Genomic DNA, 57671 nt, shown 5'->3' on the forward strand with positions numbered 1-57671 from the left:
CCATCCGAAAATCCGAAAAACTTTCACCGCTAAAAACAAAACCTCCTTTAAATCGCTTTAAAAGAGGTTGTTTTTTATTGAGTTTTCAGAACTTGACGCTGAAATTTGAGGTTGTGCAACGGTTACCTTTGTTATCTGCAGTCGCATTATTTTTTAATTGAATCATATTGATTTTGTGTTATTATTTTCCTTTGCACCATTAATTTTAACCAATCAAGAACTTGTTTTTTATCACTTGGTTTAAGGTTTTTCAGATTTATTGTCGAATAATTTCCAATATCTTTCTCAACTCCAAATTTTTCAGTTATTGCATCGAGATAGTCAATGTAAGCATTTTCATTTCTGAACTCTTCAGCCATAATTTTTGAATAAATCATTAGAGAATCTGTCCGTTCAACAAAATTTGAATCTTTAAAGCTGTAAAATAATTCTGAATATGCATCTTCATCTCCAAATTTTTTAACACGCTTTGTAATTGAATCATAATCTCCAGAAAGTGAATTCATTGTTATTACTTCTTCTTGATTTTCAGGCAAATCAAACTTTTCAGTTTTTGTACAAGATATTATACAAAACAAGATAAAAACTCCTATGATTTTTCTAATTTTCAATTTATGTGCGAGTTTTTGGACGATTGCAGATAACGTTTTGGCGCTTGGCGCAGTGGCGGATTTCGGAGCACCAAACTGTCAATACACCACAAAAGTTGATGCGAGGCAGAATATTCAATTAACCACGTCACCCGCCATTGAGCCAAACGCCTGTTACCTGCTGGCTTTCTTTCGTTAGTCAAGTTGTATCTCAATTTTATTTCGTTCAGTGTCAATGTTAAACCAGTTTTGTTTGTCTGGGCTTGGCACACATTTTTTAATGTCCAAATTTCTTGCGTATCTGCTTAATGCTTTATTTCCAAATTTCAAAATCAATTCATATTCATCTTGTCCGTCTTTGCCGATAAATGCTTTCAATTTTACTTGTCTATTGTCATTTACATATTTTGGGGAATAAGAACTGTCAGGTTGGTCCAATAAAATTCCGTCACACCAAAAGCCTTTGATTTGGTCATTGTCTGAATGCTCAAATGCTTTGCAAATTTCATATTCTAAAAACTGGCAAAAGTCTTGGTCAATATTTGTTTCTTGTCCGTTGCTCGATTGTTTAAATGTGCTGTAATGATTTAAAAAGTTTTCAACGATTTTGTCAAAGTCTGATTCGTTGTAAAACTTTGTTGAAATGTTAATTAAGTCAGCAATGGAACTTCCTGCTTCAATTTGCCAAGCATTCTGTCCGTTAAACTTTTTTGCTGAAATTTTCTCAATCGTCAAAGGATTACCAAAATAGTCCTTGAGTTCTTTTATAAAGTCAGAAATTTCTTTTTGATTGTATGTTGGCCAATCGTTCATTGCATTTAAAAACAATTTTGCAATGTCTTTTTGCTTAGGTTCTATTGTGTCAATGTCAACCAAGTTGAATAGTGCTGAGTATGTTGTGATTTTGTTGTCCATTGTCGTTGTCTAAGCTTGCAGGTAACTTGTATATATGTCCTGCTTTGTCAGACAAATACAACATGTTTTGTAGGGATTGGTCTGAAAGTCGTGAGACATTATTTCTGTCCTCTAAGATATATTTTTTTTCTTTATAAATCATCAAAAGGACTCTTTATATGCTGCAGATTTTTTGTGCTCACATCCGTATAGATTTCTGTAGTTGTGCTGCTGTTATGTCCCAATAGCTCCTGAATATAGCGCAGGTCTGTCCCCCCCCGCTGCCCACCGCTGCGCAAAGTCTCCTGACTTTGAGCACGCTTGTAAAGTCGCTGACTTTGCACCCACAATATAAAATCTAGGACTATTACACCACCTCGTGTGTGACCGACATTGTTATCTATAAAATTTAATTCCTTAAATTGTAAAAAACAGAAAATAAATGTAATAATATGAATAAGAGTAAAGGAAACGTTAGATTACAGATTTTTGCTTTTCGCTTTTTTGAGTATATCATTTACCAATTTGTACAGAATGCCTTTAGGAAAGCACCGTATATTGTATCGGCATCACCTTGTTTTAGCAAAAGATCGTCCTTTGAGGTTGATGTAATTTCCTCTAACATCTTATCCTTATCGCTATATGCAAAAGTTTGAAGCAAATTAATCTTCCTGTTAGCACAATCAAATTTATAGGTCTCCACATAATACCCGGGTAAATACTTGTTTTCCCCTCCGACATAGGCAATAATTTTTTTTTCTGTTGAATATTTTTTGATGGAACCGGTACCGTTGGCATTTATTTTATAATAATATGACATTTGATCTTCATCTTTGCCAACAAATTTCCAATCATTTGTCTGAGCAGATAAAAAGGTAGAAAAAGCAAGAATGACCAAAAATAGGATTTGTTTCATTATACAAAATTTTAAGATTAATAGTTATTTTAACAATTCGCTTCTATAAAGTCGGGACTGCAAGTCAACTATAATTATGGAATGTTATCGTAAATATAAAAATATTTTTCATAATCGGTGCTCATAAAAAAGATCCGAAAAGAACCATAATTATTTGTGAAAATTCGCCTGATCTGACTGATTTAATCAACAGGTAAAGGATAAAATAATTTGTAGAAATTCTTTACTTTTGATTCTTCCTTTGGCTCTTCAGAATTCTTTCTATATTTACACACTCTTGAATTTAAGGCAGAAGTAATCGCTCTCCAAAAAATTAGTTTGACATGAAAAATCTTTCCTTTCTTTTATTGCTTATATCATCTGTAGCCTTCGGACAGTATTTTACTAAATCAGAACTGGTACAGAACACGGTGGGAGGATTTAATATTAAAAAGAATATCATCCTGAAATACGGACAAGGTGAAGAAGTAAATACAAATTTATGGGTTTACGGGGATTATAAAACTGCCAGCGAATTTGATTACAGTAAATTTGATCAAATGATTAATAACGCTGTCTTGAAAGCAAAAATGATTTCGACAACGCCTAGCACTTTCAGAATCATTCATGTTATGGCTGCCAAGCACGAAGATTCATGGACTATTCGTGTTCGCTATACGTCAGTAGTAGCAGACAAAGGAACAGTGGAATCTTTTTATAGTGGTTCATTCGATAATAACGGCCAATTCATAAAACAACTTTAGGCAGGTTAAAACTCCTAAATTAAAAGCTTGTGGATAAAAAAGTCCCCGCTGCGCAAAGTCTCCTGACTTTGCGCACGCTTGTAAAGCTCTGACTTTGCACCTACAGTATAAAATCCAGGACTATTACACCACCCCGTGCGTGCCGGAATTGTGGAAAAAGGAAATCAATACCTGTATTCTTCCGCTTCAAATTATTCTTTTGGGAAGGGACTCACCGACATTGAAATCGCAGATAACCCTGTCATTGATGTTTGGGGCAGGAATGAGTTCTGGAAATCCAATAATGATGAAGAGGAGGATTTTTAAATTGCTCAAAGTCTCCTGACTTTGCGCAGCAGAGAGAAAAAGGGCTTTTGGATGATATAGAAGTGTTTAGGATGTTTAATGATATTTAAAATATTGGGGCCGGCAGCGGAGGATTTTTAAATTGCTTAAAGTCGGGAAATCGAAGATTCGACGAAGTCAGACTTTACGGATGGGCTCAAAGTCAGGAGACTTTGCGCAGCGGGGGTCTGCTGGTGGACAGCACTTTTCAAAACAGTTTTTTGAAGTCCATAATTTGCGGCCTGTAGACTTCATAATGCTCCGGACAAAAAAAAATAAATGATCACTTAAACAAGTTGTAGCTGCTTGTTCATAATGCCTATGGAATCAAAATTACTCACTGAAAAGACTTACAGCCTTTGGGCAGAACTGAAACAGAAAATTAATGACCTTAAATTAGAAAAAAAGAATACGTTGGAATATGCGCAGTATGCGCTGGCGGAAACCGACGATGCAATCCGCACCCTGAAGTCCTGGGTCATTACCCACGATTTCGACTGCTGGGAAAGCGAAATTACTTTTTTCAAAAAACTGAAACCGAAATTCATTGCCAAGTTTATTTACTACTCCAAAGTAATTACCCTCCTCTCTTCGCTGCCCCATTCCGGGAGCAAACTAAAGAAAGGAATATATGAGGCTGAACTCGAATACCTCAGATATTTCTCCCTCGAGCACAGCGAGTTCATCAGTTACTGCAGGCGGAACGCCACCTATATGGACTTTAAATATTTCCTTCGCTTCAAATACGACCTTGATGTGAAACTCGCAGTAGATATCCACAGCTATGATGAAAGATTTTCCACCTCTCACGACCATTTGGTTTCTAAAATGATTGCCCACGATGAATATGAAGTTTTCCTGACCGCTCAGATTGCCAGACTGAAAGAAGGCACTTTTGATGAAACAGTTCCTAAACAGAATTTCCGGTGGACCGCCTCGAAGGTCGGACTCACCGAACTGGTATTTGCCCTCCATCATACCAACTGTTTCAACGGGGGAAATACCTCCCTTGCCGAAACGGTGAAATGGTTTGAGGAAGCGTTCAGTGTAGAACTTGGAAACTACCACAACACCATGGCGGAAATCAAAACCAGAAAATCAAACCCCACAAAATTCTTAAAGCAGCTGAGCGACAACCTCACCGCCTATATTGAAAAAGACGACGGTGTACTTCCTCCTTCAGCATGAAAACTCCGATGACACGATCGGGACAGGTCATCCGGTTTAGCGGATCCGCTGACCATAAACCAAATGTGAATAACAAAAAATCCATACTACCGAAAAAGTTTCATTAGACTTACCAAACTTTGTTCAGTAAAGAAACAAAACGATGAAACCCCGCCTCACAAGAATCTGCATCTACCCCAAAGACGTCCAGCTCATCACCGGAAAAAGCGAACGCTACAGCCGCGACCTGATCCTGAAAATCAAAACCTCCCTCAACAAACCCGAACACCAGTTCCTCACCGTACAGGAATTCTGCACCTACATGGGAATCCCATACGAATCCATCCGCGAACTCATCCTCAACTGAACCCCTTACACCCTCTCGTTCCCCGGTGCCTGAAGTCCCAATTCCCCGGTGGCTGAGGCTCTCAAAGCCACCTCTCTGTTATCCTTGTCAAGGTTTAAAACCTTGACAAGGTTCCCGACAGGAAAGTACCCACATTAAAAAACACGCTACAGCCGAGACCTGATCCTGAAAATCAAAACTTCCCTCAACAAACCCGAACACCAGTTCCTCACCGTCTACGAATTCTGCACCTACATGGGAATCCCCTACGAATCCATCCGCGAACTCATCCTCAACTGATTCCTTCCACCTGCTCTTTCTCCGGTTTGTGAAACTTTCGTCCACCGGTAGCTGAGCCTCTCGTTCCCGGTGGCTGAGGCTCCCGAAGCCACCACCCGCCCATCTTCCATCCTCTCGCTCAACCCATTAGTCACTTTTTAAACTGAAAAAAAAATTCACCTTCCCGTTTTTTTTATTAATTTAACATTACAAAATAAACTAAACAGTATGAAAAAATCAATTCTTGTCTTAACACTCATTGCGGTGTCATTCTCCTTGTTTGCACAAAAGAAACAGCCGCTGAAAAAATCCACACCCGTCGCTAAAACCTCCGCTTCCAAATTTGGAGCACTGGCGGTAGACAGAAGTAACGGGTATTATTATGGATACGCCTTCGATTTCCCTACCCGCGCAGCAGCCGAAAAAAAAGCGGTGGATGAATGTATCCAAAAAGGGGGGAACTGTTCGGTGGTTCTGACCTATTCAGGCGCAGGATGTGCCGCATACAGGACTATTGACGGAAGTGTTGGAACCGCCTTCGGATGGGGAGTGGCAAAAACCAAAGAAGAAGCGGATGCGATTGCAACCGCAGAATGTCTTAAAAGAAGCGGCGGTAATCCCGCATCTAATTTTGTCTGGAGCTGTAACTCGGCAAATACCGGAACTTTAAAAGAAATTTACAATGCTTCGGCAGAAATTGAAGCTCCCGTTACTATTGGCAGCCAAATATGGATGAATAAAAACCTAAATGTTAGCAACTTCCGAAATGGCGAACCCGTTTTTTATGCTTCAAATCAAAAAGAATGGGAAAAAGCCAGCGTCGAAAAAATCCCCGCATATTGCTATCTGAATTTCGACAGCGCCAATGAGAAAACATTCGGAAAGCTTTATAATTATTATGCAGTGGTCGATCCCAGAGGTCTTGCACCGAAAGGATGGCATGTTCCGAGCAAAGCTGAATTTGAAGAAATGATTTCGGCATTGGGAGGAGCACAGGCAGCAGGAGTGAAAATGAGAGCAACTACAGGTTGGGATACCAAAGACCAGTACAATTTTGTGTACGGAAACGGCAACAACTCTTCCGGCTTAAACCTCCTGTTCAACGGAAGTGCCAGCGGGGACGAGTATGGAGGAGGAAAGTCATTCTTGTATTCTGCAAGAATCCCGATTTGGTGGTCAAGAACTCCTAAAAACGAAGATTTTGCGTGGTATTTGGACTTCAACAAGTACAGCGAACCCCGGATTACAGATTACTCTAAAACCACAGGCTGTGCAGTAAGAATTGTAAAAGACTGAATACTCCGTCGCGCATCCGACAGGAAAGCAGTATATTTCTATTACAGGAATAGGCGCCAGGTAAAATTAAACCCCGCATAATGCGGGGTTTTTTATCAATTATATTTACAGTTCCTTATCTGAAATTCCCTGGTGGCTGAGCCTGTCGAAGCCACCTCTTTGTTATCCTTGTCAAGGTTTAAAACCTTGACAAGGTTCCCAACAGCAAAGTACCCACGTTAAAAAAAACGCTACAGCCGCGACCTGATCCTGAAAATCAAAACTTCCCTCAACAAACCCGAACACCAGTTCCTCACCGTACACGAATTCTGCACCTACATGGGAATCCCCTACGAATCCATCCGCGAACTCATCCTCAATTGATCCCTTTCACCTCCTTGTTCTCTGGCGGCTCTGCAACGCCAGCTCCCGGGTGGCTGAGGCTCTCGAAGCCACCTTCTTTGCAAAACCCATCAATTCCCTGATCTCTAAAAAACCAAACGACCTAGGAGATTTTTGCGTAAAGAAAAATTGATATTTCTTCCCATCCTAATCTCTCAAGTAGCAATACCTAAAAATTCCTTTTGTCCGAAGCGCGGCAACCACTTACAGTCGAAGCGAAAACATTTCTTTCCGCGCAAGTTTAGGAATTTTCTTAGAAGAAATATTAATTTTTAGCAAAAAGATCCAGTCTTGACTTTTTTGTTACTTTTTGTGTTAAGACAAAAAGTAAAAGAAACAATTTAGCAATCTGCCAAAGCCTATCGCCGATTCAAAAAAACATCGATAAGGATGAGCCAAACCAACGAAGGAGGTTCGCCGATTCCAATAAAAATATAAATAAGGACGAGGCAAATATCCGGTCTTGACTTCTTTGCTGCCCACATCCAGTGCCAATCCCTGAATAGTGTTGACTTGTTTTTATATAATTATTTTCATGGTCGTTGTTGAATGTGGCTGTTAAAATGTGGGTAAATTTTAATTGCAATCATTTCTAAATTTATCCATATTTTAATAGCTTTCCACATTGGGTAACCTCTTTTTTTTACGGCTCATTATTATCATAGATGGTGATAATAGGTTGGGATGAAAATCCCTTTTCCTGCCATCTTCTTTCAAATTCTACAGGCGATAACCGGCCAAGGTTATTGTGTGGTCGGCGGTTATTATATTGATCAACCGCTCGCTTCGTAAATTTCTTCAACTGTTCAAAGTTCATGGGTTTCCATCGATCCAGATATTCTTCTTTTATGGTCTTGTTTATCCGCTCTGCATATGCATTATCCTGTGCTGACAAGGCCATGCTTATTTGAGTAGACCCTTCTTTCAGCAACTTGACATATTCTTTATAAATGTATTGCCCTCCTCTGTCCGAGTGATGGATTTTAGGAAAACAATGGTCTCTTACCGCCATTTTCAAGGCTTCTACATTCGCGGTTGCCCTCATATTATTGGATATTTTGTATCCTGTAATCTTTTTCGTGTATACATCAGTGATGAAAACTGCGTAATAAAACCTATCGTTAACGTAAATATACGTAATATCCGACTGCCAGATGGTGTTAGGTGCATTTACCTCCATACCTTTGATAAGATTGGGATATTCACAAGCGACGGAATGGGTCGTTTTGCGGTAATTCTTCTTGTGCTCCAGCCTGAAGCCCAATTCCATAAAAAGTTCTATGAAGCGGTCTCTGCCCATGAATTCCGGCTTTAAGGCATAATACATTTTCTCTACTCCGCATCCTGGGTGCTCATTCCGTAGTTCGTGGGCTTCCAACATTAGAGCACGTACTTTTTCATCAAAAATATTCTGTCGATACTCATATTGTTGCACCGCCTGCCTGCTGATCCCTACTGTCCGATATAGAGCATTCAGGGAGAATTCTTTTTCTTCGGAATGTTGTCTGAACCAGCAGAGCGTTGGTTGCCGTAATTTTTTTTTATGTCAATGTCCAAATCTTCCTTAGCTATATCAATCATTTTTTCCAGATAATCGATCATAATCTGCTTTTGACCGACGGCTTGCTCAAGCTCTTTAATCTTATGCTCCAGTTCTTTTAGCTTATGTACACTGCTTTCTTTCATTTCTACAACTCTGATTCCTTTCTCGTTAAAGGTAGAAAATTTATAGATCCATCGGTAAATAGCAGAGTCCGAAACTCCATAAAGTTTTTCAAGCTGTAATACACTGAATTTTCCACTCTCAAATAGAGAGACAATCTCCCTCTTAAATTCCTCACTGAAAACCCGATGCTTCTGCAGTTTCTTAATGTTTGCTTTCATATTTGTTGACTTATTTATGTCAACCTATATCAGGGACGGACACCATCTCCCCTCAGTCATCCCCCACTCCTCCCCCACTCCTCCCCCACGATAAAGCATGAGATAGCATTAAAATAGAAATCGGCACATCCTGTCGTTTTCGGCAGAATCGGCAGAAAACGTCCTTTTCGACAATAACTGCCTTTATCGGCAAAAACGGTCGAAACCGGCATGAACACTTGCTTTCTCTGATTTTATTGCCAAATTTTGTCCCGTGATCACAACAGGTTTTAACGGGTGTACCTCAACATCTGATTAATTAATTTTTAAAACTTAAAAAAATGGCAAGACAGAAAGGACTTATCAAACTGAAAGGTACCATGGGAGACATTACCTTCTACCGTACCAAAGACGGCTACATGGCCAGAGAAAAAGGAGGAATCACTGCGGAACGCCTGCAGAACGATCCACGCTACCAGAGAACCCGCGAAAACATGGCAGAGTTCGGAAGAGCCGGGAAAGCAGGAAAAGTACTGCGGGCATCAATCCAGAACTTGCTGAGAAACTCCGCAGACCGCAGAATGGTGAGCAGACTCACCAAAGAAATGGTGAAAGTCATTCAGATGGATGCGGTGAACCCACGGGGTCAGAGAAATGTCATCGATGGGGAAGCCGAATTGCTGCTCGGATTCGACTTCAACATCCACGGTAAACTGGAACATTCTATTTCAGCCCCATTTACCGCAACAATAGATCGGGTGACCGGTGATGCGGTGGTAGAGGTGGAACCGTTTATTCCTACAGAAGAGTTGGGAGCACCCGCCGGAAGCACACATTACAAAATTGTTAGCGCAGCAATGGACATCAATTTTGAAAACGGAACATTTGTTTCGGAAAAGAATGCGACACCTGTGCAGCCTATTGACACGGTAATGACCACGGCCCTGCAGCTCAATAACAACCTGCCGGAAAATTCGGTCAATCCGCTGTTCCTGGTTTTCGGGATCAACTTCTATCAGGAAGTCAACGGCACTTTTTACGAGCTTAAGAACGGCGTGTACAATGCCCTTAAGATTGTTAACGTCTCCGGAACGCCTTAACATGGAACTTCAGCTGATCAGAACCTACAGGCCGAAGGGAACAAACGGGATCCTGCGCTTCAACGGAATCGAGCTCTGTAAAACTGTAGAACTTCCCTGGCAGGACAATCGGCCGCGGGTCTCCTGCATTCCGGAAGGCAAGTACAGATTGCGGAGGCGTCTGAGCCCCAGGTTCAAAGAACACTTCGAGGTGATGGACGTGAAAGACAGGAAGTACATTCTCTTCCATGCAGCCAATGATGCCGGGAAGGAACTCAGAGGATGTATAGCGCCGGTGCTGCAGCATACCGGTGAAGGAAAAGGCAGCTCCTCGCGGGCAGCTTTGGAAAAGATGAAAGACCGCCTCTATCCGCTGATGGATAATGGCCACGTAATAACATTAACCATCAAAAACGCTGAGTCATGAAAAACATCATTCAGAGAGTGCAGGAACCTACGCCGCGGTTCTTCCGCAAGATCAGAAATGCGGGCCTGCTGCTCACCGCCATAAGCGGAGCGGTACTCACAGCACCGGTTACCCTGCCGGCGGTGCTCATCACGGCAGCAGGCTATCTGGCCATTGCGGGCGCCATTGCAAGTGCCATCAGCCAGACTGCGGTAAACAGCGAAGGACAGCCATGATGTACTTCGACAGTTCCCAGCGCATCGGGGCTTTCAGTGGCATGGCACTGATTGTCATGATGCAGATTGAAAGCGGGGAAGTCCTCAAAACCATCGTTTTGGCAGGCCTCGGAGGAATCTCGAGTTACCTCTTCACCCTCGCCGTCAAATTTCTCCTGATCCGTTTCAGAAAGAAATTCAAATAACACCAAACGGAACCAGCCTCCCTCCGGGGAGGCTTTTATTAAAAAAAATACCTAAACCTTAACCTAAACCTCAACCTTAACCTAAAAAAAAATGGCAAAAATCACAGGTATTACCAACTTTACAGGAACAATAGACGGACTCGTTTTCTACATGGTCAACGGCCAACAATTCTTCCGCGCTGAAAAAGCAAAAACAAACCAGACGAAATCAAAAGAACTCCCCAAAATACTCCTTCCGGGTATTGAGGCCTTACAGGTAAGAAATGCACTCCATTCTATGAACCATCTTGTAAACGCCATGGAAAAAGAATTCCAGCCTTTAAAAACACCAAAACCAACAGGAGCCGACCTTCATACCGACAATTCTAAAAGCCCTGTCTTAGAAAATGCAGTAAGAGATAACACGGAAATAAAATTCACGGTCAGGGGAACGAAAACCGATCTGTACCTCATCATCTTACAGATCAATTTCGAAACAGGAGACTTCCGGCGAAAAAAAATCGCCATAGCCGAAGCGCACTGTATCAGAAAAAACACCTATACCGTCGAAACAGAATATCAAGTCAGAAAAGGATACACCGATTTACTGTTCCTGTACGGTCATCATTTCCTGAAGGCAGTTCCTATCAAACAAAAAAAAGGACAGGAATTCCTGAGCTGAGATTCTAAATTTTGGAGAAAAGAAGTGCTATGCAATAAAGTGGAACGGTTTCCACTTTATTTTTTTGGCGGAAGGGCTTAGCCCGCTAAGCCTTGTCTCAAACCACGTTATTTACTGCGGCAGGCTCCGGCTCCGGTGACAGCGCCGCCACATTCGCGTGGTACTCTTCCAGCAGTGCTTTCCAGACCAAAGCCTGCCGGTAGCGGCTTTCAATTAAGGGCCGGGCTGCCTGTTGCATCTGTGAGAACTGCTCCGTATCTCTTAGCAGCTGAAGCATCGTTTTCTCCAATTCAGGAATGTTCTTTGCCGGAACGCAGAGCCCGTTGTGGCCGTGACTGATAATTTCGTTGCATCCGCTGATGTCGGTGACGATGGCAGGAAGTTCCATGGCTCCGGCCTGAAGTACGACATTCGGGAAACCTTCCCGGTAACTTGGAAAGGCCAACGCATCGCTTATTGCGAAGTAAGGCCTGACGTCTGGCTGAAATCCTGCGAGAATAATATTGGTATTGACTTTCATTTCTGAAAGCGTAGACTTTAAAAGTTTGTCCTGTTTCGGTTCGAGCGGACCTACGAGCAGGAGTTTAATACCCGCCTTGCCCTCCGGAAAAACACCTTCTCCCTTTCCTTTCGTACCCGCCAAAACATTTCTAAACGCGGCCACCAGTTCATTGATGCCTTTATCTTTCACGAGTCTTCCGACAAAGATAAATACAAAATCATCCTCCGAAATCCCAAGTTCGTCCCGCAAACTTTTTTTTGTGTTATCACTGATGGCTCCTCTGCTGAAATATTCGGTGTCAATTCCGTTCACATTGCCGTCTGCCATGACTTTAAGTTTTTTTTGGGTGATCGCGTAACGGATCAGATCTTCCTTTACGCCGTTCCCTTCAGGGTAGACGTGGGTGGCATAACGGCAGAGCACGCGGTCCATACGGATGAGGACGATTCTGAGAAGGCCGGTCCGGTAAGGAAAGATGAGTCCGGTGAAGGTGTGCATCCGGATAGGCACTCCGGCCCACTTCCCTGCAATCATGGAAAGAAGTCCGGCTTTGGGAGTAATCGAATGGATGATCAGGGGTTTCTCTTTCCGGAAATAGAAATAGAGCTTAAAGAGCGAAACGATATCTTCAATAATTGAAATCTTCCTCTTGATGCGGAGCGAGTGGGTCTTCACCCCTTCGCGGTCTGCTACAGATTCGAGATCAGTGCCGGATCCCGACACTGCAGTGACCTCAAAATACCTGTTCAGAAAGCGGAGCTGGCCGTTCAGCAGAATATTGAGGGAGATGGGCACCGTGGCGATGCGGAAGAGTTTCATAAGCTAAGGATCATGTCGGGTAAGAACTGGCAGTTCAGGATGCATAAAAGCACGCTGTTCAGGCACGGTACCGCACCCTTACTCAAAATATTTTTCGCATTCATCTGAACAAATCATCATTTATTTGACGGCAAATTTATCATTTTTTTACGGATTTCCGCAAAGGATTTTTATTATATGAAAAAATTATACATTCGGAGGCCATTAACCGGTGTTCTGAAACCGAAGATTCGGCGGAGTCAATGACAAATAGCTGCTTTGTACCAATTGACAAAGGTTGCCGACGTAAGGAGGGATCTCTCCGTTGAAGATTCTTCTGAACTATGTTCGTCATCTTCAGTAAAACATTCGTTTTCACTTCGATGATGCTAACGCTGCGTTCTGAATGACAGTTGTCCTTTTTTTGACAATCGCTGTCATCCCGACGTAAGGAGGGATCTCTAAAAGTATGCTCCCCCTGCATAAAAAAAGCTTTTTATAAAGCCTCCATGTTCTCTACAACTCATTAGAAACCGGTTTTTTCCTGTTTTTAAATTCGGTGAGAAGGTACAGGGCCAGGCCGGGCAGAACCGCTGCAACGGTCATGAGTTTTTTTGGAGATTCCGCAATAAACCCGGGGTTTTTCGCCCTGATGCTGCTTGCCACATAATGCACCGCATCCATCCATCTTCTCTTTGGGGATTTTGAGAGCAGCATTCCCTGTTTTCTGATGAAGGCAAACCCTTTAGGATTTTTATAATACTGACGGAACATATTGTTCGACGATCCACCCTCCTGATAGTCGACGAGGACTAGAATTTCGTTTAAGGTGACGAGTTCAAAATCCTGGTCAGCCAGCAGATATTTGTAACCGAGACCCACATATTTCTCCCCTTTAAAAAGCGGATACGGTGGGTACCTGCGCATCACTTCGGTTCGGTACACGAGTTTTTTGTCTCCCTTTCCTCCCTGCAGATAAAAATTCTCGAGTGTTGTAGCAGTTACTGTAAATGGGGTGCCGATCAGATTGTCCTGAAGATCAGCATCGAGTCCTGCAATGCCGGCATACCGTTCTTTGTCTTTTACCGTCTTCCATTTCTCAATAATCAGCTCCACGGCGTTCAGAGGCATAAAATCGTCAGAATCGATACAGGTATTGAGTTCCGTACTGATGTTTTCATACGCGGTATTGTGAGCGCCATGCATGCCTTGGTTGTTCTGGTGGATATATTCAATCTGCACTGCATCCTCCTGCTGAAAAGCAGCGACGACTTCGGCGGTATCATCCACCGATCCGTCATCCACCACCAGCCAGACAAAATCGTGACAGGTCTGGTTTTTCAGGCTTTCATAGAGCCGTGGCAGCAGGTGGGCACGGTTATAAGCGGGGGTAAAAACAGTCAGGGTTTTCAAAAATTAATTTTGTAGGCTATAAATAAGTAATGCGCAAAAATAATCATTTATTTAAAGTATCAAATGTGTTTGTTCCACTGGATTTTATTCTGGTAAATTTCAATTTCAACTTCAAGAAAGGTTTTTCAAGAAAATGATAGCTGAGGTGAGCCAAAAAAACTGTCGAAGAAATGACTAATAGATATATAATAGCAACTAACGCTACTTGGTTAGTTATAGTATGCCAGGGAATCTGTGTAATAATTAAATTTAAAACCAAAACATGGATGACATAGATTCCATAAGATAATTTACCCAGATAATCCATCATCCGATTATCAAAATTAATTATACGGTGTTTGATATTGATTTGACCTACAATAATTACAAGAGTCATTGCTTCAACAATAAAGATCTCAATAATGCTGTTTATAAACCAAAACCTATTTATAACCATCGAAAAAAGAATCATCAGTGCGGCGGTCTGCATATATGGGTTATCCACTATTCTCATAAAATATTTTTCCCTGTTGAAGTAAAATATAGCTCCCAAAGCTCCGAATAACATACAGTCAAATCGATTTACTACAGAAAACAGGGCCGGAATACTAAAAGGCATTATATACCACAGTATTATTCGTAATACGGAAAGAAGCACGATGATGGAAGCTGCTGTAATCGCTATCTTTTTCTCACTGAGTTTGAAAAACCAGGGCCAGAACAGATAGAATTGTTCCTCTACGCCAATAGACCAAAAATGATCGAGGAATAATAGCGCACGTTGTAAAATAAATGGAATGTTGGCCAGAAAAAAAACATAAAATGGTACCATAGCATTAACTGGATTTGCATGATATAGAAAACCTGAAATCAAAAGGCAGATTAGTAGATAGACATAATACAATGGCCATATCCGCAACATCCTGCGCATATAGAATTCTTTAATTTTTACATGTTGATACTTCTTTTTTTCCATCAAAAGCAAGTACGTAATCAGGAAACCGCTTAACACAAAAAACATCGTTACTCCATGCTCTCCCAGTACCCACCCCCTGGGCTTACCATTTTCAAAGCCGAACAAGGCATATTTAAGATTTAATTTGCTTAGTGCTATTGAAATATGAGAAATCATAACTCCACATGCTGCCAAGGTTCTGAGGCCGTTTAGCCCCGGTAGAAAAATTACATTTTTATTAGCTTCAGGAGTCATTATAATAAATTGTATTGTTATTCAAATTTTCCAACAATAATTTTAGAAGGCAGAGAAAAACTGAGTGTTTTTAAGCAGGTCAAAGTATTTAGTTTCAAGTTTCCGTGCATTGTCTTTAATATCATATCCTTTTTCTATGATGATTTCAGTGACGTCTTTTCTTCCGGAAACGTCAAGTGCCAGGATTTGTTGGGCCCATTCCTCAGCGGTTTTCCGGAGGGGAATCACGGTGACATTTTCAGGCACCAAAACAGCTTCCCCAGGAATGCCATCTGAAATCACACAGTGAATTCCGGAAGCCTGCGCTTCCACCAGTGAAACAGGAAGGCCTTCAAACAGGGAAGGAAAAAGGAACACATCCATGGCCTGAAGGAGTTCATGCACATCGGAACGGGAACCAAGAAACGTCACTTTATCTTCAATCCCAAGCTTCTTTACTTTTGCCTCTATCTCCACCTTTAAATCCCCTTCACCAACTAGAAACAGATGTATGTGAGCTTGAATTTTGTTAAGCTCTGCTATTATTTCTAATAAAAAAAAATGGTTTTTCTGAGGCTGAAATCTCGCAACATTCATTACCGCAAGTCCATCTTTAATAAAAAGTTTTTTTCGTATAGCCACTCTTTTTTCAGAATTAAATGCGAAATCATCACTATTTATCGCATTGGGGATTACTGAAAATTCTTTATTGCCATACATCCACTTACCGGCGTCAAGTCCACAGGCAAAAAGTACATTAGCAACATTGGGGATTTTTGTGTTTAAATATTTACCAAAAATTACTTTTTTCCAGTCATCACGAAGTGAACTGATATGACTATGCATAATCCGGACTGGTATGCCATGTTTTTTTCCGAACTTCAATGGGTAATATCCAAATGAGTTATTGTGAACATGTAAGATGTCGAACCTGTTTTTACCAAAAAATTCATCCAGCTTTCTTAGGTATTTACTGAAGCCTGATACAGAAAAGGAAAGCGGCGGCATTCTATGGATAAAACCTCCATTTTCTAAAATTTCTTTTTCATACATTCCATTGTTACGGTGAACTAGAAAATGGTATTCGAATTTAGCCCTGTCGGAATTTCTGAAATAATTTATCAGCATGGTTTCTAAACCACCACGATTTAGAACCGTAAGAACATGCAAAACTTTTATTTTCATTATTTTATATAAAGCGATTCATATAGCTGTATGTAATTCTTTACCATTTTCTCTACATCATAATCATCTGCTTTTTTCATGCAGGACGTAACAGTGTTTCTGTACAGCTCTTTATCAGACATCAAACTTAAAATGACGTCAGCAAGTTCTTTTACATTTCCTCTTTCAAAAAGAAGACCTGCACCTTTAATAAAATCCAGACCTTCTACATTAGAAGCAACAAAAGGACGTCCGGAAGCCATGGCTTCCAATGCTGCCAAAGATAGACCTTCAAAATGAGAACTTAATACAATGATATCGCTCATTTTCATCAGTTCAAAGATATCTTTTCTGTTTCCAAGAAAATTAATCCTACTGTTTACAGCTAAATCATGTCCCATGCTTTCTAACGCTGCCCTTTTACTTCCGTCACCGGCCAGAATAAGAATATAATTATCCGGCAGCAGGTTCATTACTTTAATCACGGTTTCATGGTCTTTCTGCGCTTCCATTCTTGCAGGCATCAAAATCAAAATATCATCCGCATTATAACCAAATCCTTCTCTTGGTGCAGGCAGAGCAGATCGGATATCTATAAGATTAATTCCATTTTCGATGATCGGCAAGTTGCTTTTATTCACCTTAAGGTTTCTCAGTACAAAATTCTGCACTTGACTGGTTAAGCAAACAATTTTCACAAACCTTCTATACACCCACTTTTCAACGTACTTGAATAAAAAATGCGCAGCACGTCTGTTTTGGGAATTGTGTTCCGTGAAGATGACAGGAACTGCTGAGCCAGAAATGAATTTCGCAACCGCCACAAAGTAAGAAGCGGGGAACATGTGTACATGGATAATATCATAATTTTCAAAATAGGGAATTATTCTTAAAACATTTCGGATATCCCACCTGTTTCCGTTGGTTAAAGAGAAGATTTCACCTTCAGAGTTCTGTTGCAAATCTTTGAGAAAGTCAGTTTCGGAACCGTCCAGTAAAAGCACATCGGTCTTTAGTCCGAGAGCATTAAAAGCCGGCACGGCATTCACAAGAAAGCGGGCACCTCCAGTTGGAAGACTGTCTATAATTTGTAAGACTTTCATGTTACGATTTCAAAATAAAATATATACTTTTTTTTATAATATCCATGAGGAAAATTCATTTGAAATAGTGCTATTTCTAATAACTTATGATGGCGGGCAATCAATGGAATCACCAAGATTATATAGGTCCGAAACCAGTTTGGCCATCCCTCCCAAATCGACTGGACGATGGTACAAATTTACTTTATTGATAATCATCCTTTTAAAAACATAAAATAAGTGAATAAATAATAAGCAGCAATCACATAGGCTAAGCTGCGGTTCTGGGTCGCCGAAAAACGGTATTTCACAAAAGGATAAATAATCACCGGGGCCATCAGGAACCAGGACAGGTACGCGAATCGGTTACTGAACGCTGCACGGATCACCAGAATCCAGAAAGCATTGGCAATCATAAAGGTTCCCCAAAGGCGAATATAAAACTGATCTGTCAGCTTCTTTTTCAGTATAAAATACCAGCCGGCAAATACCGCTGAAGCGGAATACAAAACAAAATCCCAACGGAAGCCGGTGGAAGAAAACGTAGTTCCTTCACTTTTTGCCAAATCCGAAACCGCATCAGCATTCAGGTAATCTGCCGCCCGCGTATCACCCCCCAGGCCAATACTTCCGAAGAGGTTGGTCCAGAACCCTCCTCCGGCAATGGATAACGGAATACACAGAAGCCAGATGTAAAAAAACATTTTAGGATTTTTAATGACACCCGCAGCAAAAAAAGCGGCTACGGGAATGATCAGCGAACTGTGCAGTCCAATGCTCACCGTAAATAAAAGATACATCAGCCATTTGCGGTCATGGTAATAAATAAGTCCCCAAATAAAAACTGCCGTGGCCATCCCATTACGCAGTCCGTTAGTCCCATAGGACCAAAATGAAAAACTGGCAATAAAAAGAAAAAAAGCATACAGCCAATAATGACCAAAATATTTTTTCGAAAACAGATAACACGGGATGACGTAGATCACATCTATTAGAAGAAAAAACATGCTGGCAGGCATAATTTTTGCGCAAAAAATCATGAAATAATTAAACAGATAATCCTTAGTAATATCCATAGTGCCCCCCCCCTGAAGATGCGCATAGCCCTGATTGTAAATAACCATATCGCCAAATCTGAAGTTGACTGGTCGCATCCCTATATATGCGATCATGAGTACCACTAGTGCCAACCCCATTGTCTGGGACAATGTTTTCACATTGGCATCCTGTAATGAGGACGAAGAAATAAGCACTACAGCAAGCATTACCATAACTGCCAGTAAAAAATGGTAGTAAATAAGAGTGTAAAGAGATGCCGGTATAAAATCAAACATTACTTCAATATTAATCTTGCTGGGTTTCCGACCGCCACCGCATATGCCGGTACATCTTTTACCACTACCGCACCTGCTCCTATCACCGCACTGTCGCCGATATTTATCCCCCCAAGGACCGTGCAGTTGGCATGCAGTTCAACGTTATTGCCAATGACTGGTCTCCTGCCGTTTTTTTCACCTACTGTTACCAGATGGTTGATATAGCAATTTTCGCCCACCGACTGTGCATTGATAATAGTCGCATAGGGATGCGCCAATTTCAGACCGGCTCCTATCTTGGAATGGATATCAATAATAAAAGTTTCACTGCGCGGGTAAAATACCCGCAAGACTTTTGAAAAGAATCCTCCCACCCGGAAATAAAAAAGGGTTCTGAAATATTTACTGTTCATCAGGGCAAAAGATAAATCCAGAAGTTGGCCCAAGTGGGAAGTTTGCACTACCGGAGCACGGGCGTACAAATCTAACAGGATCACCTTACGCTGTGCCGAAAGCAGATAAAGCAATACATGGGGAGCGAAAATAATCAGGGATAAAAACCTAAGCATTTATTTTTTTTTCAAAAATAGTGTTTTTCCAAATATCCATCACGCTGTCAATATTATATTCCTGCGCATTCTGAATAGCTGCCTCTGACATTTCGATCAGGCTTTCGGGGTTATTTACCAGTTCATGTAAAGCTTGAGCAAACGCGTGTACATTATTAAGTTCTAACAGCACCCCATTTTTTCCATGATTAATAATATTCCGGGGACCCGTGGGTGAGTCAAATGAAACGACTGGAACACCGCAAGACTGGGCTTCCAGAATGACCATAGGAAAACATTCCTGACCCGAAGTCATGAGCAGCACTTTGCTTGCAGCAAAGTCTCGCTGAATATCATCACTCTGACCCTTGAACAGAACAGTGCGGCTTAATTTTCTTCTGCCCACCATTTCCTGTATGACCTCAAAATACTCATTTCCGGTTTCCCCAAAGAGATGGAGCTCCCAGGATGGATTTTGAAGGTGAAAAATTTCCCATGCTTCTACCATCTTTTCAATCTGTTTCACCGGTGCAAAACGCAATGCCGCAACTGCAATATTTTTCCTTTCCGAAATGGGCTTTACTGCCTGTTTCGTGGGGATGACCGGGTTGGGGATGACCACTGTATCCGGCGAAGTGTAGAATGTCTTTTCCTCTTTACTTAATACCACGAGATAGTCATAATACTTTTCTACCGCCTCGAAAATTCTTTCCTTAAAAGAGCGTTGCTGATAAAATTTTGAGTAATGAAACTCCTTGATGGTGGGAACGCCCGTTTTTAAAAACGGCAAAAGATAAGTCATGGGGATATGAGAAGCCACAAGGATAAAATCCGGCTTTTCCCTTTTGATGATCTGTAAGAGCCGTTTTTTATTAATCCACAGCTTCTTCAGGTTTTCGGGATGAAAAAAACTCAGTTCCCTTTTATAGTTAACGTCCAAATCAGCCCATTGGACAGCTTCAGAGAGCGTGTACACAGGAGGTAAATTATTTTGCTCGGTGCTGATTATTTTTACCTCATAGCCAAAAGTGTCTGTCCAGTAGTTCGCTTTCATGGCCACCAGTTTTTCAATACCCCCATGGGAATGCAGCTGATCGATGAGGATGAAGATTTTCATTATAAGCTAAGGTTAAGGTTAAGGTTGAGGTTGAGGTTGAGGTTGAGGTTGAGGTTAAGGTTAAGGATGAGAATGAGAATGAGGGTTGAGGTTCTGTATATTTTAAACTTTCTGTTCTTTATAATAAAGATTTAAATAAACAGTTCCACTGTTGAACAATTACCTCCGGCCGGTAATTTTGTGCGGTCTTTCTTCCTTCGGTGCCCAAACGTTGTCTTAACTCTGCGCTGTTCATTAAAGTGGCCAGATGTTCGGACAACTTCTCCGTATTTCCGTTTTCTGCCAGAAAACCGTCTTTGCCGTCGGTAATAATATCGGCAGGCCCATGCGGGCAGTCGAAACTCACCACCGGCAGTCCGCATGCCATGGCTTCAATAATGACCATGCCAAATCCTTCATAGCGTGAGCTTAGGACAAATACTGAAGATTCCAGAAACCTGGCTTCAATATTCTTCTCCGGGGAGTGAAAAAAAACAGTCTCTGCAATACCCATCTTTTGCGCCAATGCTGGCAATTGCAACGATTCCTCTTTTTTTCCAAAGATATGCAATTCCCAGTCTTTTAATTTCGCAGGAAGTTGATTCCAGGACTCTAAAAGGAGATCGTACGCCTTCTGATAGCTCTGCTTCCCTACCGCAATGACTTTTCTGCGGTGAAGGGATGAAACCTGTTCAGGATAAAAAGGCAGAGGGTTTGGGATTACGACCAAATTGTTCAAATTCCATTCCTTTGTATTTCCGTCGGTCAGCACGACGAAGCGGTCAAATGATTTTGCTAACCGATTCATCATTCGGAACTTCAGGGAAGACATCAATTTTTCCAATTCATTTTGTCCTTTCCCATTCTCAATCAACTGTGAAACATGCCTCTCATAAATAACCGGAATCTTATTTCCAATGATTTTAGGCAGAAAAAAACTTTTCAGCCCGTCGTCACAAACCGAAATCACATCAGGTTTAATTTCCTTTACTTTTCGGCGGATCCCACCCACATATTGCCTCAGGTAATGCAAAGTATTGCCCTCTACGGAAACGGAATGCCTGCTGATCTGATCCGAAAAGTTAAAAAACGCGGATTTTCCTGCTTCGTTCAGACTGAGGAGATGCACTTCATACCCGTATTCCTCTGCAAGAAGCGAAGCTTTTACCGACAAGACCCTTTCGAGCCCGCCTGAACCGGTAATGCCATTAGTGATGTAGAGTAGTTTCATGGGCTGAGGTTAAGGTTAAGGTTAAGGTTAAGGTTGAGGATGAGGCTTATCCTTCGAATGTACAAAACGCGGGTTTGCAGGAGGAGTTTGAAAATAAAGCGTCCTTAACACAAATCCCTGGGTAAAAGGCAAAATATCAAAATTTTGGGAATACACACCAATTCCCTTCGTGTCACCCTGAGAAAAATCAACCGCTCCTGATCTGCGGGTGACTGTCATCAGATACTTGAGCGCTTTTTCTCTTGCTACAAGACACTGTTCTGCAATCTCAGGAATTTCTGAAGCAAGGGTGAAAAACCAGATCAGTGTAGCCGCAGTACTCGAATCCAGGCGGGAACCTTTATCAAAAAGCAACCAATGGAAACCCCCATTTTCTTGCTGCAATTTTATCGCGGAGTTGGCCGTGGCTATAACCATTTTCTCCAGATCTTTTTTGTGGGGATGGTTTTCAGGCAGGGCATACCAGGTGTCAATGAGTCCGATGACGTACCAGCCCAGTCCTCTCCCCCAGCCAAACAGCCCTGTAGGGATTTTAGTCTCGACATGATAAGTATGACATGGAATGTTTTCCTGAGTCATCAAGCCGTATTTCTGGTATTCGGTGATCTGTTTTACTGCGAGTTCAACAGCCTCAGGAATCCCGAACTTATAACCATAATTCACCAAAAAAGGACAGATAAATCCTATGGTGTCCACAAAGCGATATTGCCGCACATGGTTTTTGTAAGCGACTGTACCGTCTTCTCCTTTTAAAGAAAGAATCATCTGCCAGGTTTCATCAAACGCTGATCTGTATTTTACATGATCGATAAAATCTACGTTTAAAAAAGCATACGCCAGGATGGCATGGTCGCTATCGGTAGGTTTTTCTTTCCACCCTCCCGCTGCAGTCATTTTTTTAGACACAAAACGCTCTGTTTGCTTTTGGGTCTCAGCATCGCCGGTTTTTTTGTAGTATTCCGTGAGGCCCAATATCAAAGCCGCTTCCTGCCAGGACTGTATGGCCGACCGTTGATAATTGCCTTTCAGGATATCGATGATGATGAGCCGATGGTTGTCGGTTAGTCTAATAATAGGGGTATTGAGGAGCCATTTTCTGGACAGCGTGAGCACTTTCTGCTGCCATAAATCTCTATTGTTAAAGCGCCCGATTTTAATACGACTTTGCCAGGTGTTGAACTGGGGAATAAAATCAATAAAAAAAATGATAATCACTGTAAAGACAATGAGCAACAGGATAGCATCCATTAGTTTTCGATTAAAATATACAATTTTTGAATTTCATGCTCTGTACCCCAACTTTGTGAATTCAAAACCAAGGTGATTTTCTCTAAATAGTCGAAATCACTGAAACATTTCATAATCCCTTTTGCAAGTGAATGGGGATTCATTTCGACAATCATCCCGTTTACATCATGATCGATCTGGTCTTTTGCGGTGCTGAAATTGGTTAAAACAATAGGTTTTCCTAATATTTTGGCCTCATCGACCGCTATCGATTTGCCTTCGAAACGAGAGGGCTGAACAAATGTTTTTGCCTGTCGGATATAAGGATAAGGATTTTCTTTTAAACCTAGAAGGGTAAAATAGTCTTCCAGTTCATATTTAAGAACTAAAGACTCTAAATGCGTCCGTTCACTCCCCTCCCCGATAATATACCAATGAAAGTCTATCTTTCTGTTCACTAAAATCCTAGCTGCTTCGATGGCCAAATCGAAACCTTTTTGGGGTTCGAGCCTCCCAACCGAGACGATCGCATTTTCCGAAATACTTACGCTATCCTTACTCAATTGCTGCACTAAAGCTGCGGATACGATGTTGGGAATGAATTTGACTTTATCAGCTTCATCGGGAAATTCATTTTCCAGAACCCTTGCACATTCTTCCGAAACTGTTGCGATATAATGTAATTCCCGAAAGTAAGGAGCATCAATCGTTTTATTTAATTTCAGTTGGTTATAATCGTTGTGAATAAAACCAATTTTTGTTTTTGCCAAAACTCGATCGACAATAAAATAATTTGGATTTTTTTCTAAAAACCCGATGGCTGCGTCATACTTCTTTTTTAGAGGCGACAAGGTTTTTGACAAAGGCTTCCAGCTCAATTGTTCTGCCTCGGCAGGACTTTTGGCCTTTTTTACGACATTCTTAAATTGAATCCTTCTATAAATGACCTCCCAACTCCCGTTAACTAAATTTTCTTTCAGCACCTGCGAAAAAGGCATATCAAAATACCTATAGTTTTCAGGTTCCGGCAATATATTGACTTGTTGTGGCACCTGTTTAAGAAACAGCCCTTCTTTCTTAAAAAGTAACAGGTCTATATTGTATCTGTCATAATCCATTACCTGCAGCAAGGAGACCAGTGCTTTTTCTGCACCGCCCACGTTCAGATTATTCATTACAAAAAGGATGTCTTTTTTCTCACTCATTGATCAGCTGGTAAAATTTTGAGATTTCATGCTCGGTTCCAAAATTCTCTGCGCGCAAATTAGCAATAATTTGCTCTGTAAAAGAAACGTTATCTAAATATTTCGTAATTCCTGCTGCAAGTCCTTCTGGAGACATATCGACGATGAGACCGTTCACGTTATGTTCAATCTGGTCTTTTGCCGTGCTGAAGTTCGTCAGCACAATCGGTTTTCCTAAAATTTTAGCCTCATCAACCGCTATTGATTTTCCTTCATACCGTGAGGACTGCACAAATATTTTTGCTGTTCTGATGTAAGGATAGGGATTGTTTTTCAATCCAATAAGGGCAACATGATTCTGTAAACCATACCGTTCAATCAAATTTTGAAGATTCTGGCGTTCCGTTCCTTCTCCTATTATGGACCAATGAAACCTAATATTTTTTTCTTTTAAAATGCGGGCCGCCTCAATGGCCATATCAAAACCTTTGACACTTTCTAACCGCCCGACCGAAACCAGAGAAGTTTCATAAACGTCTTCAGAGCTTTCCAGCGCCAACTTATTGATCAGACGTGGAGAAACGATGTTGGGCATCACGTAGATCTTATCCGCAAATTCCGGAAATATTTTTTTAAAATTAACTGCACAATCGGGTGACACCACCGCAATGTTTTTTGTAACACCGAAATACTTCGAATCGAATGATGCATCCAGGTTCAGTTCCGAATAAGAAGTATGAATAAAAGCAATTTTCGTCTTTGCCGCTACGCAGTCTACTATAAAATAATTCGATGTTTTTTCGAGAAACCCTATGGCGGCATCGTACTGTTCAGGGAGCATCTTACAGTAGCTTCGCAAATGTTGCCAGGAATACTGTTCGGCAATTCCTTTGTTTTTAATGAACCTGTTTTTTATATAAAAAAGAAACCGCGCTTTTCCCAGCGATATTCTGCCTTTTTTAACAAAGCTAAGCAGTGAATGAAAAAGAGGTTTCTGAAAATCCACCAGGTCTTCATTCTTTGGGATTACACGGACCCATTCCGGAATCTGCCCCATAAATAAACCCTTATGGGAAAACATAAAGAGGTCTACCGAAAAACGGGTCTCGTCCATCCCACTGAGAAGGTTGACAAGACTTTTTTCAGCGCCGCCCGCATCCAGGCCTGGAATTACAAAAAGCAGTTTTTTTTTCATCGGGGTTTACTATAGCTTTTATAAAACCCTGTCAAGGTTTCAAACCTTGACAGGGTTGAACAAGGCCGTTCTATTTAAGATCCATAAGATAATCTTTTGCTTTCATTGCCATCTTCTTCAGTTCCGGAACTTTTCTGGAGAGTATTTCCTTCAGCTCATTTTCTTCGCCTTTCATCTCCTCGAACCTTGCAATAAGCTTAACCGGATCTGAAATTTCAGATAGATCGAGTACCAGTCTTTCGGCACCAAAGATGTCTTTTGCAATACCTTTGGATTTCACACTGTATCCCAATACCAGTGTTGGCACAAGACATGAGTAAGCAGCAATGGTAGCATGCGTTCTTGCCCCAATAAAGAATTTCATTCTGGCAATGTAACCCTTATATTCACTGGCGTTGAGGTCATTCGGTAAAAGAAGAGTCCTTCCGGAATCTTTGAAATGCGCTTCAAACTCCTGTAATATTTCGTAATCATCATTTCCCGGTATGATAACATGTGGAATGAAACAAACGGAAAAATCTGTGGTGTCAAGGATATGTTGCACCAATGCAAAAGCGGCTTTCTTTGAATCAGGGTTCTTTTTAAAGACTAGGGCCGAAAAATTAAACCCTACGGTCTTGCCTTCCTGCCAACCTGCAGGTAGCGGAAGTTCGGTTTTTTCCATAAGAAATGCACCGTCAGCCACGAGTTTGACATTATTGATTCCTGCTTTTTTAAGCGTACTTTCTGTAATCGATTCGCGCACCAGCAGCAGGTCGAAAGACTGCAGATCCTTGATTTTAGCTTCCGACAAATCTTCTTCCCCGATAGAAGCCCCCCAAAGTACAAGTTTTTTACCAGCTTCTTTAATCTGCCTGTCGATTTCGTAGATACCGGGCTGCTCGCCATAGCAATAATTATCCCCCCCAATAGAAAGAAAAACATCATAATGAGGGATCAGTTTTATAATGCTTTCGTGAATTTTTTGATAGACTAAACTTTCATCCTTAAAAAATTTCACTTTTACTGCACTGAGAATTCCAAGAGGAGAAAATTTCTCCAAGCGGGAAGGCTTATCCAAATGCAACACATCGATATGAGGGATGGCGAGGTCTGAATCCGGGTCACCGGAAGCAAGACCAAGCTTGCTGATTAGGTGATCAGACTTTAATAATGCTGCAGCTGTTCTTACAATTGCCTCACAACCACGGTTTCTGCTTCCGCCGTGGAAAAAAAGTAATACTCTCATTTATTTTTAATTCTATATACAAGGTTCCATAATAATTTAGCAAAGATATAGGTCTCTTTACGAATCTGTAAATTTTCTATTATTTCTTCTTCGGTAAGTAATCCTGAAAAAAGCTCTCCATAGTAATAATAGGATGCTAATCTAGACTTCAATGAATTACGCGAATATTTATTTCGAATTTGTATTGAATAAGCATATCCTTTAGGGCTGTTAAGAAGATGTTTGTTAATGTTCTTTGAAAGACCATCATCTAAATAATCACTATAATAAATAATATCATTGTAATATCGTATTTTATAATCTTCGCCCATAAGATACCATACGGTCTCTTCGGTTAAAAATTTTTCATCTCCAAATGAGGGAAACTTGAAATTCTTTAGTACTTCCGTTTTATAAACTTCGGCCTTATCACCTATAATATTTTTGCTGGCTCTTTCCCAATAATAAGCGTCAAGAAAATGACCCTCAAATGTATTTCCGATTAATATATTACTTACCGTCCCTCTGGTACCGGAAACCCCACAAAAAGAATCATCGTGCTCCACTGTCTTAACCCAATCATAAATTTTTTCCAACGCATCTTCTGGAAGGTGATCGTCGGAATCCACGATAAAAAAAAACTTTCCCTGAGCCATATCTATTCCACGATTTATGGCCATATGCTTACCGCTATTTTCCTGACGTACAAATTGTACCTCAAAAAAACGTGAATCATCATTCATAAAACCTTGAACAACCTCAGAAATATGATCTCGTGAACCATCATCAACAATAATCCACTCAAAGTCCCTAAAAGATTGTTTTTTTAATGATTCGAAAAGAGATTGCAATAAATCCGCCCGATTATAAACTGGAGTGAATATTGATATTTGCATTAAGATTTTATATATTTATAAAGACTTGATTTCAGTTGATTAAGCTGAAATAAATAATAAGTTACAGTAGCAAATACAAAATTACTTTCCTGAAATCTTTTGACCTTTATTATAAGATAAGGAAGTGTATAAATATTTTGATTTTCTGTTTTCAAATAGGCTAAAAGATCATTCTTCTGGAGATAGCTCATCATCTTAAAAGGCATGAATTTCTGTTGATAAATAGACTCTATAGTATCTATTATTCCTTGCGGCAAGAGATAGCCCTCATAAATTTTCATTAGCGCTTTCTCATTTCTTTCTTTAAAAAAATCATATGTTCTTTTTCTTGAATAGTAAGTGTCAAATCTATTCAATGAAACCTTATGAACCGCAGACTGACGGTGCACACGATAGGCCATTATTTCAATTTCTGTAATAAAAACCTTATCGGAAAAATATAAAATTAAGGTGTTAAATTCCCAATCTTCACCATAAGCCGTACCGCTTCTAAAGCTTATATCATTCCTTTCTACTATTGTTTTTTTTACAAGATATGACCCTAAACGCAGTTTAACATCCCATAATAAATATTTAGGGAGAAGCTCCTTTGCTTTCCAGTTACCCTGCCTATTATTTATTCGAACTAAATTACCGTCAGTATAATATGAAAAATCATTGATGATTAAATCATAATTAGAAGAATATTCTATACGAGATAATGCATCTTTAACTAGAAAATCATCTGAATCTAAAAAACAAATATATTCTCCTTTTGCCACTTCTAAGCCTGCATTACGTGCTGCCGAAACACCCTTGTTTTTTTGATCAATAATGACAATGCGGGAATCCCTATTTTGAAATTCTTTTAAGATTTCTAAAGAATCATCAGTGGAACCATCATTGATGCAGATCATTTCAATATCGGTAAAAGTCTGAACGAGGACACTCTCTAAACATTCTGCAAGGTATTTGGAAGCGTTATAAACGGGGATAATGATGGAGACTTTCATAAATAATTTTAATTACTAGACGTAAACTCTATGTAAATTACTCAGCAATACCCTTGCGAAATATATAAATTCATTGGGTTTTCGAATTAATTTAAAGGAACGCCAAATAAGCTTTCCATTATGCTGTCCAGAACAGAGTAAATCCAAACTGATATAAAACAGTGAAGAACGAATAGTACTACGGAATTCTGGGAATTTGTATAAACCGATTAACTGTTCTACTCCCATTCTTTTTCTTTCAATTTCAGATTTCGCAGTCCACGCGCTATTTGCATGCGTTCTTCTGAATGCCAATATTTCATTGGAAAAATATATCTTACCTTTGGAAAGACACATTAGAAAAATGACATTGTCGCCCGAATACACAAATTTTTTTAATTTCTCAACCTCCAACGATTGTCTTGTAAAAAACATATTCAAATAATTGGGCGAAAAACCTTTTATGGTATCAAAAGTATAAGTAAAGTCTTTCACGTCCCCGCCTAGTTTTCTGTCGAATTGTTGATGATCAAGTGTAACTGTTCTGTATGCGGCGGTGCATAATGTATAATCGGGATGCGCCTCCAAAAAGTCAAACTGTTTCTGCAATTTATTATTATCCAACCAATAATCGTCGCCTTCTAACAATGCGATATATTTCCCAGTGGCTTGTTCCAAAGTAAAAATCAAATTTCCATTTATTCCAAGGTTTTCTTCCTGATTAAAATAACGAATTTTTTTACCTAGAGGATGATTATCAATAATTTTTGTAATGACCTCATGTGTTTGATCTGTAGATTTATCATTAGATAAAATAATTTCATAACCAAAATCACATTCCTGATCCAATACACTATTAAGTGCTTCTTCAATAAAATCTACATGATTATATGCACTTATACAAACACTTACAGATATATCGCGACTACTCATATTGACCTATAATATTTTTCATTTTTTTATGATGTATGACAATTATTCCAAATTCTTCTCATTATATAACCAGGAACTAGATTTTGACGCTATCGTAACGAAAAATCTCTGTTCTTCTGTCATATTATTTTGATCAATATACCAACCTCCATGTTTTGCTTCGAAGTTATTGGCAAATCGATGGGCCCTTAAATAGGAAATGTTGTCATACTTGTTGGGATACCCTGGTTTGTATAAGGCAAATGTAGTATCAAGGGATGCTATATAAATATCTTCTGAATCTTTAAGTTGCCAAAATTTCTCTTCCCACTTTAATATCTTTTCCTTCAAAATATTTTCGTCAGGTATATCATCTAACCTTAAAGCGAATCCAACTTTCGTTATTTGGTGCCAATGTTTTTTTAAATGTACTAAGAGTTGTTTGATAAAGTCATCAGGTAAATCTTTATTAGGAACAATATCAGCATCGGTAATCACATAAAAACCTTTTCCGTGTTTTTTTTGTAAATAATTATTCTTAAAAAACACAGCATGACCAAAGTTTTCCTCCATAAATTCAATTGTTACATGTTTTTTTATTTCATTATAATATGCTAATAGTGGTTGATAAGTTGATTTATTATCTATTATTATGATATTTTTAAAGTCATGTTTTACCAAGGAATTTACCAATTGTTTCAAATAGTGCAATTGGTTATAATTTACAATTATGATCGGAATTTCTTTAGGATTTGTAATCTGTCTTCGTACAATTGCATTAAAATATAAATCATAAGTACGGTAGATATAATTATTGATTATACCATAAATCCAAATATTCAATTTTGTAATCTTAAACATCAATAATATTAAAATTTAATTCTTTAAAATAAAAAAATATGCTCATATTAAATTTTCACTTGAGAAAAATGTGATTTCCGACATTTAACAAATACCTGATTTTCTTTTCGAATTGAAATGTAATTTCAATACTTCTTTTTTTAGTAGCTCCAGAAAAAAAAGAAAAGATGTAATTGTAATTCAATTTGGCCAATCTGTTGGCTAAGATATATTGATTTCTTGCCATCAAAACTTCTTTTTCCGGATTTTGAGCATACGACAATGAATTTGGAGAATAATGATTTTGATGTAAAACTATTTCTGCATCTACAAACTTAACTTTTAGATTCTTACGGACTCTTTGTATAAACTCATTATCATCATAAGCAATTCCGAGTGCGAATCTTTCATCAAAACCTTGTAATTTATCAAGTGTATTTTTTGAAATTGCAGTGCAAAAATGCAAAGCATACGGCCGATGAAGAGAATGATTGTACCAACCTAAAGCACCATCGTTTTTAACAACATATGCATTTTCTTTAATAATTTTCTCTATCTTATTTTGTACGAGGAAAGTATCCAGATGATCGGTTACCTCCTTGTCCAAAGAAAAACATCCAAAACTTAAATAGTTTTTATCGTTCAGATACTCATTAGTATATTTTAAAATATCCCCTAAATGAAAGCATTCTGGATTTTGAATAATGATTTTATCACCCTTCGCCGCCCTAAAACCAATATTAAAAGGAATACACGAATTTTTGTACCATTTATTCGCAGGGTCAAGATATATAACTTTTAGAAAAGGAAATTCCTCAGTAAGATCTTCCAGACGCTCTTCCTCACCACTGCCATCGTCTACCGCGATCACTTCAAAATCTCCGGTGAACTGTTGCCTTTTGATACTCTGAAGGGTATTTATGAAAAGTTTTTTTCTGTTGTAATATGCTGTTACTATAGATATCATCTTTCAGTTCTTTTTAATACTCCAATTCTTAAATTAATTATTTTGTTTCCTAACCTAATAAAAGGTAACTCGAGTTTTTTTTCTAAAAATAAAGACAGAGGATAACAGGTAGAAATTGTGATGAGAATATAAAAACACATTTCTACGAGGCTAGAAACCGGTTGTAAAAGATAAAAGGCAAGTATAAAATGAGTAATGTATAAAGAATAAGATATAATACCTAATTTTTGAAAAAGGATTAAATTTAAAAAGGATTTCTCTAAAATTTTGATAAGACCACAAAAAGACAATCCAGATATAAATGGAATAAACAAAAATTTTTCAATTTTCCATAAATATAATGAAATGAACGTAAAAATACAAAATAGAATTATTGCATTTAATAGGTTTATTTTCTTTTCATATTTATAATATAGAATCCCTGTCAAAAACACAGGCATTTGTAAAATAATATTAAAATAAGCAAACGAATTATTTTTCACATCGGCTTCATAAATAATCACAATTAAGTAACATACCACTATCATAATCATGGCCTTAATTATCATATTTCCCCTTAACATAAATTTATATAAAAAGGGAAAGAACAAATAAAACAGCATTTCTGTGCCAATAGACCAGCCCCCTGGCACTATTGTATTATTTGCAGAAGGTATCATGCCATGTGTAAAACTGAGATTTGCAAAAATATTGAAAGTTGAATATTTACTAATATCTTTAAAATATAAATTTAAAAAGAAGTATATAATAATACCTAAATAGTAAATTGGAAAAATTCTGAAAAATCTTCTAATGTAAAAACTTGAAATTGGAAAGAGATCATCCTTTCGTTTTTCAGCCGATAAGCATAAAGTATAAGCTGATGCAATGAAAAAAAGTTGTACTCCCATTTGACCATAGTCAAAGAATAATTTTAATATTGAGTTTTTGAAATGATATAATTGTGAAATATGTACAATTATTACCATAATAATAGCAATACCTCTTGCAGAATTTATAAAGGTATATTTCATCACTATCTTAATTATGACTTTCTGCTGACTGCCAATTACTTTCCACTCCTGTTTTTCCGGGGCGCACAGCACCAAATTTTTGCAAGAAGGAATTTTCATTATCTTCCATTTCAAAGGTAATTTGATATTTCGGTTCGTGGTGAACCACCGTATTGCTTGATGGTGAATAAACCGCAAAAGTTGCAGTGTAAAAACCATTAGTCAAAAGATTTCTTGGGCAGACGCAGGTTACATCAAAGTTTCCCGCGGCATTGCTACGAAAGCGGTCAGTCATATAATCGGAAGTCCAGTAGACAACTTCATCATTACTATCTCTTATATCAATTGTAATATAAGCATTAGCTACCGGTCTGCGGCTTATCATTTTAAAATCAAAAATTAACTCATCATCCGTACAAATACGACTGTGATTATGGGGGGGGTTCAAATCCACCTGCAAAATCTGCATATCTTTGGAAGCATCTTCAGGAAACACAATATGAAAGGTTTTTTCTTGCGCTGCAAACTCTTCATCGTATCTATGAAGTACTCGATCTATTTTTCCATCAGAGATTATACCTCCATTCTTTAATAAGATACCCTGCTTACAAAGTTTTCGAACAGCACTGAGGTTATGGCTCACAAACAACACCGTCCTTCCCTCGCCTTTGCTTACATCACCCATTTTCCCCAGGCATTTTTTCTGGAACTCGGCGTCGCCTACCGCTAAAACTTCATCTACAATTAAGATTTCAGATTCCAGATGCGCGGCAACGGCAAAGGCCAGTCTTACATACATCCCGGAAGAATAGCGTTTTACCGGTGTATCAATATACCGCTCCACCCCCGCAAAATCTACGATCTCATCAAACTTTCTTTTGATTTCATGACGCCGCATGCCTAAAATAGCACCGTTCAGAAAAATATTTTCACGGCCTGTCATCTCCGGGTTAAAACCTGTTCCCACTTCCAGCAGCGAAGCAATTCTCCCCTGCACTTCAAAATGCCCGGTCGTCGGTTTCGTCACCCTCGAAAGCAGTTTCAGCAGTGTAGATTTACCCGCACCGTTTCTGCCGATAATGCCTACTGCATCGCCTTTTTCAATTTCAAAATTAATATCTTTTAAAGACCATACATAATCACTGCTGCCTTTGCTGGAGCGGTCGTTGCTTTCGCCAATCTTAAGGAAAGGGTCTTCTTTCCCTCTCAGCTTCGCCCAGGCACGGTTCAGGTCATGAGAAATGGTGCCGGTTCCCACTTCACCGAGGCGGTACTGTTTGGATATATTTTCTGCGCGGATGGCGGTGTTGGGTTTCAAGGTCGGGTTGAGGTTAAGGTTAAGGTTGAGGCTAAGGTTGCGGTCAGTAAGATTTTTAGTTCCGGCAAATTTATAAAATTTACATTCAATTCGCACGGAACAGTGCAGAAAATCTAAACATTTTATGCTCCGGTGCGGATATTATTAATAGAATGGGGGAAATGCTGGAGGTTTGATGCGGGGTGCTGGGTGTTGGATGTTGGATGTTGGATGCTGGATGCAGGATGTTCGATGTTCGATGCTGGATGCTGGAGGTTGGATGCGGAATGTTGTCCGTTGTCCGTCCCCGATAGAGGTTAACCACACAGTCACCTCATTACATTGCTCATTGCTCATGAATGCTGGATTTTTTCACAGATCACACCCAAACCCTTACTTCGGGGAACCCGGAAAAAAAAATTCCAGCAGTTTTACCCCAGCCCTTACTTCGACGGGCTCAGCATAAAAAAAGGAGCTTGTGGAATTTTTTTAAAGAGATAGAAAGAAGAAGAAGAAGCTCTTTATTATAAAAAACGGGGCTTTCTTGAAAAACCAAATTCACGCACGTTATACCGGAAAAAATCTTTGCCCACAACCCTTACTTCAGGGACCCAGCAAAAAAAATTCCAGCAGTTTTACCCCAACCCTAAAGGGAGCCCGCTGGAATTTTTTAAAGGAGAAAGAATCCGCTTATCATTAAAACGGGGTTCTCTGAAAAACCAAATTCACTCCCTTTTTTATGCTGAGCCTGTCGAAGTAAGGGTCGGGGAAAATGAATTTGGTTTTTTCCTGATGACAAAATCTCCCGTTATAGCACAAAACCACTCAAGCACCCTTCCAATCAATCACTCAAAAACTCCAACTTCCTGTAATGATGAAGCTGATGCATTACTCATTGCTTATTGCTCATTGCTCATGAGGGGCTGGGTCCTTGCTGCTGGAAGATTCCCACTGCACAGATAAAACAGATGTTGTCTTCTGCTGCGCTCACCTTCTGTACGAAAAAAATCGCTCAATATAGTACACATCTACTCCATCATTCTCCCACTCAAAAACTCATTACTCAATACCTTTGAATTTGTCACTGATGACTGAATACTGATTACTGATCACTCCTCTAAACTTGGGATTGCTTCGTCGTTGTCCCTCGTCCTCGCAACGACGGTTATTTAAGCACATCACCACATTATCACATCACCTCAATATCACATTATCACATCAGCAAATCACCACATTATCATATCACCGCTCTACTTTAGTGGATACTTTTGTATATTTGAAATATTATTTTAATTACCTATATATTTATTACATGAGAAAGAGTTCAAATTTAAGAGCCTTAAGAAAATCTATTTCTCAGAGAAAAGAAGAGATTATCCTGGTAAGATCTGCTAAGAATGCAGGTTCTAATGCGACCAGATCTTCCCGTGCTTTGGGCTTGGCGGTAAAAATTATTAAAGATCATGAGATTATCACCGTTCAGCCAGATAAAACTGAAAAGGTGATAAGATCTATTCATAAATCTTCTATTGACATTTCAAAACTTAGAAAAGGTTTAATTCTTCATAGAAGATAAGATGTCTGGACAAAGGTTGAGAATCTTCGCAGGTCCCAATGGTTCGGGAAAAACTACTCTTTTCGAAGCACTTGCTGAAAATTATGATACGGGAATTTTTCTTAATGCAGATTATATTGAGAAAGAATTATCGACAACCGGCTTTATAGATCTGAATAAATACGGCCTCAATCTTAATGAAGATGATCTTCAATATTTTCTAAAAACAGAGCGGGCTAAATCTTTAATAGCCAAATCTATAAATGACCGTCATCCTATTGACATTGCCATTAAAGAAAATATTATTGTCGATATTGAAAAGGAAAGTCACAGCTATGAAGGGGCTTTAATTAGTGCTTTTATACGTTTCTATCTTCAAAAACAACATCTTGATTTCTGTTTTGAAACAGTGATGAGCCATCCCTCGAAGATTGATGAAATTATAGAAGCAAAACGAAATGGCTATAAAATTTATTTGTATTTCATCTGTATTGATGATCCTGAAGTGAATGTTTCGAGAGTTGAAAACAGAGTTGAAAAAGGTGGACATCCCGTTCCTCCTGATAAAATCTCGAGTCGGTATTATAATACTTTGAAAAATTTAATCTTAGCAATCGAACAAGCTGATAAATGTTATTTATTTGATAATTCAGGACAAGACTTTAAGTTAATCGCTAAAATTAACGAAGATGCAATGACTCTGGAAGTAGAGCCAGAAAATTTACCCAACTGGTTTTTAGAGTATGTCTTAAAATATTATCTATAAGCTTTCATCTACAAGATGCTCCAGGTTGCTTCGCTGCGCTCAACTGCTATGCTGCCGATTTGTCTCTGAATACTGATTACTGATCATTGATTACTCACAAATCGATTGGGATTGCAAATGGCTTATTGCTTATTGCTTATTGCCTATTGCCTATTTAAAAACGAAGCTTGATGGAAAAACCAAATTCACTCCCTTTTTTATGCTGAGCCTGTCGATGTAAGGGTCGGGGAAAATGAATTTGGTTTTTTCCTGATGACAAAATCTCCCGTTATAGCATGAAACCACTCCATCACCCTTCCGCTCAATCACTCACACTTCCTGCTCTCACTGCTGAAGCTGATGCATTACTCATTGCTAATTACTGATTACTCATTGCTTCTCCCTACACCGTATCCATAAAACTCTTCTCCACTTTGTTGAAGATGACCGTTCCTACAATGAGGAGGGCTACAATGAAGATGCTGCTCCAAAGAATACTGAGGAGGTCGAAGCTGCCGGAGCCGAGATAAGCATAGCGGAAACATTCGAAGATGGAGGATAAGGGGTTCAGAAATACTAAGAAGCGGAATTTTTCCGGTAAGGCAGAAGCGGGATACACGACAGGCGTGATGTACATAAAAAGCTGTACCCCAAAGGTTAGCAGGAAGGTTAAGTCTTTGTACTTGGTCGTTAAAGAAGAGAAAATCATTCCCATTCCCAAAGCAAACATCGCCATGAGTGCGATAAGAAGCGGCGTGATCAGCATCCACCAGTTGGGGTGAACGGTATCGGTGAAAACAACATAATACAGCAGAATCAGGATAAAGATCGCAAACTGCACCGCAAATTTCATCAGCGAAGAAGCGACGATGGAAAGCGGCATGATGAGCCGCGGAAAATAGACCTTGCCGAACATTCCGGCATTGGCCGTGAAAACACTGGAGGTTTTAGTGAGGCTTTCCGCGAAATAGTTCCACACCGTGATACCGGAGAGATAAAATAAAACCTGTGGCATGCCATCGGTGGACAGTTGGGCTATATTTCCGAACAGGATCATGTAAATCGCAGTAGTCATCAAAGGCTGCACAATAAACCACAGGGGCCCCAGGACGGTCTGCTTGTAAAAGGTAATAAAATCGCGCTTCACGAGCATATACAGAAGGTCCCGGTAGTCCCACACTTCCTTTAAATTCAGGGAAAAGACGGACTGTCTGGAGTGGATATAATACGTAGGCTGAGGGGCTTTGTTCATAGAAGGCATTGAAGGGGTAGATTTTAACGCGTGCAATTTAACTATTTATTTTGGAATTGAGGGTGATGGGTGCGGGATGATGAAGCATGAAAGTTACCCGCAAACCAAATTCACTCCCTTTAGGGTTGGGGAAAATGAATTTGGTTTTTTTTAATCCCCGAGAAAGAATTTTCAGGTGGACGACTACCCTTGTCGTAACGGAAAAATCTTTTCCCCAGCCCTAAAGGGTGGATTTTTCCTATGGATCGCTTAGTCGTAAAGTACAGGCTCTAGTGTTTGCTTTTATTACTTATTACTCATTGCTCATTGCTCATCCCCTAAAGCCGGTACTCCGCATGCTTCAGCACCCCTTTCACATCATACACTACCCCATTTTCTTTGAGGAAAGACGAAAGATCGAGGTCCAGGAATTCCTGATGGGCGACCCCTAAAATTACCGCATCAAAACGGTGTTCCGGTAATTCTCTGAGGATTTCCAAACCGTATTCGTGATGCACCTCCCCGGCATCAGCCCACGGATCGGTAATGGTGACGTTGATTCCGTAATCCTTCAGGGCACAGACGACATCCACGATTTTGGTATTGCGGACGTCACCGCAGTTTTCCTTAAAGGTAATCCCAAGCATAAGGACCTCAGCACCATTCACCTGAAGGTTCTTTTTAATCATCGCTTTCACCACCTGGTTCGCGATAAAACCACCCATGGAATCATTCACCCGCCTTGCTGTTAAAATCAGTTCGGAATAATAGCCGATGTCCTGAGCCTTCTGTGCGAGGTAAAACGGATCTACCCCAATACAGTGCCCTCCAACCAGACCGGGCGTGAAAGGAAGGAAATTCCATTTCGTTCCCGCGGCTTTCAGTACTTCATGCGTATCGAGATCCATGAGGGCAAAAATCTTCGCCAGTTCATTCACAAAAGCGATATTGATGTCGCGCTGTGCATTTTCAATCACCTTAGAGGCTTCTGCCACTTTAATACTGGGTGCCAGATGCGTTCCCGCCGTGATGACCGACCGGTATAAAGCATCCACTTCCTGCGCAGTTTCTGGAGTGGAACCTGAAGTCACCTTCATGATCTTTTCCACGGTTTTTTCCCGGTCTCCTGGATTAATCCTTTCCGGAGAATACCCACAGAAGAAATCCACATTAAATTTCAGACCCGAAAATTTTTCGAGAACCGGAACACATTCTTCTTCCGTCACCCCAGGATACACCGTAGATTCATAGATCACAATATCGCCTTTCTTCAGGACGCTTCCTACGGTTTCGGAAGCGTGGTACAGCGCACTGAGATCGGGTCTGTTGTTTTTATCGACAGGAGTGGGAACGGTGACGATGTAGTAATTGCACCCGGCGATGTCTTCTACGTTTGAAGAACAGATTAAGCCGGTCTTTGCCGTTTCAAAGTCCGAAACCAATACTTGCTGTAATACATGATCTTCCACTTCCAGGGTTTTGTCCGTACCGCTGTTCAGTTCTCCTATTCTTTTGGAATCAATATCAAAACCAATCACCGGATATTGGGTAGCGAATAACCGGGCTAAAGGAAGGCCTACATAACCGAGGCCGATAATCGCGATTTTAATCGATTGAATATTTTCTGCGTTTTCCATGTTTTCATTTTATAAAGACGGTCAGGGACTACATTGCTGGATGTTGGATGTTGGGTGATGAATGTAACCAATATCCGCTTAATCACGATACTACGCTTTAAACCGAATATTCCTGTAAAAAACCAAATTCACTCCCTTTAGGGTCGGGGAAATGAATTTGGTTTTTTATGATATTTCATATTGCTCATTGCTTATTACTCATTACTCATCACTGATCAGTCACCATCCAGCATCCTCAATCACTCAACCACTCACCACAATACTACACTTTAACCTCCTTCATATACCGGAAAAAATCTTTGCCCCAACCCTAAAGGGTGGATTTTTTCCTCAGGGAATAATTATCTTCAAAGGACACTCTTATAAAAAACCAAATTCACTCCCTTTTTGATGCTGAGCCTGTCAAAGTAAGGGTCGGGGAAATGAATTTGGTTTTTTACGACATTTCACATTGCTCATTGCCTATTACTCATTACTCATCACTGATCAGTCACCCTCCAGCATCCAGCATCCTCAAACACTCATTCACTCAACCACTCAACCACAATACTACACTTTAACCTCCCTCTTATACCGGAAAAAATCTTTGCCCCAACCCTAAAAGGTGGATTTTTTCCTAAGGAGGAATTAACTTCAAAGGAAACTCTTATCAAAAACCAAATTCACTCCCTTTTTATGTTGAGCCTGTCGAAGTAAATGTCGGGGAAATGAATTTGGTTTTTTATGATACTTCATATTGCTCATTGCTTATTACTCATTACTCATCATTAATCAGTAAGTTACCATCCAGCATCCTCAATCACCCAATCACCCAATCACTCAAATACTCAACCACTCCATGATGCAATCCCATCTTCCATCTTCCAGCATCTAACATCCAGCCTTCCCGCTTCCCTACCCCCATCTCTTCCACCAAACCGGCTTATCATCATGCGTATAGGAATAATACCCATAGCCGTATTTTTTGCCGTAGCGGGTATTTTCGGGTTTCACACTGTTCAGGACAAAGGCCATGTTTTTAATCTGGTTTTCACGGCGGAATCCCGCGGCAAAATCGATCATGTCCTTTTCTGTAAAGTCGGATTTCACGACATAGAGCACCACATCGGCATTTTCCACCAAATGGAGGGTATCACTCACCAGCATCACCGGTGCAGAATCAATGATAATATACTCATACCGGTTTTTCAGCCATTCCATCATTTCATCAAATTTCGCCATATCGAGAAGGTCGTTAGGGTTGGGGGCAATCTGTCCGCTGAAGAGCACGTCCATATTTTCGCTGATTCCCGACCGGATGATATAGGATTCAGGGGAGCGGTCTGAGGATACCAGATAGTCGGTAAGTCCTGTATTTTTACCGCTGACAAAGCGGTGCAGCTGGGGGTTTCTGATGTCGGCCCCCACGATGATGACTTTGCTTTTTCCGGCCAGCGTGAGCCCAAGATTCACTGATACCGTAGTTTTTCCTTCCCCTTTCACCGAAGAAGTAACGAGCACCACCCCGCCGTGTGATACTTCTCTGGCTCTCAAAAGAAATTTAAGATTGGAACCCAAAATCCTGAAGGATTCGGCGAACACTGAGAAATCATTGGGATGTACGACGGGATTCTCCCCGCTGATCACCGGCACCTCCGCAATGACGGAAATATCACCTGCTGCGGAAAGGATATGCTCCTTGGAGTGCACTTTGGTGTCCAGCAGCTGGATGCCGATCAGCATAAGGAGCGGAAGCAGGAAGCCTGCGGCAAGGGAGCCGTAGATGATCTGGCTGTATTTGGGTTCGACAATTCCTGTCGTAAAGGCAGGGTTGACGATTTTAGCTTTCGGTGCGGTTACCGCGAGGGTAATGGCATTTTCTTCCCGCTTCTGCAGGAGGTAAAGGTAGAGCTGCTCTTTGAGAGTCTGCTGCCGGTCGATGCTTCTGAATATTTTTTCCTGGGTGGGATATTTGCTGATATTGCTCTTTGCCACATTGAGCTGAGCATTGGCCTGGGCGAGCTGCAGCTGAAGGGTTTCCCGGGATTCCAATAAATTTTTGCGGATTAGATTCTTGAGGGCAGCCAGTTTTTTGTTCATCTCCACAACGGCAGGATTTTCTCCCGTCGCCTGTTTCAGCACCCGGTTCCGGGTGAGGAGGAGTTCATTGTATTCTGAGATGCCGGCTTCGGTACCTGAAGACAGCCCCATCCCTGAGGGCATGAGCTGATCCCCTGCACTGGCAGCAAGCACCGAATTCAGCAGTTCAAGCTGCATGGACTGGGTGACAATGACCTTGGTATTTTCACTGGATTCCTGTACTGCCTGCCCTGCCTGAGTCTCCAGATTGGTAATCTGGTTGGCCCGCTTGAATCTTTCCTTTTCCCCTTCAATACCGGAAAGGTCTCCGGTGATGATGTCGAGCCTTCCGTTGATAAAATCCTGGGTACTCCTGGCTTCTTCGTTTTTATCGTTGATCCCGTCGATGATGTACTGTCTGGTCAGTTCATTCAGGATGTCCTGGGATCTTTTGGGCACAGGTCCCACGAGAGAGAGCTCCATCAGCAGCCCTTTGTTTTCGGGAAGGCTGACCCCAATGCTGCCTTCGAGCCTGCTCACCACCGTGGCGGGGTTCTGAAAAGTCACTTTTATCGGCGCTGCTGCCTTAAAACCGGGCTTTACATTGATCTGTACCACTCCAAAGGAGAGCTTCACCGGTGCACCGAAACGGTGCACCGCGGGGGAACCCGAAAAGGTATAGGAATTGCTGCCCCTCGGAGTAATCACATAGGTGGCGCCATAAAACTGGTCGGGATCAGCAATACTGATGATGCTTCCGGTAAAGGGAGCATCTCTGTAAAGTGCCACTTCCTTGATGGCGCCTATGCTGTAGAAACTGACGTCCAGATTCAGGTTCCGCACGACTGCCCCGAGGATGGGTTTGGAAACGATAACGGTAGTTTCTCCCTGCAGCTCGTTGTCCCCGCTTACCCCCATTCCTAGGTTTTTCAGATCGCTAAGGGCTGAGCTTTTTGATTTGGACTCCTGAATTTTCAGGGAAGTTTTGGTGTAATACTGGGGTTCTGCATAGCGGAGATAAATCTTCGCGGCGGTATAGAAGACCGCCATGCTGAGCAGGAACCAGGGCCATTTTCTGAGGTATCTGCCGATTTCCTTCTTGATATTGAGGGGTTTGGTATTTTGTAGCGGTACCGAATTTTCCAGAAGTTCCATCAGCAATTATTTACGGGTTAAAGAAATGATCAGCGTCAGCAGGCCTAAAGCCACGCCTCCGTATTTGATCCATTTGTCCGTTGCGGCATCACTGTTCACCGACACCTGCTTATTGCGGTCGGGTTCTACATACAGGATGTCGTTCTGCTGCAGGAAATAATAAGGGGAATTCACAATGGAAGCTTCGGATAGATCAAGGGGAATCACCTCATCCTTGCCGGTAGTCTCCGAAGTCCGGATGAGTTTCACATTGGTTCTGTTGGCATCATAAGTAAGGTCACCCGCCAGGGCGATGGCCTGAAAAATATTGAGTTTTTCCGTTGGACTGGTCTTCAGCCCCGGTCCCTGAACTTCCCCTAAAACGAAAATATTGAAATTAGTAAGGGTAATGGTGACCATGGGATCGCTAATATACCTTTTAAGGCGGGTTTCGAGATCTGCTTTCAGCTGCTGCTGGGTCATGCCTTTGCAGTAAACGGCGCCCAGCACCGGGAAAATAATCGTCCCGTCCGACCTCACCACATATTCGCTTCCCTGTGCAGCACCCGTACCTGCATTCCCGTCTCCGGAGTTGCCCGTCCCGGCCATCGTGCTGCGGTTGAAAGGCCTTACCGCGAGTTCTTCAAATGCGGACACCAGAATATTGAGTTTGTCCCCTTCCTGAATATGAAGACCGACAAACCGGGCCTGAGAAACCTCCTGAGCGAAATTGTCGTTGGTCATGTACACCACATTCTTCTTGGGGGTACAGGAAAAGAAGAGTACTACTGTAAAGATAATCGGAATTGAGCTGTGTATTTTCATTGCCGCTGGTTAAAGCTCAAAGGTAAAAAAAAAATCAAGGGGAGCTGCTGTTTATTGACGGACGGGTTTACCACCAGTTTTCCTGGATATAATAATTAAGACCCAAAGAAAGCGTCCTGTTATACGTATTATTGAGGTTGTTCTTCGGATACACCGTACTGAATCCCCGGTCGAATCTGAGGAAAGTTTCCAGGTGCTGGGAAACTTTGAGGCCTACGCCCATGGAGACCCCATAACCGAACTTCTTTACCTCATCGTCCAGATTATATTTGTAATAGACTGCATCATACGCCGGATCTACTTTTTTATCCTGCCTCACCATATATTCAATCCGCGGACCGGCAAAGAGAAACACATCCCTTTTCATATTTCCCTGATGAAAGAACCATTTCAGATACACCTGCATGGCCACATAATCATAATGGTATTTCTGGATGCCATACAGATCCTCATCCGCCTTGGCATGCTCGCCGCCCATGCTGTATTCAATCTGGGGGGTAATGTAAAGCCAGGCTGAATCAAAAACATCATTCTCTACGAGGGACCACTGGCCGAAAAACCCGAGCGCTCCGCCATATTTGCCTTTGGACACATCATGTACCCCTACGATCGATCCCTTATGAAAGTTCCCGGTCACTCCATATTTGAAAGTCTGCCCGCTGACCGTGATCAGCAGGAAAACGCTGATGATTGCTATGATATTCTTCATATTTTGTGTTAATTTGGCTGTTATATGGCAAGAATGTTTTGACAAAAATAATTAAAATAATGACAAACGCAATATTTTTTATCGGTAAGGACTTTTACCCTTCAGCCAAAATGGCATCAGAAGGGTCGGGAAGCGAGCAATACCCGTTAAGGATTTTGCAGCAAACGATCAGAATGCCGGGTCTTAGTAATGCTGCGCAAAACGGAGTCCGCGGCAGGTCAATACCCGGGGAGCAGGAACCAGTAGGTCCTCACGATGGAGGCGCCGAGGAAGACGGCGGTAAAATCGGTAAAACGGCTGAACCACCCGTTTTTTAAATTTCTTACCCTGTCCATAATTTTAGCGTACGAATGATCAACGTGATATTCTTTTTCAAGAAGTACCCGGCATCTTGCAGGATAGACGGTAAGATCCTCACTGATCAGTTGATCTAATGCCACCATCATTGCTGAGAGATCACCTGCGTGAACTTTGTACCCGCATTCATAGTGCTGCACAATATCGCCAATATCCGTATGGGGATCGGTGGCTGTAATCACCGGCTTGCCCATCTCCAGATAAGACAGCAGCCGGGAAGGAAAGTTCGGAATCAGAAAATTCTTATCCAGAAAAATCAGTCCGATATCGCATGAAGCGAGCAAAGCGTCATATTCTGCTTTGGGCAGCTTACCTAGTAATTTGGCATTCGGCGGCAGGTGATCGGCAAACCAGCCGGCGATGCGTTCGTATTCCGTTCCGTCCCCCACAATCAGAAAAAAGGCCTCGGGGTTTTGGACACTGGTGATGGTTTCCAGTAAAAAATCAAGCCCCTGGGGAATTCCCAGATTACCGCCGTATACGAGGATTTTCCTGTTCTGGGGCAGGCCGTATTTCTTTCTTATGCGCGTCTTCTCTCTGCTGCTGAGGATATGGTATACGGGTTCTACAGAATTGGGATTTACTTCCACTTTCGCGGCTTCAAGTTCAGGATTGTGAGTCAGGACAAAATTGACATTGGCCGGCGACATGCATCCGATGGCATCGGAGATTTCGTAGAGTTTTTTTTCCTTAAGGCGGAAGCGCGTATGAATAAGTCTGTCCTTTCTGATCATTCCCATATCTACGGCATTCTGGGGGAATATGTCTTTAAGCAGCAGATAGGAATAGGCACCGTCGCGCTTTTTAATGTACTCTACCACCTTTACCAAAGTGATGGGCGGGGTGGAATACAGCACGATGTCAAAGGTTAAATCGGGAAGATGATTTTTAATAGCCGACAGGTATTGGTATTCAATGGCGATGGTTCCGATTCCCTTTTCAATGATATTGGTTTTCTGAATATTCAGTGTTTTGACCTGAAGGATGGAAACCCCGTCCCTGACACAAAGATTCGTATCTATTTCGCGTCTCCGCTGTACAGGGGTAACGATGGTGACTTCATGGCCTTCATCGCGGAATTTGCGGAGCAGATCCTGATAGATCCCTCTCTGCTCCACGCTCTCGATCTCTACTAAGGTCAGAAATATAATATTCATGGGATTTAATTTTCCTCAGACCACACCGTTCTTCTAACGTAATCAGTATATGAAATAATAATGCGCACCATTTTTTCGGAAACATTCGGCATCGAATAATCCGACACCCGGCGGAAGTTTCTTTCTTCGCCTACCTGTTGCTCCATGACCTGTCCCAGCCCCTGCAAAATCCGTTCCGCGGAAAGCCCGGTCATCATGACGCTCGCCTCTTCCATGGCTTCGGGTCTTTCATGGGCCTGGCGGATATTCAGGGCCCTGAAATTCAGGATGGAGGATTCTTCAGAGATGGTGCCGCTGTCGGAAAGTACCGCATAAGAATGCATCTGCAGGGCATTATAGTCATGAAACCCCAGCGGTTTGAGCAGCTGTACCTTCCCGTGCATCACTTTCTTTTTTCTGTCGATCATGTTCTGGGTCCGCGGGTGGGTAGAGACAATCACAGGATACTGATACTGTTCGGCAATGGCATTCAGGGAATCCATGAGGGCATCGAAATTCTTCTCCGAGCTGATGTTTTCCTCCCGGTGTGCGGAGACGACAAAAAACTTTCCTTTTTCCAGATTCAGCCTGGTGAGGATATCCGATTTTCTGATATCCGGCAGATAGTGGGTCAACACTTCATACATCGGCGAACCGGTTTTGATGATCCTGTCGGCCGGGAGGCCTTCGCGCAAAAGATATTCCCTTGCAATATCGGAGTAGGTAAGGTTAATGTCTGCGGTGTGGTCCACGATCTTGCGGTTGGTTTCCTCCGGTACCCGCTGATCAAAGCAGCGGTTTCCGGCTTCCATATGAAAGATGGGAATATGCCTTTTTTTTGCAGGAATGGCGCACAGGCAGGAATTGGTATCCCCAAGCACCAGAAAGGCATTGGGCCGCAGGTCTTCCAGAAGGGGATCAATTTTGATCAGGATATTTCCAATGGTTTCTGTGGCGGTCTTGCCGGCAGCTTCAAGGAAATGGTCGGGCTTTCGGAGCCCGAGATCTTCAAAAAAAATCTGGTTAAGTTCATAATCGTAGTTCTGGCCGGTATGAACAATGACATGTTCCACAGCTTCCGATCGGTCCAGTGCTGCGAGCACCCTGGACAATCGGATAATTTCGGGGCGGGTTCCTACCACCGTCATCACTTTCAGTTTCTTCATATTGGAAATATTTACAAAAATAAGCTATTTGGGGAATATATTTTACGGTTTTCCTTTTTACGGCATCCCTTAAACCTCCAGAAAATAGGTATCTGCGTCTTCCGGGTCATAGGGTTCATTGATCCAGAAAAGAGTGTAGAGTTCCTCTTCACCTATATTTTTGATGTTGTGGGTATACCACACCGGCATGTCCACATAAGCGGGTTCAGCTCCATCAAGATAAAAATCAAGAACTTCCTCCGAATCAATTTTCCTCAACTGAATTAAAGCTTTTCCTTTGATCACGGCAAACCGTTCTATTTTTCTGGTATGAAAATGATTTCCTCTGGTAATTCCGGCCACCGTTGTTGAGAATGAACATTGTCCTCCGATCCCAAGCCGGATGATTTCTACAAACACGCCCCGCGGATCAGAATGGCGCGTAAGTTTTACCGGAAAATGGGCAGAGGCATCAATATAGGACCTGAAGGTATTGAAGAGCTGATAATCGAACGGTGTTTTCAATTCAGGAATTTCACCACCATAGAAATAGAGTTCCTTGAAGGACTGAAGTTTTTCCAGAACCTCCGAAACTTTAACCGAGGCCGTAAAAGGAACGGTATACTCCGCTTTGGTTTCGCCGGATTTTATCTGATACAGCATTTCCTGTACCAGTTCGCCAACATAAATTAACTTTACTTCGCCGTCCATATCAATGACAGGAGTTTCGTTATGGGTAAGTTTGTGGCAGAAGGTGGCAATAAAAGAATTGTAATTCGGTTGACCGAAAGGCCCGAAAACATTCGGAATAATTAATCCTGAAAACCTACCCCCACTGTTTTCCGCCCACTTCGCCAGTAGCTGCCGTCCCTCTTTCTTGGATTTTCCGTAAAGATTGTCTCTTTCTTCCTGGGAGGAAGAGGAAAATACAACGTGCGCCCTGGAACCGGTTCTTTCCAGGGAGTCAACGAGCTGCTTCACCAACCCTGTATTCTGGCGGTAAATTACTTCCGGATCCGGATGGCGGTTCATGGCGGCGAGATGCACGATGACGTCGCACTGTCCGACAAAAGCGTCCATCATTGCCGGATTTTCAAAATAATCTTTATGGAAATCCACTCTTTCGAATTCTTCGGGACTTAACCCTAAAGTATTGTATAAGTGGGAACCCACAAATCCCTGCTGCCCCGTAATTCCTATTTTTCTGGTCATCTGTTTTATGTTTAATTAAAATAATCAGGCCTGTTCAGCCCTCATTTGATCTCCTGCCGGTCCGGCCGTCCCGATCTAATAGGAATAGTGTTTCACCTCTTCTCCAAAAATCTCTTTGCGGATCAGCGGAAGGCCTGAAATTAATCTTTTCAGTCCTTCTACACCCTGCTGCTCTGCATTATGGGAATGGTAGTCTTCAATCGCAGAAATATCACTTTCTCCTTCGGAAAAATATTTGGCATAATTCAGGTCCCGGTTGTCCGCAGGGATTCTGTAAAAATCACCCATATCCTCTGCATGCAGCATTTCTTCCCGGGTACACAGGGTTTCGTACAGCTTTTCCCCGTGACGGGTTCCAATGACCTTTACCGGAACTTCTTTGCCGGTAAGTTCAATAAGCGCCTTCGCAAGATCCCCGATAGAACCTGCCGGCGCCTTGTTCACAAATAAATCACCCTGGTTGGCATTTTCAAAAGCGAAGAGTACCAGATCGACGGCATCATCGAGAGACATAAAAAATCTGGACATATTCGGGTCGGTCACCGTGATTTCCTCCCCTCTCTGTATCTGGTTTAAAAACAGAGGGATGACAGAGCCCCTGGAGGCCATGACGTTTCCGTACCGGGTAAGACACACGACGGTATCTGTAAGGTTCCGGGATTCCGCCACCGCTACTTTTTCCATCATCGCTTTGGAGATTCCCATCGCGTTGATCGGGTAAGCCGCTTTGTCCGTACTCAGACAGATCACCTTCTTTACTTTATTATAAGCTGCCGCACGGATGACGTTATGGGTTCCCTCAACATTCGTCTTGACGGCCTGCATCGGAAAGAATTCGCAGGAGGGTACCTGCTTGAGGGCCGCCGCATGAAAGATATAATCAACCCCACGGGTGGCCACCTCCACACTGCTGTAATCGCGGACATCGCCAATATAATATTTTATTTTAGAGCTTTTATACAGCGTGCGCATATCATCCTGCTTTTTCTCATCGCGTGAAAATATACGGATTTCCTTAAAGTGATCGGTATGCAGAAAACGGTTCAGCACTGCCGTTCCGAATGAACCGGTACCGCCGGTGATGAGGAGGGTTTTGTTATTGATTTTCATTATTTGATTGTTTTAAAATTTGTATTAAATACTCTATTTGATTGTAAACAATCTGTTCTGTTTCTTTAATATTCTCTGTTACGGCCTGTTTAAAACCCTGCTGTATTGAACTGATCTCATCCGGATCGAAGGTTAGAGAGGGTTTGCAGACTGCATGAAGATAATCCATATCCGAACCGATGATTTTACAGTCCGCTTCAATGGCTTCCAGAATTCCAAGACCAAAGCTTTCTGATTTTGACGGGTATACCGAAAATTCAGCTTTTGCATAATGTAATCCAAGTTCACTATGGTTGATGAATCCCAGATTAACGATAGGATATCCCATATTCTGAAACTTCATGATTTTTTCGGCGAGAATTGGTGAATCTTTAGAAATAGTAAGCACAAGTTTTCCGGTCTGACAGTCATCGTAAAATTTCGTGAACGCCTCCAGCAAAAGATCGTGATTTTTGTATATAGAACCTCCGCTGACATAAATGAATGACTTGGGGTCTTTCTCCACCTCCGGATAACTCAAACTCCGGTAAAAAGGTACCACAATAATATTCTGCTGATCTAAGAGGGGTAATGCCCGATGTAAACTCCTTTTAACGCTTTCCGTCTGAACCACCATCTTATCTGTATTTCCCGCGAGCCATTTAAATATCAATGATTTTATTCTAAAAATAACTTTCTCTTTTGGGGAAAGGTTAGTGGATTGCTCGATAAACAGGCGCTGATGAAAATAAGTGTACACCGGTACCTTCAGTTTCAGTGAAGGCGCCAGATTTCCGAAACAGAGCACTGTGGAAAAACGGGTCTGATGGGCTTTGTAAAACTGATGTCTTTTCAGCAGTGAAGCCTTTAAATAAATTTTTCTGGACGACGGTATATCCCCAAAGTCTTTTTTGCAACGCTCATCAAATAAATAGAAAACTTCCAGCCCTGCCTTTTCTACCTCCTGAACCAAATAGTCAAGAAGTACTTTGCCGCCGCTGTTGTTGATGTAAAGACTATCGAGTAGGATCATTATAATTTTTTATTAACTGATAAAAAAAAATCGATATGTCTTTCAGACCAGAAAGGCTCAATATGTCTTCTGTTTATAACCTCCCCATCCATCGAGAAATACCGCTTATAATTGGTGCCGCTAAATATATAGGGGTGAAGGCCTTTAGCAATAGACAATGCATGAGACGGAAAATTTTTAAACTGACCGTATGGCCATGCAAAATAATCGCACTTAAAATTTAAATTCTGCTCCAAAACAGTTTTATTTTGATTTAACTGAAAAAATATTTCCTCATCGTTTAAATCTGACAGGTCGAAATGATCAAGTGTGTGCGACCCAATGACATGACCTCGATTGTGCAGATCTTCAATTTGTTTCCAGATCATTGGCTTTTTGCTGAATGTCTTCAATCTATCATGATATTGCTTCTGGTATGATTCGGTGGACCCAACATAATTAGCGTTAATAAAAAATCCAGCATTGCAATGATATTTTTCCAACAGAGGCGCGATAACTTCAAAACATTCTTCAAACCCGTCATCAAATGTGAATGCAACAAATGATTCATCAGAAGGAATACTTTTAGAAACAACCAAAGCAGTCGCTTCCTGTAAGGTAATGAGTTTTGATTTTTTTTGTAGATGTTTTAAAAACCTTTCGAAAATTACGCCGTCAGCACTGTTCATTACACCCGCCGTAATATAATGTGCATTCATGATATGAATGCCTGGTTTTGGATCTTTGAAAAATCCAGCCAGATTGAGGTAAATGTTTCTTATTTTATTTCGCACCGTTTAGTAAGTATGATAATTTATTGCCGAAAGTTCCAATCCCGTAAAATCGAGATCATAGTCTTCATCAAGTATTTTAAAGGTCACATTGGTCTGACTGGGAACTTTAATAAAAAAATTCAACATCAGTTTATTTCTAATTTTATTTTTTCTTGAAATTGGAAAACTTAACAGGTCAAATCCTGATTCTTTTTTATATAAATTAAATAATTCTGACACCGAAAAATGCCTGCCTGCACTGTCTTCAGCGAAAAGTACCTGCACCTCCTTCAACGTACCTCTTTTTCCCACTCTGCCAAGGGTGAGAAAACTGTCTTGCTGGATTACTGCATATTCTGCAACGGGATATTTAAAAAATCTCCAGAGTATATATTCGCGGTTAATAACTGATTTAAATGAAGAATCAGGTCTTGAAAGTTCTTCAATTTCAATATCTTTACGAACATAGCCACTGAGAGTTGGTGAGAAACTTGTTTTTAATTCTCTGATCCTTAGTATTAATTTCAGCAGGGAATTAGGTCTTATCCAGTATTCAGCACAGTTAATATTTGACCATCCACTTTTTATAAACCCAGGCAAACTTTGGAAATTTGGAAAATTGAGAAGAAATACGATTTTTCTGCGTCTTGCTTCGGTTTCCGCCACATCAATAAGTCTTTTAAAGATTCCATTACCTTGATGGTCCGGATGTACGAATGTTTCAAAAGATAAAGCAGCTTTAATTACTTTTCCCTCATAAACAAAATCCTGCATTCCGAAAGCTACACAGCCAATGATTTGGTCATTTTCTTTAGCACAGGCTAAAATAGATTCTCCAAATGGATTATCACGAAATTTCCACAAAAACCAGTCTTTTGTACGCATCTGTTCTCCATGGGCAGTTGCGGCGGTTGCAAGGAAGCTCTCAGTGAAAGAAATATCTTGTTTAAAATCAAATATAAAGGACTCCATAATTTAAATTGATTTTATTTCGAGTTGCTCAGCAAAAATAATTCGCTTAAAAATGTAAAAAAAGAACAGTATCCCTAAAAAAGTTATTGTGGCCGTAATGGGTGAACGTACAAAGAAAAACACATACGGATAAAGCATAGCTCCGAGAATGACCTTATAGTTTTTGGAAGCTAATGCTTTAGCTTGGAAGATTTCCCCTCTTCTAATTAGCCGCCCTAAAAAAAATATAAAAAAAAGTGAGCCATATCCGAAATCAGCAAAAAGATCTCCTGTAAATCCAAATGACGCACTGTGGCCATCACTGAACCCTCCTCGGTATAACCTTATAAACCAATGTCCCAACATCGTAGGTTTATCTTCCCATAAAAAACGGGGAACCCAAAAATACGCGACAAAACTTGATGACGTGCCATATAGATGGTTGTTAAAGGTGAAATGTTGCATCATTAAACCTGTCATATCAATAACCCCTTCATTACTGAAGTATTGAGAAGTATAAGTAGGTATATCTTTATAAGCTGCTTTTTCTTCAGCATAAACAGCATCTTGACCAGAATTCGATCTGAACTCTTTCATGGCAAAAGATGCACTTACAAGAATAATTCCCGCTGATACCATCAATGCAAGTTTTTTAACTGAAATTTTTCCTTCATTCAAATTTTGGTATGTTATGAAAAAACCCAGAAACGAAAATAATAAGGGGAATCGCGTTCCTCCCATAAAAAGAATAGCAAATATGGGTAAAGAAAACAGCAAGGGTACAAGAAGTGGTGTTTTTTTCAGGTAATGGAAATAGAACAAGATTACAGAGGGTAATACAAAACCCGCCGAAGAGATGATAGAAGATAAAACGTAATCCTGTCCTTCGGATCCGGCTTGGCGGCCTGACGAAAAAGCAATAAGGGCAGAAGGCAAATTAAAAAGGAAATAAATGAGGACCAGGATGATTAAAAAAATACCGCCCACTTTTCTAGGAGTGTATGTGTAATGGTTATTTGTGTCTTCCGATGTAATACTTTCGTTAGAGAAGTATCCCATCAAAATTACATTGTTGGCAATAATCAAAAATTTAAGAGCCGCTAATAAATTTGCATCAAGTGTCTCTCCAATGGTTAAAAAAACTTCCGAAAGAATAATAAATACAAATGCGAAACACCAAACATGTATGAGTTTAATCTTTTTATTTCTTGCGATATCATATAACAGAAAAATACCCAATACATAAAAGTAAAAAGTACCCAACATATAAAAATCATAAAACATTAAAGTAATTAATGTTAACAAAATTAATATTGATATTTTTATTAATCTATCCATCAGTTTCCTATGAAATCACTGAGTTGTTTTGCATATTCATGTATACATCTATCGGTATTGAATTTTTTTTCATATCGCGTATAAGATCGGTCGCCATATTCGCTGAGTGTGCTGCGCTGCATCGTAGATAATATTTCTATTAGCTCTTTCCCTTTCTCTTTCTCATCAATAGGATCATAATACCACCCATTGGCTGCATACTGAACGACATCTTCCAGATTGCCAATTCGGGAAGACACAAGTAATGGCAATCCAGCGGCACAAGCTTCAATTGGAGATAAGGGTGAAGCATCTTTTAGACTTGGAAACACGAATAAATCCGCTGCTGCATAATACGCTATAAGAGATTCTTGTTGTACAAACCCCACCTTTACGACAGGAAGCTGTCTCTTAGCGATTACATCCATAATCTCTCCCGATAATTCCCCGTCTCCCAGCAAAAACAGTTTGATGTTTTTCACTCCCTCTAATAAGCTTATAAACGGGATAATCCCTTTGAGTTTTACAAACCGGGCGGGCAAAACCCACATTTGTGTCATGTCATCCATGCCAAACTTTTCCCTTAATGAATGTTTATCTTTCCTTAATGTTCTAACTTGTTGAACAAATACCTCCTCATCTATTAAATTTGGCATCTTAATAAAGGGCTTCATTTTAGCTGCCGGCTGAAAAAACGTTATATACTCGATTTGTGGCGTACCGGTTGTTTGATATGCTGAAGCTTTACTCAGTAAAATTCTCTTTATTTTGGCTCCCAACCCCGTAGTTCTCTCGGTAGAATAAAGATTTGATTCCACTGACATGATCTGTTTTTTGTCGCCGCGGATAAAAAAAGGAGCGAGCCAATGGGTGGGACTTGACATGCCTGCAACAACCGCGATATCGTAATCATTCTTTAAAAGGCGAAATAACAGCCCAGGATTAAAATGTGCAAAGAAATTTCCGATCACCGGATGTATACCTTTATAAAACGTATGGGGATACTGATAGGAATCGTTTGGTATCACCCATTGACGGTCAGGTTCTGACTTAGCCATGTAAAGTACCTCGAACTCTATTCCATATTTGGGGAATATTTTCGCCATACTATTGTAACGCTTTTGACGATAAGGGGCAGGTATATTCGTTATGTACAGCAGTTTTTTCATAGGTGTGGAAAAAATTAATAGATGATCTCTGATTGTAGCGCTTGCAAATAGGCATCACCATGTTTTAAATCAGGTTCAATATAATTTCCTTCTCCCCATTCATTCCAGGACAATAATAAAAGAAGTTTATGCTCTTCTTTTTTCGAACTGATTACTTCGCAGGCTTTACGTACTTGCTTAGCGAATCGCTTGGGAGTGGAACCAGTCATTACAATACCCAAATTTCCGGAACGGGGCGAATGATCCCATCGCGGAACAATTAATGGAATGGTGTCTTCATCATAACTTTGCTCGTCATACATATGCTTTGTCATTTCATCAAAATCATACCTTCTGGGGTTCTTAAAAAACTTAATCCGCAATTTGAGCAGTGCCCTTTTCAGAAAACCTTGTTTAATGTGTACATTAAGATAACTGTTTAACCTGTACATTCCGTCAAACCCTAAATCATGAATTTCTTTCTTTGTTTCACCTCTTTGAACTGCTACAAAGTGAATTCCGGCCAACCCGTTTTCAATTGCCAATCTCCGCCATGTCTTGATAATAAGTTGAATTTCCTCCTTGTTTTTAAGCGAATAAATAACAAAAAATGGTTTATTATCAATTGTTATATACCTTTTATCTTTAAAAGCTGGGAGTAAAACCTCGTTAAAATGATTAGTATAGTCCTCAACACCCAAATACTGCTGTTCAATGAGAAGTTTGTCTCCCTTACCGCTGGGGTCCCATAATTTTTGGTACCAGGAATGATTTGCCCATCCTAAGCAGAAAGGGAAGTCTGGAGTACCAGAATCTACTACTTCGTTAAAGGGACGTTCCAATAGCCTTCTGTTTCCACCAAACCAATAGTGCCAGTAACAGAATCCCTCTACACCGGCATCCTTTGCCAATTTTGCCTGCGCTTCCCTAACCTCAGGAACTCTAAGATCATAAAAACCTAATTCGCCAGGTATATTAGGCTGGTGATGACCAGCAAATAGGGGTTTAGCTTTAGCCACACTTGTCCACTCTGTAAAACCTTTGCCCCACCATTCATCATTTTCAGGAATGGTGTGAAATTGTGGCAGATAAAATGCTATAACTCTTGCGCGCTTATTTCCCATAATCTTTACTTTATAATTTTAATCACCTTTGCGTAAATTCCACAAGGGTGGTACTTAATACTATTCTATAATTATATCTCATCAGTCTATATTAATGTTAGAGTATTTCCACAGTTATTTCATATTTGTCCTACTGATAATTAGAGACATCTTTGCTTTTACGAATTGTCTTTCTTCCTGTCGCATACCCACCAGATAAATTGAGGAAAGTGAAGAAAATATTGCTGCAAAAGTTATACAGAGAAATCTGCTGAATCCGGCATCCATAGTGAAGTAAATAAATAGTGGAAGGACACATGCCAATAGGCTAACAAACAGTATTGGAATTACAACCTCTTTTAAAAAATCTATTCGGGAAAAGGTCACTAACCTACTAATCATGATAATCTGCGTAATCGTTGCTACAACCGAAATAAAAATATTAATATAGTGGGGTGTTTCGGGGGGAAAATGAAACTGAAGAAACAAATAGGAAATAGGTAATATTGAAAAAAAAAGTAATCCTGTAGTTATTTGATAAACCTTAATCTTGCCGGTTGCTTGTGCAATAGTGGATAGTGGTGCTGATATACAGTCAACCATTGTGTTTATAATGACAAGTCTGCAAAATAATGCGGTATACTCCGGTACGATATTCAACCACAGTTTCAAAACAACATCAATATCTATTAACAGTGGTAAAGAAAGCACTAACAGTAAAAAAAAAGAGAATTTAGAGCCCGTAAAAGCCAGCTTAGTCATATACAATGTATCACCAGTTGCATAAGATTTTATAATCTGCGGATTCATTGCAACTCTAAGATTTGCAACAAATCCTCCCAGCGCGCCATTAACCTGATATGCAATGCCTCGTGCAGCATTCACTGTGGGCCCGAAAAAAATATTCAGTAATACATTGATCCCTGTGGTAAAGGCAATATAAGCGATGTTGCTCCACAAATTCCACCCAGCGAAACTTAACAATGTTTTGAATAGATTTTTATCCCATTTCCAGCGATAGCTGAGCGCCCTAAATCTATATTTACAATATGCTTTGTATAGAAAACTAATGATTAGTGTCGCACCAAATACCAGCAGACCATATAGTTTTAATTTATCAAAATCGATGACAAGCAATATGAAAACTATTAAAAGCTTCATAACGACATCAATCACGCTAATGATCGCAAAAGCCTGCATTTTCTCACTTGCTATAATCATCGCATTATAGGGCACGCGCAATATGGTGAGAATGAAAGACAGCACCGAAAAATGGTAAATCCATAATGCGGCGTCAAGCCTGCCGTTTGGGATAGTAAGATGGGTTTTCACAAACCATAATCCTATAGTTTCGGCAAGTAATAAGGTGATTGCAGCAATTAAAACATGAATATTAATACTCATGCTGAATATTTTGTCTAATCCAATACTGTTTCCTTTTCCAATCTCGAAGGATAAAAACCTTTGAGTAGATGCAGTCATTGATCCGTTGATAAATTCAAAAAGTATAACAATGCTGCCTACTACACTGAAAATTCCAAAATCCTGAATACCCAAAGTATTAAGCAATACCCTGGAAGTGTACAGCGATACTGCCATAGTAAGTATCATTCTTACATATAGCAGGAGTGTATTTTTTGCAATACGTTTATTATTACCTGAATTATCCAAAAACTGTTATACTTTAAAATGAAGTGATAATTATATTGATATGTTTAAAGAACTTGTATAATGTAATAATATATAATGAAAGTCGGAAAGTTTTTAGCGAACATCAAACTCCATCAACTAAAAAAATTAAACCATTTTTTTTTCTTCGGTTCCTCCGTATAATACCCGTATCCATACTTATTGCCGTAACTTAAATGAATACTTCGTACATCATTGAGAACCACCGCAAACTTTCCTTTGGCATTCTCCCTGTGAATCCGGTCAGCAAATTCAAACATGTCTTTATCGGTATGCTCAGCGCGCATCACATACAACAGAAGATCCATATAAGGCAAAAGGTTAAAGGTATCGCTGACCATCAGCATTGGCGCGGTGTCAATCACAATATAATCGTATTGGGGCTTGAGTTCCTGCAGCATGGTCTCAAATCTCCGCCCGGCTAAAAGTTCGGTTGGGTTCGGGGCAATACTGCCGCTCGGGATGACGTCGAGATTTTTACTCAGTCCCGAAGGTTCAATATATTGCGAAATACGCTCATCGCCGGACGCCAGATAATCCGACAGTCCTTTGGAGGACAGATCCATAAATCTCTTAAACTGAGGGTTACGGATATCTGCCCCGACCAGCAGAACTTTACGGGTCTGCGCTATGCTCAATGCAGTGTTGACACTGATGGTGGTTTTCCCCTCGCCCTTCACCGAGGAAGAAACCAGAATGACTCCGGCGCTTCCTACTGGGGGCGGGGTAAGCACAAATTTAATATTGGTCAGCATGATCCGGAATGCTTCCGCAAAAGAGGAAAAATCATTCGTTCTCACGAGGGCATTCTCCTGATCTCCGGCATTCGGTATTTCTCCCACCACCGGAATCTCAGGCAGGGCTTCCCGGATCTGTCTGCGGCTGTGTACATAAGTATCGAGTGCAAAACGCGTGTACAGAAATGCTCCCGGCAATAGAAGTCCAAGAAGAGCGGCCGCAAGATATACGATATTCCCTTTTGGGGCTACCGGTACTGCAACGGTATAGGCCGGATTGACGATTTTGGCTTTTGGGGTATTCACTGACAGGGCGATGGACGTTTCTTCCCTTTTCTGAAGCAGATACAGGAAGAGGGCTTCCTTGAGGTTCTGCTGTCTTTCAATGCTCCGGAAGACTCTTTCCTGCTGAGGAAATTTGGTAATATCGGCCCCCGATTTGTTGATCTGGTTCTGAATCTGCCCCATCGAGATCTGCAGGCTGGTTCTGGATTTTCTGAGATTGTCCCGGATCAGTTCGCGCATCGAAGCGATGTCGCGATTGAACTGCTGCACCGCAGGATTGGAAGGCGTGGCCTGCCTGAGGGTCCTGTTGCGCGTCAGCACGAGCTGGTTATATTCGTTAATGACGTTGTCCAAACCGGCCGGCATCCCCACATTGGTAGGAAGGAGCTGATCATTGGCGGAAGAGTTGGCAATTTTGAGGACCGAGTCGACCATCTCGAGCTGGGTTCCC

General features: G+C 40.8%; 55 protein-coding genes and 1 pseudogene (1 of these 56 running past the window's edge). 12 read left to right on the top strand and 44 right to left on the bottom strand.

The window, feature by feature from the left end; genetic code table 11:
• Positions 1-146: 146 nt before the first annotated feature.
• The 4 genes and pseudogenes from KSK37_RS08100 to KSK37_RS08110 form a co-directional block, all read right to left on the bottom strand.
• On the bottom strand, positions 147-611 hold the full coding sequence (locus KSK37_RS08100; protein WP_217200719.1) for a hypothetical protein: 465 nt from the start codon (positions 609-611) through the stop codon (positions 147-149).
• 174 nt (positions 612-785) lie between these two features.
• On the bottom strand, positions 786-1505 hold the full coding sequence (locus tag KSK37_RS08105; protein ID WP_217200721.1) for a hypothetical protein: 720 nt from the start codon (positions 1503-1505) through the stop codon (positions 786-788).
• 131 nt (positions 1506-1636) lie between these two features.
• Positions 1637-1759: pseudogene (locus tag KSK37_RS14065) on the bottom strand (integrase); the annotation flags it as partial.
• Positions 1760-2001: 242 nt separating this feature from the next.
• Complete coding sequence (locus KSK37_RS08110) at positions 2002-2400, bottom strand: hypothetical protein (protein ID WP_217200723.1); 399 nt, start codon at positions 2398-2400, stop codon at positions 2002-2004.
• Positions 2401-2723: 323 nt separating this feature from the next.
• Between KSK37_RS08110 and KSK37_RS08115 the strand changes: the two genes are divergently transcribed.
• The 4 genes from KSK37_RS08115 to KSK37_RS08130 all read left to right on the top strand — a co-directional run bounded on the left by KSK37_RS08115 (position 2724) and on the right by KSK37_RS08130 (position 5001).
• Entirely contained in the window at positions 2724-3143 is a 420-nt protein-coding gene (locus KSK37_RS08115) for a hypothetical protein (protein ID WP_217200725.1), read from the top strand.
• 135 nt (positions 3144-3278) lie between these two features.
• Positions 3279-3449 carry a hypothetical protein gene (locus tag KSK37_RS08120; protein ID WP_217200727.1) on the top strand — a complete coding sequence of 57 codons (171 nt, stop codon included), beginning with the start codon at positions 3279-3281 and terminating at the stop codon, positions 3447-3449.
• A gap of 339 nt (positions 3450-3788) precedes the next feature.
• Positions 3789-4655 (top strand): RteC domain-containing protein, encoded by an 867-nt coding sequence (locus KSK37_RS08125; protein WP_217200729.1) that lies wholly within the window; start codon positions 3789-3791, stop codon positions 4653-4655.
• Positions 4656-4797: 142 nt separating this feature from the next.
• On the top strand, positions 4798-5001 hold the full coding sequence (locus KSK37_RS08130; protein ID WP_217200731.1) for a hypothetical protein: 204 nt from the start codon (positions 4798-4800) through the stop codon (positions 4999-5001).
• Positions 5002-5246: 245 nt separating this feature from the next.
• On the opposite strand, the gene KSK37_RS08135 is transcribed toward KSK37_RS08130, so the two are convergent.
• Positions 5247-5414 carry a hypothetical protein gene (locus KSK37_RS08135; RefSeq protein ID WP_217200733.1) on the bottom strand — a complete coding sequence of 56 codons (168 nt, stop codon included), beginning with the start codon at positions 5412-5414 and terminating at the stop codon, positions 5247-5249.
• Between the two features lie 73 nt (positions 5415-5487).
• Here KSK37_RS08135 and KSK37_RS08140 point away from each other — a divergent pair, with 73 nt between their 5' ends.
• Positions 5488-6555 (top strand): FISUMP domain-containing protein, encoded by a 1068-nt coding sequence (locus tag KSK37_RS08140; RefSeq protein ID WP_217200735.1) that lies wholly within the window; start codon positions 5488-5490, stop codon positions 6553-6555.
• 1024 nt (positions 6556-7579) lie between these two features.
• Here the strand turns inward: KSK37_RS08140 and KSK37_RS08145 are convergent.
• Both KSK37_RS08145 and KSK37_RS08150 read right to left on the bottom strand, forming a co-directional pair.
• Complete coding sequence (locus tag KSK37_RS08145; protein WP_217201315.1) at positions 7580-8413, bottom strand: IS3 family transposase; 834 nt, start codon at positions 8411-8413, stop codon at positions 7580-7582.
• Entirely contained in the window at positions 8410-8820 is a 411-nt protein-coding gene (locus KSK37_RS08150) for a transposase (RefSeq protein WP_217200737.1), read from the bottom strand. Before KSK37_RS08150 ends, KSK37_RS08145 begins: the two co-directional genes overlap by 4 nt.
• Before the next feature lie 320 nt (positions 8821-9140).
• Here KSK37_RS08150 and KSK37_RS08155 point away from each other — a divergent pair, with 320 nt between their 5' ends.
• The 5 genes from KSK37_RS08155 (at position 9141) to KSK37_RS08175 (ending at position 11366) form a co-directional block, all read left to right on the top strand.
• On the top strand, positions 9141-9899 hold the full coding sequence (locus tag KSK37_RS08155) for a hypothetical protein (RefSeq protein WP_217200739.1): 759 nt from the start codon (positions 9141-9143) through the stop codon (positions 9897-9899).
• Position 9900: 1 nt separating this feature from the next.
• Complete coding sequence (locus tag KSK37_RS08160; protein ID WP_217200741.1) at positions 9901-10305, top strand: DUF5675 family protein; 405 nt, start codon at positions 9901-9903, stop codon at positions 10303-10305.
• Positions 10302-10520, top strand: coding sequence for a hypothetical protein (locus KSK37_RS08165; protein WP_217200743.1), 219 nt, complete (start codon positions 10302-10304; stop codon positions 10518-10520). The genes KSK37_RS08160 and KSK37_RS08165 overlap by 4 nt, the downstream gene beginning before the upstream one ends.
• The gene (locus tag KSK37_RS08170) at positions 10517-10705 is read left to right on the top strand and encodes a hypothetical protein (RefSeq protein ID WP_217200745.1); all 189 of its coding nucleotides are present in this window, start codon (positions 10517-10519) and stop codon (positions 10703-10705) included. The genes KSK37_RS08165 and KSK37_RS08170 overlap by 4 nt, the downstream gene beginning before the upstream one ends.
• A 91-nt stretch (positions 10706-10796) precedes the next feature.
• Positions 10797-11366 (top strand): hypothetical protein, encoded by a 570-nt coding sequence (locus KSK37_RS08175; protein ID WP_217200747.1) that lies wholly within the window; start codon positions 10797-10799, stop codon positions 11364-11366.
• A 97-nt stretch (positions 11367-11463) separates the two neighbouring features.
• On the opposite strand, the gene KSK37_RS08180 is transcribed toward KSK37_RS08175, so the two are convergent.
• From KSK37_RS08180 to KSK37_RS08275, 20 genes are all read right to left on the bottom strand, one after another.
• Positions 11464-12687, bottom strand: a complete 1224-nt coding sequence (locus KSK37_RS08180) for a glycosyltransferase family 4 protein (protein WP_217200749.1) — start codon at positions 12685-12687, stop codon at positions 11464-11466.
• A gap of 495 nt (positions 12688-13182) precedes the next feature.
• Complete coding sequence (locus KSK37_RS08185) at positions 13183-14079, bottom strand: glycosyltransferase family 2 protein (protein ID WP_217200751.1); 897 nt, start codon at positions 14077-14079, stop codon at positions 13183-13185.
• Positions 14080-14122: 43 nt separating this feature from the next.
• Positions 14123-15268 carry an acyltransferase family protein gene (locus KSK37_RS08190; RefSeq protein ID WP_217200752.1) on the bottom strand — a complete coding sequence of 382 codons (1146 nt, stop codon included), beginning with the start codon at positions 15266-15268 and terminating at the stop codon, positions 14123-14125.
• Between the two features lie 42 nt (positions 15269-15310).
• Positions 15311-16432, bottom strand: a complete 1122-nt coding sequence (locus tag KSK37_RS08195; protein ID WP_217200755.1) for a glycosyltransferase family 1 protein — start codon at positions 16430-16432, stop codon at positions 15311-15313.
• Positions 16432-17514: a glycosyltransferase family 4 protein gene (locus KSK37_RS08200; RefSeq protein WP_217200757.1), complete on the bottom strand. Its 1083-nt coding sequence runs from the start codon at positions 17512-17514 to the stop codon at positions 16432-16434. Before KSK37_RS08200 ends, KSK37_RS08195 begins: the two co-directional genes overlap by 1 nt.
• Positions 17515-17708: 194 nt before the next feature.
• The gene (locus tag KSK37_RS08205) at positions 17709-18827 is read right to left on the bottom strand and encodes an EpsG family protein (protein WP_217200759.1); all 1119 of its coding nucleotides are present in this window, start codon (positions 18825-18827) and stop codon (positions 17709-17711) included.
• Entirely contained in the window at positions 18827-19378 is a 552-nt protein-coding gene (locus KSK37_RS08210) for a serine acetyltransferase (RefSeq protein WP_217200761.1), read from the bottom strand. The genes KSK37_RS08205 and KSK37_RS08210 overlap by 1 nt, the downstream gene beginning before the upstream one ends.
• Positions 19371-20474, bottom strand: a complete 1104-nt coding sequence (locus KSK37_RS08215) for a glycosyltransferase (protein ID WP_217200762.1) — start codon at positions 20472-20474, stop codon at positions 19371-19373. The genes KSK37_RS08210 and KSK37_RS08215 overlap by 8 nt, the downstream gene beginning before the upstream one ends.
• Positions 20475-20592: 118 nt before the next feature.
• Positions 20593-21684 carry a glycosyltransferase family 4 protein gene (locus KSK37_RS08220; RefSeq protein ID WP_217200764.1) on the bottom strand — a complete coding sequence of 364 codons (1092 nt, stop codon included), beginning with the start codon at positions 21682-21684 and terminating at the stop codon, positions 20593-20595.
• 27 nt (positions 21685-21711) lie between these two features.
• Positions 21712-22932, bottom strand: a complete 1221-nt coding sequence (locus tag KSK37_RS08225) for a glycoside hydrolase family 88 protein (protein WP_217200765.1) — start codon at positions 22930-22932, stop codon at positions 21712-21714.
• The gene (locus KSK37_RS08230; RefSeq protein WP_217200767.1) at positions 22932-24116 is read right to left on the bottom strand and encodes a glycosyltransferase; all 1185 of its coding nucleotides are present in this window, start codon (positions 24114-24116) and stop codon (positions 22932-22934) included. Before KSK37_RS08230 ends, KSK37_RS08225 begins: the two co-directional genes overlap by 1 nt.
• Positions 24109-25290, bottom strand: coding sequence for a glycosyltransferase (locus KSK37_RS08235; RefSeq protein ID WP_217200769.1), 1182 nt, complete (start codon positions 25288-25290; stop codon positions 24109-24111). The genes KSK37_RS08230 and KSK37_RS08235 overlap by 8 nt, the downstream gene beginning before the upstream one ends.
• Positions 25291-25360: 70 nt before the next feature.
• On the bottom strand, positions 25361-26518 hold the full coding sequence (locus KSK37_RS08240) for a polysaccharide pyruvyl transferase family protein (RefSeq protein WP_217200771.1): 1158 nt from the start codon (positions 26516-26518) through the stop codon (positions 25361-25363).
• Positions 26515-27393 (bottom strand): glycosyltransferase family 2 protein, encoded by an 879-nt coding sequence (locus tag KSK37_RS08245; RefSeq protein WP_217200773.1) that lies wholly within the window; start codon positions 27391-27393, stop codon positions 26515-26517. The genes KSK37_RS08240 and KSK37_RS08245 overlap by 4 nt, the downstream gene beginning before the upstream one ends.
• Positions 27393-28385, bottom strand: a complete 993-nt coding sequence (locus KSK37_RS08250; RefSeq protein WP_217200775.1) for a glycosyltransferase family 2 protein — start codon at positions 28383-28385, stop codon at positions 27393-27395. Before KSK37_RS08250 ends, KSK37_RS08245 begins: the two co-directional genes overlap by 1 nt.
• A 15-nt stretch (positions 28386-28400) precedes the next feature.
• Positions 28401-29297 carry a glycosyltransferase family 2 protein gene (locus KSK37_RS08255; protein WP_217200777.1) on the bottom strand — a complete coding sequence of 299 codons (897 nt, stop codon included), beginning with the start codon at positions 29295-29297 and terminating at the stop codon, positions 28401-28403.
• 42 nt (positions 29298-29339) lie between these two features.
• Positions 29340-30137: a glycosyltransferase family A protein gene (locus KSK37_RS08260; RefSeq protein ID WP_217200778.1), complete on the bottom strand. Its 798-nt coding sequence runs from the start codon at positions 30135-30137 to the stop codon at positions 29340-29342.
• A 55-nt stretch (positions 30138-30192) separates the two neighbouring features.
• The gene (locus tag KSK37_RS08265; RefSeq protein ID WP_217200780.1) at positions 30193-31083 is read right to left on the bottom strand and encodes a glycosyltransferase family 2 protein; all 891 of its coding nucleotides are present in this window, start codon (positions 31081-31083) and stop codon (positions 30193-30195) included.
• Complete coding sequence (locus KSK37_RS08270; protein WP_246566357.1) at positions 31080-32195, bottom strand: acyltransferase family protein; 1116 nt, start codon at positions 32193-32195, stop codon at positions 31080-31082. Before KSK37_RS08270 ends, KSK37_RS08265 begins: the two co-directional genes overlap by 4 nt.
• Positions 32104-33393 (bottom strand): ABC transporter ATP-binding protein, encoded by a 1290-nt coding sequence (locus KSK37_RS08275; RefSeq protein ID WP_217200784.1) that lies wholly within the window; start codon positions 33391-33393, stop codon positions 32104-32106. The genes KSK37_RS08270 and KSK37_RS08275 overlap by 92 nt, the downstream gene beginning before the upstream one ends.
• 1291 nt (positions 33394-34684) lie before the next feature.
• Here KSK37_RS08275 and KSK37_RS08280 point away from each other — a divergent pair.
• Together KSK37_RS08280 and KSK37_RS08285 are read left to right on the top strand one after the other, a co-directional pair.
• Entirely contained in the window at positions 34685-34948 is a 264-nt protein-coding gene (locus tag KSK37_RS08280; protein ID WP_217200786.1) for a hypothetical protein, read from the top strand.
• 1 nt (position 34949) lies between these two features.
• Positions 34950-35693 (top strand): ATPase, encoded by a 744-nt coding sequence (locus KSK37_RS08285; RefSeq protein ID WP_217200788.1) that lies wholly within the window; start codon positions 34950-34952, stop codon positions 35691-35693.
• Positions 35694-36075: 382 nt separating this feature from the next.
• Here KSK37_RS08285 and KSK37_RS08290 read toward each other — a convergent pair whose 3' ends face one another.
• From KSK37_RS08290 to KSK37_RS08370, 17 genes are all read right to left on the bottom strand, one after another.
• Positions 36076-36924 carry an ABC transporter permease gene (locus tag KSK37_RS08290; protein ID WP_217200789.1) on the bottom strand — a complete coding sequence of 283 codons (849 nt, stop codon included), beginning with the start codon at positions 36922-36924 and terminating at the stop codon, positions 36076-36078.
• Positions 36925-37241: 317 nt separating this feature from the next.
• The gene (locus KSK37_RS08295) at positions 37242-38540 is read right to left on the bottom strand and encodes a nucleotide sugar dehydrogenase (RefSeq protein WP_217200791.1); all 1299 of its coding nucleotides are present in this window, start codon (positions 38538-38540) and stop codon (positions 37242-37244) included.
• A gap of 894 nt (positions 38541-39434) precedes the next feature.
• Positions 39435-41753 carry a GumC family protein gene (locus KSK37_RS08300; protein ID WP_217200792.1) on the bottom strand — a complete coding sequence of 773 codons (2319 nt, stop codon included), beginning with the start codon at positions 41751-41753 and terminating at the stop codon, positions 39435-39437.
• Between the two features lie 6 nt (positions 41754-41759).
• A complete protein-coding gene (locus KSK37_RS08305) occupies positions 41760-42557 on the bottom strand; it encodes a polysaccharide biosynthesis/export family protein (RefSeq protein ID WP_217200794.1) in 798 nt (265 codons plus the stop codon).
• 67 nt (positions 42558-42624) lie between these two features.
• The gene (locus KSK37_RS08310) at positions 42625-43266 is read right to left on the bottom strand and encodes an outer membrane beta-barrel protein (protein ID WP_217200796.1); all 642 of its coding nucleotides are present in this window, start codon (positions 43264-43266) and stop codon (positions 42625-42627) included.
• A gap of 218 nt (positions 43267-43484) precedes the next feature.
• On the bottom strand, positions 43485-44780 hold the full coding sequence (locus KSK37_RS08315; RefSeq protein ID WP_217200797.1) for a glycosyltransferase family 4 protein: 1296 nt from the start codon (positions 44778-44780) through the stop codon (positions 43485-43487).
• A gap of 5 nt (positions 44781-44785) precedes the next feature.
• A complete protein-coding gene (gene wecB, locus KSK37_RS08320; protein ID WP_217200799.1) occupies positions 44786-45925 on the bottom strand; it encodes a non-hydrolyzing UDP-N-acetylglucosamine 2-epimerase in 1140 nt (379 codons plus the stop codon).
• 69 nt (positions 45926-45994) lie between these two features.
• Positions 45995-47116: a polysaccharide biosynthesis C-terminal domain-containing protein gene (locus KSK37_RS08325; protein WP_217200801.1), complete on the bottom strand. Its 1122-nt coding sequence runs from the start codon at positions 47114-47116 to the stop codon at positions 45995-45997.
• 75 nt (positions 47117-47191) lie between these two features.
• Positions 47192-48226, bottom strand: a complete 1035-nt coding sequence (locus KSK37_RS08330; protein ID WP_217200803.1) for a polysaccharide biosynthesis protein — start codon at positions 48224-48226, stop codon at positions 47192-47194.
• Positions 48213-49238 (bottom strand): glycosyltransferase, encoded by a 1026-nt coding sequence (locus KSK37_RS08335; protein ID WP_217200805.1) that lies wholly within the window; start codon positions 49236-49238, stop codon positions 48213-48215. The genes KSK37_RS08330 and KSK37_RS08335 overlap by 14 nt, the downstream gene beginning before the upstream one ends.
• Positions 49238-49936, bottom strand: a complete 699-nt coding sequence (locus tag KSK37_RS08340; protein ID WP_217200807.1) for a polysaccharide deacetylase family protein — start codon at positions 49934-49936, stop codon at positions 49238-49240. Before KSK37_RS08340 ends, KSK37_RS08335 begins: the two co-directional genes overlap by 1 nt.
• Before the next feature lie 78 nt (positions 49937-50014).
• The gene (locus KSK37_RS08345; protein WP_217200809.1) at positions 50015-50962 is read right to left on the bottom strand and encodes a GNAT family N-acetyltransferase; all 948 of its coding nucleotides are present in this window, start codon (positions 50960-50962) and stop codon (positions 50015-50017) included.
• Between the two features lie 3 nt (positions 50963-50965).
• Positions 50966-52279, bottom strand: a complete 1314-nt coding sequence (locus tag KSK37_RS08350) for an O-antigen polymerase (protein WP_217200811.1) — start codon at positions 52277-52279, stop codon at positions 50966-50968.
• On the bottom strand, positions 52279-53427 hold the full coding sequence (locus KSK37_RS08355) for a glycosyltransferase family 4 protein (RefSeq protein WP_217200813.1): 1149 nt from the start codon (positions 53425-53427) through the stop codon (positions 52279-52281). Before KSK37_RS08355 ends, KSK37_RS08350 begins: the two co-directional genes overlap by 1 nt.
• A gap of 14 nt (positions 53428-53441) precedes the next feature.
• Entirely contained in the window at positions 53442-54530 is a 1089-nt protein-coding gene (locus KSK37_RS08360) for a glycosyltransferase WbsX family protein (protein ID WP_217200815.1), read from the bottom strand.
• 114 nt (positions 54531-54644) lie between these two features.
• Positions 54645-56108 (bottom strand): MATE family efflux transporter, encoded by a 1464-nt coding sequence (locus KSK37_RS08365; RefSeq protein ID WP_246566370.1) that lies wholly within the window; start codon positions 56106-56108, stop codon positions 54645-54647.
• Positions 56109-56293: 185 nt separating this feature from the next.
• On the bottom strand, positions 56294-57671 hold the 3' portion of the coding sequence (locus KSK37_RS08370; protein ID WP_217200819.1) for a GumC family protein. Its footprint extends 965 nt past the window's final position; only the last 1378 of its 2343 coding nucleotides appear in the window; the start codon falls outside the window, past its right edge — the gene reads right to left on this strand; the stop codon is at positions 56294-56296.

Origin of the sequence: Kaistella soli, from assembly GCF_019038595.1 — a bacterium.
Classification (GTDB): Bacteria; Bacteroidota; Bacteroidia; order Flavobacteriales; family Weeksellaceae; genus Kaistella; species Kaistella soli.

Bases quoted from the DNA above. Each gene is read 5' to 3' on its own strand.
- KSK37_RS08105 (WP_217200721.1), bottom strand. From the start codon at position 1,505: ATGGACAACAAAATCACAACATACTCAGCACTATTCAACTTGGTTGAC.
- KSK37_RS08110 (WP_217200723.1), bottom strand. From the start codon at position 2,400: ATGAAACAAATCCTATTTTTGGTCATTCTTGCTTTTTCTACCTTTTTA.
- KSK37_RS08115 (WP_217200725.1), top strand. From the start codon at position 2,724: ATGAAAAATCTTTCCTTTCTTTTATTGCTTATATCATCTGTAGCCTTC.
- KSK37_RS08125 (WP_217200729.1), top strand. From the start codon at position 3,789: ATGGAATCAAAATTACTCACTGAAAAGACTTACAGCCTTTGGGCAGAA.
- KSK37_RS08130 (WP_217200731.1), top strand. From the start codon at position 4,798: ATGAAACCCCGCCTCACAAGAATCTGCATCTACCCCAAAGACGTCCAG.
- KSK37_RS08140 (WP_217200735.1), top strand. From the start codon at position 5,488: ATGAAAAAATCAATTCTTGTCTTAACACTCATTGCGGTGTCATTCTCC.
- KSK37_RS08150 (WP_217200737.1), bottom strand. From the start codon at position 8,820: ATGAAAGCAAACATTAAGAAACTGCAGAAGCATCGGGTTTTCAGTGAG.
- KSK37_RS08155 (WP_217200739.1), top strand. From the start codon at position 9,141: ATGGCAAGACAGAAAGGACTTATCAAACTGAAAGGTACCATGGGAGAC.
- KSK37_RS08160 (WP_217200741.1), top strand. From the start codon at position 9,901: ATGGAACTTCAGCTGATCAGAACCTACAGGCCGAAGGGAACAAACGGG.
- KSK37_RS08165 (WP_217200743.1), top strand. From the start codon at position 10,302: ATGAAAAACATCATTCAGAGAGTGCAGGAACCTACGCCGCGGTTCTTC.
- KSK37_RS08170 (WP_217200745.1), top strand. From the start codon at position 10,517: ATGATGTACTTCGACAGTTCCCAGCGCATCGGGGCTTTCAGTGGCATG.
- KSK37_RS08175 (WP_217200747.1), top strand. From the start codon at position 10,797: ATGGCAAAAATCACAGGTATTACCAACTTTACAGGAACAATAGACGGA.
- KSK37_RS08180 (WP_217200749.1), bottom strand. From the start codon at position 12,687: ATGAAACTCTTCCGCATCGCCACGGTGCCCATCTCCCTCAATATTCTG.
- KSK37_RS08190 (WP_217200752.1), bottom strand. From the start codon at position 15,268: ATGACTCCTGAAGCTAATAAAAATGTAATTTTTCTACCGGGGCTAAAC.
- KSK37_RS08195 (WP_217200755.1), bottom strand. From the start codon at position 16,432: ATGAAAATAAAAGTTTTGCATGTTCTTACGGTTCTAAATCGTGGTGGT.
- KSK37_RS08200 (WP_217200757.1), bottom strand. From the start codon at position 17,514: ATGAAAGTCTTACAAATTATAGACAGTCTTCCAACTGGAGGTGCCCGC.
- KSK37_RS08205 (WP_217200759.1), bottom strand. From the start codon at position 18,827: ATGTTTGATTTTATACCGGCATCTCTTTACACTCTTATTTACTACCAT.
- KSK37_RS08210 (WP_217200761.1), bottom strand. From the start codon at position 19,378: ATGCTTAGGTTTTTATCCCTGATTATTTTCGCTCCCCATGTATTGCTT.
- KSK37_RS08215 (WP_217200762.1), bottom strand. From the start codon at position 20,474: ATGAAAATCTTCATCCTCATCGATCAGCTGCATTCCCATGGGGGTATT.
- KSK37_RS08220 (WP_217200764.1), bottom strand. From the start codon at position 21,684: ATGAAACTACTCTACATCACTAATGGCATTACCGGTTCAGGCGGGCTC.
- KSK37_RS08225 (WP_217200765.1), bottom strand. From the start codon at position 22,932: ATGGATGCTATCCTGTTGCTCATTGTCTTTACAGTGATTATCATTTTT.
- KSK37_RS08230 (WP_217200767.1), bottom strand. From the start codon at position 24,116: ATGAGTGAGAAAAAAGACATCCTTTTTGTAATGAATAATCTGAACGTG.
- KSK37_RS08235 (WP_217200769.1), bottom strand. From the start codon at position 25,290: ATGAAAAAAAAACTGCTTTTTGTAATTCCAGGCCTGGATGCGGGCGGC.
- KSK37_RS08240 (WP_217200771.1), bottom strand. From the start codon at position 26,518: ATGAGAGTATTACTTTTTTTCCACGGCGGAAGCAGAAACCGTGGTTGT.
- KSK37_RS08245 (WP_217200773.1), bottom strand. From the start codon at position 27,393: ATGCAAATATCAATATTCACTCCAGTTTATAATCGGGCGGATTTATTG.
- KSK37_RS08250 (WP_217200775.1), bottom strand. From the start codon at position 28,385: ATGAAAGTCTCCATCATTATCCCCGTTTATAACGCTTCCAAATACCTT.
- KSK37_RS08255 (WP_217200777.1), bottom strand. From the start codon at position 29,297: ATGAGTAGTCGCGATATATCTGTAAGTGTTTGTATAAGTGCATATAAT.
- KSK37_RS08260 (WP_217200778.1), bottom strand. From the start codon at position 30,137: ATGTTTAAGATTACAAAATTGAATATTTGGATTTATGGTATAATCAAT.
- KSK37_RS08265 (WP_217200780.1), bottom strand. From the start codon at position 31,083: ATGATATCTATAGTAACAGCATATTACAACAGAAAAAAACTTTTCATA.
- KSK37_RS08270 (WP_246566357.1), bottom strand. From the start codon at position 32,195: ATGAAAATTCCTTCTTGCAAAAATTTGGTGCTGTGCGCCCCGGAAAAA.
- KSK37_RS08280 (WP_217200786.1), top strand. From the start codon at position 34,685: ATGAGAAAGAGTTCAAATTTAAGAGCCTTAAGAAAATCTATTTCTCAG.
- KSK37_RS08285 (WP_217200788.1), top strand. From the start codon at position 34,950: ATGTCTGGACAAAGGTTGAGAATCTTCGCAGGTCCCAATGGTTCGGGA.
- KSK37_RS08290 (WP_217200789.1), bottom strand. From the start codon at position 36,924: ATGAACAAAGCCCCTCAGCCTACGTATTATATCCACTCCAGACAGTCC.
- KSK37_RS08295 (WP_217200791.1), bottom strand. From the start codon at position 38,540: ATGGAAAACGCAGAAAATATTCAATCGATTAAAATCGCGATTATCGGC.
- KSK37_RS08300 (WP_217200792.1), bottom strand. From the start codon at position 41,753: ATGGAACTTCTGGAAAATTCGGTACCGCTACAAAATACCAAACCCCTC.
- KSK37_RS08305 (WP_217200794.1), bottom strand. From the start codon at position 42,557: ATGAAAATACACAGCTCAATTCCGATTATCTTTACAGTAGTACTCTTC.
- KSK37_RS08310 (WP_217200796.1), bottom strand. From the start codon at position 43,266: ATGAAGAATATCATAGCAATCATCAGCGTTTTCCTGCTGATCACGGTC.
- KSK37_RS08315 (WP_217200797.1), bottom strand. From the start codon at position 44,780: ATGAATATTATATTTCTGACCTTAGTAGAGATCGAGAGCGTGGAGCAG.
- wecB (WP_217200799.1), bottom strand. From the start codon at position 45,925: ATGAAGAAACTGAAAGTGATGACGGTGGTAGGAACCCGCCCCGAAATT.
- KSK37_RS08325 (WP_217200801.1), bottom strand. From the start codon at position 47,116: ATGACCAGAAAAATAGGAATTACGGGGCAGCAGGGATTTGTGGGTTCC.
- KSK37_RS08330 (WP_217200803.1), bottom strand. From the start codon at position 48,226: ATGAAAATCAATAACAAAACCCTCCTCATCACCGGCGGTACCGGTTCA.
- KSK37_RS08335 (WP_217200805.1), bottom strand. From the start codon at position 49,238: ATGATCCTACTCGATAGTCTTTACATCAACAACAGCGGCGGCAAAGTA.
- KSK37_RS08340 (WP_217200807.1), bottom strand. From the start codon at position 49,936: ATGAATGCACATTATATTACGGCGGGTGTAATGAACAGTGCTGACGGC.
- KSK37_RS08345 (WP_217200809.1), bottom strand. From the start codon at position 50,962: ATGGAGTCCTTTATATTTGATTTTAAACAAGATATTTCTTTCACTGAG.
- KSK37_RS08350 (WP_217200811.1), bottom strand. From the start codon at position 52,279: ATGGATAGATTAATAAAAATATCAATATTAATTTTGTTAACATTAATT.
- KSK37_RS08355 (WP_217200813.1), bottom strand. From the start codon at position 53,427: ATGAAAAAACTGCTGTACATAACGAATATACCTGCCCCTTATCGTCAA.
- KSK37_RS08360 (WP_217200815.1), bottom strand. From the start codon at position 54,530: ATGGGAAATAAGCGCGCAAGAGTTATAGCATTTTATCTGCCACAATTT.
- KSK37_RS08365 (WP_246566370.1), bottom strand. From the start codon at position 56,108: ATGGCAGTATCGCTGTACACTTCCAGGGTATTGCTTAATACTTTGGGT.